Source organism: Virgisporangium ochraceum (assembly GCF_016863655.1).
In the GTDB taxonomy this organism is placed as follows: domain Bacteria; phylum Actinomycetota; class Actinomycetes; order Mycobacteriales; family Micromonosporaceae; genus Virgisporangium; species Virgisporangium ochraceum.
The window spans coordinates 1-57671 of sequence record NZ_BOPH01000088.1 but is presented as its reverse complement, the minus strand read 5'-3'; the positions used below and the strand labels follow the sequence as shown (position 1 = coordinate 57671).

Below are 57671 nucleotides of genomic sequence, written 5' to 3'. Positions count from 1 at the left end.
GATCGCCGCCCGCAACCTCGTGGGCGCCGCGCACAAGTCACTGGGCGACCTCGACCTCGCGCACGAGGCGTATCTGGCGTGTCTCGCCGACGCCGAGGCCGTCGGCGAAAACCGCTACGTCACCGTCGCGCTGAACAATCTCGGCACGGTCGCGCACGAGCGCGGTGACCTCGACCTGGCCCGCGACTACTACCAGCGCAGCCTCGACATCAAGACCGGACTGGGCGACGAGCGGGGCATCGCCACCGCCCTGGTCAACCTCGGCGGGCTCGATCTGGACCGGGCCCAGCCGGCCGCCGCGCTCGGCCTGCTCACGCAGGCGCTGACCCGGTTCCGCCGGCTCGGCGAGCCGCACGCCGTAGCGTTCACGCTCGCACTCCTGGCCGGGGCCGAACTCGCGAGCGACCACGAGGCGGCGGCGGCCCGGTGCGCCGAGGAGGCGACGCGGCTCGCGACCGGTGCCGACAACGCCCCGATCCGGGCGATGGCGTGCCAGGCGTCCGGCGACCTCGCGCGGGCCCGCGGTGACATGGCGACCGCCGCCGCGTGTTACGCCCGTGGGCTCGCGTTCGGGCCCGAGCCATTCGAACGGGCCAGGCTCCTCGACCGGCTCGCCGTCGCGACGCTCGACTCGGCCCCCGATCAGGCCGTGGCCCACGCCGCCGAGGCGACAGGGATCCGCCGCCGCTACGGGTACGCCGTCCCGCCGGTCGACGAACCGCTCCACCGGGCCGCCGTGTCCCGGACGTACTCCGCATAGGTGCGGAGCGATCGGCCGAGCGGCGGGGTCGTCGTCGCCACCTCGCCCGCGGACGCGACCCCGCCGAATCCGTCAGACGAACTGGCCAGAGCTGGAAGCCATCGCGATACCCCTGTTGGTTGCACAGCAACCAACGCCACCGGTCCGTTACGGTCTTGGCCATGCCGGGCACCCGTGCGCATATCGACCACGTAACTGTCGGCAACCCGGACCGGGCGCAGCGGGATGGTCACCCGATGCCCGGGGGCATGCTCCGCCATGAGGAAGGGTCCGACGCGATCGACCGTGAGCAGCTCCAGCGATGGTTCCCGCACGACGAGATCCTCCTCGCTTCGACCGAGTCGCTTCGTGAGTTGGTGTCCCACCAGGGCACCCTCGCGATGCTCATCCACACGGGTGTGCCCGAGACTTTCCTGGAGGTCGTTGAGTTCGACCGGCACCTCGCCTCTGGCATCCGAACGCTTGACGAGATTTACGACGAGGACGGGTCCACCGCGCCGCCCGGCACCGGTGATCTGCTTTTCCTCGGTTACGCGGGCCAGGCGTTCTTCGCGTTGGAAGGTGCAACCGGTGAGATCCGGCAGGTACACACCAGCTTCAGAGCGCGACCGTTCGCACCCAGCCTGAGAATGTTCGTACGCGCGCTCGGAGCCGTGAGCGAAGCCCTGCGCGAGAAGGCAGAGAGAAAGCCGACCGTCGACGCTCTGCTCGCGGTCGTCTCCAGCGAGTTGGGCGGCGAGGCCGATGTCGCTGAGCCGGCTTGGCGGACGCTCCTCTCCGATGTGGCCGCCTACGTGGCGGACTAACTCGGCTCCGGGTCACCGCTCAAGCCCGGCTCGGCGGGCGAGACGCCAAGCTTCGGGGCGGCGGCCACGGCCACCGCACTCGACCCTGGCCTGGACGAACCGGCCCACGAGCCCGGTCGCCGGCGTCCGGTCGCCACCCGGAACGCTCGACCCGCCGGTCACGAATGATTGACCGCCGTTCAGTGGACCGCGCCCCCGCCGCCGGGCAGGATGAACCTCCGGGCCGTGGACGGGGGAGGTCTGTACGCGTGCGTTGGCCGTTGGTGGCGGCCGCGGTCAGTGGCTGGCTGCGGCAGGGTCCGTGGGCACTCCTGGTTCTGGCGGTGTTCACCGTCGCGGCGCTGTCGGCGGCTTCGGCACCGATGTACGACGAGGCGTCGGACAACGCGGTGTTCGCCGACCGGCGGGCGGCGATCGCACCGGGGGCGGACCGGGGCGAGGACGTGGCGGTGCGCCTCAGCGCCTCGGAGTCGCCGAACAGCGCCGACCAGCAGGTGGCGGTGCGGGACCTGCGCGGGGTGCGGCACCTGTCGGAGCCGACGCTCGGCGGCGCTTCGGTCGGGATGGAGTCGGTGCGGCCGAAGCGGTGGGAGTCCACGGTGTCGGCCGGCGGGCGGACGGCGGCCGCGCGCCTGCTCGCCACGACCGCCCCCGCCGCCCGCCTGGTGCCGCTGGGCGCCGTGCGGAATCAAGGGGTGTGGCTGCCGGAGCCGGTCGCCACCGACCTGGGCGTGCACGCCGGCGACAGCGTCACCTACCGCGTCGACACGGTCGGCGCCAACCCCGACGGGGTCGCCGTCCGCGTCGCGGGCGTCTATGCCGTGACCGGCGGCCGGCTGCCGGCCGACCCGCCCGGCGGTGTCCGACCGTGGGTCCGCGATCAGCGCGACCTCCCCGACGACCCGCAGGCGACCACGCTCAAGGCACATCTGCTCATCGGCGACATCGACACGATCGAACGGCTGTCCAAGGCCAGCGGCGACCGCATCCTGTGGTGGGCCGACGCGCAGCTCGATCCCGGCGCGACACTGGCCGAGGCGCGCACGGCCGCCCGCGAGGTCGAGGAGGTCCGGCGCCGCTACCTGGGCCGCATGGTCGACGTCAGCCCGGTCACGCCGCGGGTGGCCAGCGGGATCGCGCAGGTGGCCACCGACGCGTCCCGCACGGCCGAGGCGGTGCAGCGTCGCTCCCGGGTGACGGGGTGGGCGGCGCTGGCCGTCGCGCTCGCCTCGGTGCTCGCGATCGGCCTGCTCGCCGTGCGGCGCCGGCGGGTCGAGCTGCGACACAGCGTCGGATCCGGGCTGTCGCCGACCACCGTCGGCGCGCTGTGGTTCGTCGAACACCTTGTCCCCGCGGTGCCGGCGGCGTTCGCGGGCTGGGCGCTGGCCCGGACGCTGGTGGAGCGGTTCGGCCCACCCGGTGCGGTCACGGTCGCGTCGCTGGGGCCCGCCCTGGTCGCGGCCGGGATCGCCGCGCTCGCCGGCCCGGTGACGGTCGCGTGCGTGGCCGCGGTGTCGGCGGCGCGCCGGGTCCGGCCGGCCGTGCCGGTCGCACCCCGCCGGTCGCGGCCGTGGGGGCTGCTCGTCGTCGTGGCGGCGGCCGTCGCCGCGGTCGGGATGTGGGGCACCACACAGGCCCGGGGCATCGACCTCCTCGTCCCGCTGCTGGTGTTTGCCGCGGCCGGGGTGCTGGGCGGCACGTTGGTCGTGCGGCTCGCGTCCCTGAGGAGAAGAACGACCACGGCGGACCGCAGGCCGGCGGTCGTCGGCTGGCTGCTGCGCCGCCGGCTCGCGGCCGGCGGCGAACGGGTGTTGACGGTGGTGCTGCTGGCCACCGGCCTCGGCATGCTCGTGTTCACGATGTCCGCCGTCGACACCATCGGGGTGAACATCGACGACCGCGTGGCAGCGTCGGCCGGTGCCACGGCGATCGCCAGGATCCCCGGTTCCCACGTGCTCGACGACCAGCCGGTGCGGCAACCGCCGGAGCCCGACCCGCAGGAGGGGCGGCCACAGCCGCAGGGGCTGGTGCCCGGCGTGCGCACGCCGCCGCTCCCGCCGCACCTCACGCTCGTCTGGCGGATCGACGCCTACACGCCCTACGACGAGGGGATCCGCGACCTCGTCGTGATCGACCCGGAGTCGTTCCTGCGGGTCGCCGACTGGGGCCGCGGGCCGGACCTCGCCGCCGCCCGCGACGCCGTACGGCGGCTGGCCGGCGCCGAACCGTCGTCCTGGAAGGTCCCGGTGATCGTGGTCGGCGACCCGTCACTCACGGGGGTCGACGACGTGCCGGTGAGCCTGCCCCGGTGGGGCGGGTCGCTGCAGGTGATCGCGCGGCTGCCGGCGTTCCCGGGGTCCGGCGACCGGACGATGTACATCGTGCCGGGCGCGGTCGTGTTCCCGCTCATGGGTCGCGACGATCCGCGGCTGCGGCCGCCCGGCGGCCCGCCGCCCTTCGTCCGCACCGAGCTGTGGAGCTCGCGGGGGCAGCGCGGCATCGACGAGGTGATGGCGCCGCGGTCGGTCGCGGCCACCCTGGTCTCGACGAGCGAGCAGTACCGCGACGACGCCGACTTCGTGGCCGCCCGCCAGTCCCGCGGCTACGACCTCGGGGTGGCCGCGTACCTCGCCCTGCTGGCGATCGTCGCGCTGGCGCTGCACGCCGACCGGACGGCGGTGGCGGCGCGGCCCGGTGACCTCATGCTCGCCCGGATCGGGGTCGGCCGGGTGAGGATCGTCGGTGCGCGGGCCGCGGAGCTCGTCGCGCTGGTGCTGGTGGCGCTGCTGTGCACGGTCGGCGGGCTGGCCGTGCTGGGTCCCCTGGCGGCGCGGCTGCTCGACCCGGTGCCGGAGCAGGTGCCGGTGCTCCGGTTCGGTGTGCCGGCGGCGGCGATCGGCGTCACCCTGGGGGTCGCCGTGGTGGCGGCGACGCTGTCGGCCGGACTCGCGGTGGTGCGGTCGTCGGCGCGGGAGGAGGAGGCGTTCCGTGGTGACGGCTGATTCCAGGCGGCCGACCGGCGCGACCGGCGGGCCGTCTGCGCCGCCGATCGGCGAGCCCGATCCGTAACGTCTCCGGTTCACCCGCCGCTACGCGAGGAGGGTCCGCATCGCGGGGCGTGGCAGGGAAGGGTTCGCCGCCGCCGCTTCGGCCACCCGCTCGTCGGGATCGTCGAGCAGCTCGATGATCGTCCCCGCTGGCAGGGCCGGACGACGACGCGGCTGCCGTGGCGGGCCACCATCGTGCGTAGCTGCGCTTCGGTCAGCGTCGGGTTCGGGGCCAGCGACTTGAGCACCTTCGCGTCCGGGTCGTCGGCGAGCAGGTTCACCACATCCGGGGGCAGGTCGGGCCGTGCGGCCAGCAGCATCCGGACCGCGGCGACCGGTGAGCGGGCCAGCTGCGCCACCTCCGCCGTGTCCGCGGCGGCGATGCGTGGCAGCAGCGTCGGGCCGATCCTCGTGACGGGCGCGATCGCGGCCAGCACGTCGAGCGGGACGCGCGGGTTGTGCGCCAGGCGTCGCCGCACGTCGTAGGTGTCGTCGCCGGCCATCGTCCGGATCAGGCTCTCCCCGCTCGTCGGGTTGGCGGCCACCTCGCCCCGGACGCCCGGTACCGGGTCACCGGCCAACCGCCGGTGAACCTCCGGTGGCAGGTCCTGCCGTTCGGCCACCGCCCACCGCACCCACATCGCCGGATGGTCGACCCACCCGGCGACGGTCTGCGGTGGCGTCGCCGGGTTCACCGCAAGGGCATACCGCAGGTCGACCCACGCGCCCTCGTGCCCGCCGCGGCAGCACATACCGGGCGGCGGGTCCGCGCGCCCGTCGCAGCCGTAGCACCACCGCGCCGGCGGCAACGCCCCGTCAGTGCCCAGCGCCGCCAACAGCGAGGCGGGGGTCGCCTCGTTGCCGGCGACGCCACGCCGGACCCCCACGTGTGGATGCCCGGCGAGCCGCATCACCAGATCGGCGGGCATCGTCGGCGACCGGGCGGCCTCGGCGACGACCACCACATCGGGGTCGTCCACCAGGTCCCGCAGCACATCGACGGGCACGTGACCGGCAGCGGCCACACCCGCCCGCACCGACGGATCGGGATGCCCGGCCAGGGCAAGCGCCCATGACCCGGGCGCGCCGCCCACCTCCAGCAACGCCAGTGCCACCCGCGCATCCGCCGGGTCCACGTCGGCAGCGGTGGCCAGTCCCCTGCGCACCAACGCGACCGCGGTGTCCGTGCCACCCCGTGCGGCAAGCAGTCGAAGCCGCGACGCGGACAGATCATCGCGGTCCGCCAGATAGAGGCACACCTCGGTGTCACCGGTGGCGATCAACCGATCCACGAGGTCGACCGGCAGGGCCGGGTTGACCGCAAGGCCGCACAGCCGACGACGACCGGGCAACGACGTCACGACCACCAGCACCTCTCCCCCACCCCGGACACCGCAGTCTCACCACCGCCCGCAACAGGATCAACGGATCTTGCAGACGCGGCACAGCGCCCACCGCGGCGGATCCCGGCCGCACCGGCGATGGGGAACAGCCGAGCCGTGCTAACTTCTGCGACCATGTCGCCTCGTTCGCGGTCCCCGCGGTCCCCGCGGTTGCTGGGGCCGCTCGCTGCGGCTCTTCTGTTCGTCTCGGGCTGCACGTCCGGCGACCGGGCCGACCGGTCCACGACCGACGCCGCCGACACGACGCCCCCGTCCGGGCTGTGCGTACGTCTCGGCAACGACCTGCTGCGCAAGCTCGCCCCGAACTTCGACACAGCGACGTGGTCCGGCATGGACCGGGCCTGCACCAGGATGGACACCGGGCCGGGTGGTGCGCTCCTGGACATCACCCTGCACGACGAGCCGAACTACACCGACACCGAATGCGCCTCGGAGAAGATAGAGGCCACCGAATTCGCCGTGTGGCTGTCCGCCGACGAGTTGACGGATGTCGGCGAGCAGGCGTGCGGCTACACGGTCGAAGGTCCCGGAAACCGGGTCGACGTATGGATCGTGGCGCGACGCGGACCCGTCCACGTCCGCATCAGCTACTCACGCCATGGAGAAGAACTGGCAGCGGCGAAGAAGAACGTGAAAGAGGTCGCGAACGCCGCGCTGGCTCTCGCCTAGAATCCGGACCGTCATGTGGTTCGACGCCGGCCGGGCGTCCACAGGGCAGACGGGCCCAGGTGAGCGACGAGGTCCGCGCCGCGGCGAAGCGGCACATGACGTGGATACCGCCACGGAAGCCCAGACGGCGCCACCGCTGCAAGGATCGCGGCGACTCCGGCACTTGTCAGGTAGGGCGCGGACACTGTGCTATCGACGAATGGACGTCAGGCGCTCGCATGAGTGGCCGGGCGACGGGCAGATGGCCCCACGGAGCGCGTCGGCGTCGTGATGGTCAGCTCCAACACCATCGCGGTGACGGCGCAGGCGGTGTACGCGCTGCTGCGTACCATCCGGACTCCGCGGGTGCGGCTGGTCATGGTCGACAACGCCTCGACCGACGGATCGGCGCAGCTGCTGGCGGCGCTGGCTGCCGTTCACCCGAGATGGGTACGTCGTCCACCTTGGACGGACCACCCTGGGCGCGTTGGTTCGCGACGACGCCCGCAGCAACCGCTACTTCGACTGGGCCCGCACGCACTTCCAGCCACACTTCATGAACGAGCCCGCGGCGCCCGAACGGTACGCGGCATTCCTCGCCCAGTTCACCGACGAGGTCGGCCGGCCGACCGCGGACCACCTCATCGCAGCCTGCCGACGCAGGTGAACCCCGACCCGCTCACTCGCCCTCGGCGGGAGGCAATGTGCATAGGCCGTGACGGATGTCATGCCGTGCGGGTGCCGGATGTCATGCCACGCGGTGGAGCTTTCCACGCCCATCGATGACGGCGTCGTTCCGGGGAAGGAGCGCGGATTCCTGCGCGCGGACGACTCGCCCGGCACATTCAACCTTGACGATGGACACGCGTCCCCGTCACCGGCCGACCTGCCCGGAGGTTCCCTTGCCAGAACAGCAGTTGTCCCGTCGCACTCTCCTGGGCGCCACCGCGGCCGGTGGATTCGTCACCGCCGTCCCCCAGCCGCAACGACCCGGCCGGGTCCCGTCCACCGTCCGGGAGCTCGAGGAGAAGATCCAGGCCGGCATGGAGAAGTACGGCATCGCCGGCGTCGGCCTGGGCCTGTGGTACGGCGGAAAGGAACATGTCCGCGGCTTCGGCGTCACCCGCACCGACGCTCCCGAGGACGTCGACGGCGATACGGTCTTCCGCGTCGCCTCGACGACGAAGACCTTTACCGGCGCGGCAGTCATGCGGCTCGTGGAGCAGGGCAGGATCGATCTCGATCGTACGGTTCGGAGCTACCTTCCCGGCTTCCGCACCGCCGACGCCGCAGCCTCGTCGCGGGTCACCGTCCGGCAGGCGCTCAACCACACGGCCGGCTGGCTCGGCGACTTCTTCCTCGACACCGGCGACGACTCCGGGGCGCTCGCCCGCTACGTCGCCGCGATGGACCGTCTCCCGCAGCTCACCCCGCCCGGGACGGTGTTCGGCTACAACAACGCCGCGCTGTCCCTGGCCGGGCGATTGATCGAGGTGGTGACGCGCCGCCCGTACGAGGACGAGGTCAGGCGGAGACTGCTTGATCCGCTGCACCTGACCCGATCGGGGTTCTTCCTGGACGAGATCCCCGGCGCCCGGGTCGCGCAGCCGCACGTCTACGACCCGACCACCGGCGGCATCGTCGTCGCGCCGCAGGCCTGGCGGATTCCGCGTTCGCTGTACCCGGCCGGCGGGCTCATCTCGAGCGCACGCGACCAGATCCGGTGGGCCCGATTCCACCTGGGCAACGGCGGCCGTGCGCTCAGCGGCCGCTCGATTCGCGCGATGCGCTCCCGTCCCGGCCCCGGCGGCACCCTGTTCGTCGAGCTGGACGGAGCCGGCGTCACCTGGATGCTGCGGCCGACCGCCGAGGGACCCACGGTCGTGCAGCACGGGGGCGACTGGGCCGGGCAGCACAGCGGTCTGCTGATGGTGCCCGCCCGCGACTTCGCCCTCACAGTGCTCACCAACTCCGACGCCGGAACCGCGTTGCTCGACGACCTGTTCATCGACGACTGGGCGCTACGCCGGTTCGCCCGGGTCAGCAACCTCCCCGCTCCCCCGCTCACGCTCACCAAGGCCGAACTGGCGCCGTATCTGGGCACCTACTCCGGCCAGCAGATAGACCTCGACGGCACCGTTTACACACAGGAGTTCGAGCTCGTCGCCGACAGTGGCCGGCTGGTGCTGATGTTCGGCGGTCAGGCGGTCGACGGCTTCGCGTTCTACCGCAAGGACCACGTCGTCGACCTGCCCCTGAACGGCGGCACCGAGGAGGGCGTGCGCGCCAACTTCGTCCGCGGACCGGACGGGACGGTCCAATGGTTCCGCCTCGGCGGCCGCCTCGCCCGCCGCGGCGCGCCCGACACCGCCCGCAGCGGACGGCGGGCGACCACCTTCAACCCGCGATCGCTCCTGTCCTAGCTGGCCACTTCGCACGGACGAGGAGCCCGTTGGCGCACCGGCCCGGTCGCCTACTGACCATGCGGCGGCGTCTCCGGGGCATGCCTGGCTATCAGCTCCTCGGTGAGCCTTGCGAGCCGACTGGCGTCACCGGCGTCCAGCGTCTTCAGCGAGGGGTGCACAGGCCTACCCCGGTCGATCGCGGTCAACGCTGCTCGCGGCGGGCTGTCGATGAGCTCGACGATGGGTCGGATCGAGGTCTCCACGGGCCGCGCGGCCACTCGGGCGAGCAGCCTGATCGTGGTGCGAAGCGCCGGGTTGAGATGGGAGACGTCGCCGCTGCGGGTGAACCCGGGGTGGTACATGACATAGCTGACGTTCCCCGCCGCTCGTTCGGCGAACGCCACGCCGAGCAGGTCGTTCGCCCGGCCGGCTTGAAGCTGAGCGCGGACCATGCTGTACCGCCGTCGGAGTTGCAGGTCGTCCCAGCGGATCTCGCCCGCTGTGTTGCCGACGCCGGCCACGTTGATGATGACCGGAGCCGCGCTGGCGTTCAGCAGCGGACGCAGCCGGTCACCGAGCAGGTAGCGGCTCAGGTAGTACAGGGCGAACGTGTACTCCAGCCCATCGACCGTCTCGCGTCGCCGCGGGCTCGGCCGGTTCGCGCACAGTACGAGCGCGTCGACCACCTTGTGTCGGTGCGCGATGTCGGCGACGACCCGTTCCACCTCGGCCATGGAACTCAGATCGGCTTGCAGGAACCGCAGCCGGCCCGCCGCGGCAAGCCGATCCGCGTCTTCGACCAGTGCCCGGCCCTTCACCTCGTTGCTGCCCAGGGCAACCACCGTGTCACCGCGCCGCAGGCGGTCCAGTGCCGTGGCACGTCCCATCCCGTCCGTTCCGCCGCTAATGACGACCGTCTTCGGCTGGCGGGCGGTCGTGCGCTCCGTGGGCGGTCGCGTGGTCACCAACCAATCATGAGTAGCCTGGTGGCGGCGCGAAAGGAGGCAGTTTGATGCCCGGTACGCACACTCGTGTGCCCTCGGTCGTGGTCGGGCCGCTGCCCGTCCCCGTGCCGTCCGCGGAGTACGACGCCTGCCCGGTCACCGAGCTGTTCCGCCGGTTCGGCGACAAATGGACGTTGCTGATAGTGGTGCTGCTCGGACAGCGGCCGCACCGCTTCAACGAACTGCACCGGACCGTGGAAGGCATCAGCCAGCGGATGCTCACCCGCACGGTGCGCATACTGGAGCGCGACGGGCTGATTGCCCGCACCGTGCATGCGACCGCTCCACCGAGCGTCGAGTACGACCTGACGCCGCTCGGCCGCACGCTCCTACACCCGTTGTCCACGCTCGCCGACTGGGCCGTCGCCCACGGCGCGGAGATCGCGTCGGCCCGCAACCGCCACGACGCTCACCCGCCCTCGCCCGGATCGTCGATGACCGGCGACGTAGGGGGACCTCCAGTGGAGCTTGACGAGGCGGTCGAGTTCTACGCCGCGTACCTGGACGCCCTGTACCGGTACGAGGTGGCGGTCCGGACGGAACCGGACGACGTCCTCGCGGAACGCCGGGCCCGGGCGCACACGTTCCTGGACCCGCTGCGTGGCGCCTGGATCGACACCTGGAGCCCGCGTCCGCCCGGCCTGACGCCGGAGGAGATCGGTCAGTGGGAGGCGAGGCTGCCGACCATGCGACGGCCGGCACTGTTCCTGGTCGCGGAGTACGCCGTCCCCGAGTGGGGGTCGCTGTTCGCGGGCTACACCGGGGGCACCGGCACACTGACGTACCGCAGCTACATGTACCGCTTCCTCGCCGGCGAGGTCGACGGGAAGCCGGCGATCGTCTCGCAGTACTCGATCGAGCCCTCGTACGGGGAAGAGGGTCAGGTGACCTGGGACTTCACGCAGGGAGTGGAGGTCGCCGACCTCGGGCGGCCGGTCGCGGCCCGCGGGCTCCGGGAGCCGTTCCTGGACGACGAGATCCTCGACTACAGGCGCATCCTCCAGGAGACCGGGGCCTGATCGCTAGAGCTCTTCGGCGTGCGCACATCGTCACTCCTCAGTCGCCGATGAACCAGAGGTAACGATGGGGTCGATCGCCGTAGGTCGCTATCAGGACCCGCAACGCGCGGGCGGTACCGAGCGCCACACCGTCGAGTTCGGGCTGAATGGTCGCCAGCTCCTGGAGTACCGCCGACATCTGCGTCCGACGAGGGGGTCGTACCACCCGGGCGGCACCGGAGGGGGCACGAGATGCAGGACGTCGCGAAGGCTCGCCAGCCGTTGGTGACGTTCATCCTCGATCCAGACGCTGATCGGCACCGTCAGCCCAGCGGCTGGAGTTGTCTGGGCTCGGCGCCGAAGTAGTCGTCGACCGCGAACATCCCGACGCCGGTCGCGAGCAGTCGGTCGATGAAGCCGTTCCACGAGTCGGCGTCCAGATCGTCCTGCCGATCGAGGATGACATCGAGCACGGCGTCCAGAAAGGGCTGGATCACACCGACCTCCGCGTTCCGGCCACGAACGAGCCCCGTGGCTACGCCTGCGTTCGGCCGCCGAGGCGATCATAAGCGTGCTCCCGCCAGCCGGTACGTCGACCGACGGACCGGAAAGCGGAAGTTGCCGGTCCGGTCCCGGGTGTTTCAAACCGCCGTCTGCAGGCAACTCTCCTGTCACGATCATCAATGGCGAACGGGGAGTGTGGCTGTGCCGAAGACAACGCCGCGGTACACCGTCGGAAATATCGTCGGTGTCATTGTGTGCATGCTGGTGGCCGTCGGGATGGCGATGTGGACGATCTTCGGCGACCACTCGCCCCGGTTCGACGGGCTCTTCTGGAAAGTCCTGTTCTCGGTGTCCGCCGTGGCGATGGGTTGGGTCGCGATCAAGGCCATTCGGAGTCGGCGGCGCTGACAGGGTCGACGCGACGCCATCGCCCACCCTGGGGTTAGCCACTGCCGTCATGGTCAATGCCCGGGCTGCTCCGGACCGGCGCAGACGTCGGCCGCGGAACGCCCGGACCGGGCGATGGCGCGCGTCATCCCCTCGGGTGCCTGGGTGCTCCAGGACGCGAGCAGGCGTAGGGCCTCGTCGTCCGGTGTGCCCGGGTCGGCAACCTGGCAGACGAGCGCGATGTCCGGATCGTCCGGCGGCCGGAACGTCTCGTACCGCAGGTAGAACTCGCCGACGACGGGGTGCCGGTAGTGGTGTCCGCCGCGGGTCTTCTCCCGCACGTGGTGGGTGGCCCACATCCGGGCGAACTCGGCACTGCGCATGCTCAGCTCGCCGACCAGCGCGGCGAGCTTCTCGTCTCCCGGGGTCCGACCGGACTCCATCCGTAACTGTGAGACCAGATCCCGGGCCTTGCGCTTCCAGAAGACGAACCGCGACGCGACCTCGTCGTTGAGGAACACGAGCCGGGGCATGTTGCGCTCCTGCGGCGGCAGGGCGGCGAAGTCGATCAGCAGCGCGGCGGCGAGGGGGTTCCACGCAAGGATGTCGCCGTGGCGGCTGTAGATCGCGGCCGGCACGTGGACGTTGTCCAGCACGGTCTGAAAGGCCGCTGGCAGCAGCGTGCGTACCTGCCCGCTCGGGCGGCCGGGCCGGGCGAGGTTGTGCAGATGCCGGCGTTCGGTCGGGTCGAGCGCCAGGGCGGCGGCGACAGCGTCCACGATCTCGGCCGACGGGTTGCGCAACCGGCCCTGCTCGAGCCGCACGTAGTAGTCCACGGACAACGCGGCGGCCTGCGCCAACTCCTCACGCCGCAGGCCCGGTACGCGCCTGCGGCCGCCAACCGGGGTCAGCCCCAGATCCTCCGGCTGCCTACGGGCACGCCGTGACCGGAGAAACTCGCCCAACTCAGCCCTGCGATCCATGCCGTCGAGTATTCCTGCCGGCCTGCCCGTAAGCCTGGGTCTACCAGACCCATGGTCGCGGCGACCTCTGGATAAGCGTCCGCGCCGGGCACAGCATCGGATCCGTACCTGCTCGGAAAGGGAGGACGATGAGATCGGTTCTCATCACCGTCGCGCTGGTCGTGGGCCTCGTCGGCGCCGCACCGGCCGCTCAGGCCCAAACGAAAGGGCTGCCGCCGGTGCTGTCACCCCCGGCGGACAACCAGTTCCCGGAGGGAGTGGCGTGGGACCCGTCACGGCAGTCACTGCTGGTCGGGTCGTTCACCACGCCGTCGATGATCACCGCGGTGGGCCGGGACGGCGTCAACCGGATCGTGGTGTCCGATCCGGACCTGCCCGGATTCATCGGCCTGAAGGTCGACGCCAAGCGTCAGCGGATCGTGGCCGTGTACGGCAACCCGAACGCACCCGGCGTGACCGGCCTCGCCGTGTACAACCTAGTGACCGGCGTCCGCGAGCGGATCGTCGACCTCGCGCGCGGCACCAACTCGGCCAACGATGTCGTGCTCGACCCCGCGGGCAACGCCTACGTGACCGACGCGGGCTCCGGCTCGGTGTACCGGGTGGACGTCGCCGGGCGTGTCTCGACCGTGGTGAGCGACGCGCGGCTCGGGCCGTCGATCGGCGCCAACGGGCTCGTCTGGCATCCCGGTGGCTACCTCATCGTCGCCAACTACACGACCGGTCACCTGTACCGCGTCCACCACGACAGGTTGACCGAGGTACGGCTGCTGAGACCGTTGGTCGGCGCGGACGGCATGGCGCTACGACCCGACGGCACGCTGGTCGTCGTCACCAACCGGCTCGCGGGCCTACCGGGCTCCGCTCCCGCCGTGCACGAGCTGGCGCTGGTCGGCAAGGTCGCGGTACCACTGCGGACGACGCCCTGGCCGGACCCCGCGCCGACAACAGCCACCGTGACGCCGTACGGGACCTACATCGTGGACGGCAGACTCGACGTATTCCTGTCCGGCGGGTCAACCGACGGATTCGTGTTGCGGCGACTGTAGACGGCGCTCCCACCACAGAATCACAGGGCCGCCGGCTGCCACGACCGCGCAGCCGGCGGGTCGGCCGGGGCGGCGTACTGCTCATTGACGGCGCCACAGCCGTACTGTCATGTCGTGGCTACCGCTGGCAAGGCGCCCGCCGTCAGGGCTGAAAGCCACGCTGCGAATTCGGTCGGTGTGGCCGGTGAGCGGTAGGCCGAGGGGCTTGCCGGTTGTCGGATCCCACATCCGAATTGTGCAATCGCCGCTGCCGCTGGCCATTAGTCTGCCGTCCCGACTGAAGGCAACGCTCCGCACCCACTGGGTGTGGCCAGGAAACGCGTCACTGATGGGCTGGCCGCTCAGCGGATCCCATAATCGCACGGTGAGATCATCGCTTGCGCTGGCGAGAACCTTTCCGGTCGGACTGAACGCTACACTCTCCACCTGATCGGTGTGACCGATCAATGGATGACCTACAGGGCTGCCGTCCGCCCATTTCCAAAGCCGTACGGTGGAGTCGTCGCTCGCGCTGGCGAGGGTACGCCCGTCCGGACTGAACGCCACGCTCTTGATACCCGCCCCATGACCCTGGAGCGGTGGCTCGAGAAAATGTCGTCTCGCAACGTTCCAGAGCCGTATCACGCCGTCAGCGCCGCCAGCGGCAAGAACGGCGCCGTCTGGGCTGAACGCGACGCTGCGGATCCGTCCGATGCCACCGGAGATCGGTCGATCAACGGCGTGACCTGCAGTGGGGTCCCAGAGTCGGAAGGTTCCGTCGCTGCCGGCGCTGGCAAGCAACGTCCCGTCCGGACTGAACGCGAGAGATTCAACTTCGTTGGTATGGCCTGTCAGCGGTCCACCGACAGGCTTGCCAGTTGCCGGATTCCATAGCCGGACGACGAAGTCGTCGCCACCGCTGGAGAGCAGCTTGCCGTCAGGACTGAATACGACGGTCTTGACCGTCGCAGTGTGTCCTACCAGGACGGCATCGGTCTGCCAAGCCGAACGCTCCGGGTAAACACGGCCGACCGTCGAACTCGGGCACGGCATCGGGGGTTCAGGTGCCCCGCGACGCGAGTCGCTCGCCAGAGCGAGAACCAGCACAGCGGCGAGGCCCCCGGCAAGAGTCCGTCCGATCGGAGGCCAGACATCGAAGAAGTTGTTCTGAATACCCCCGTCCCCGATCTGGACTCCCTTTGCGGCCCGCGCATCGACCGCCGGCAGGCGGCGATTCACATCGACAACCGCCACAAGATCGCGCGGGATGGAACGGTAACCAACGTGTACCTATCCTCGACCGTAGATCCACGCCCGTAACGGGTTAAATCGATTGTTGGTCATGCCGGCCCAGGGATCCATTCCCTGAATGGCTACAACGGCATCCGCTCATCGACATGATCGGATGCGTCACGATCAGCTTCTGCCCCAGCGTCGGCTACGGCCGGGACCGCGGCGCGACGCGGACGCAGCTTCGCGGCGGCGACAACGTGTCGTCCGAGGTTCGATGGCGAGGTCACGCCGCACAACCTCTTCGGTGAAACCGACGAGGGCGACACAGATGCGGATGGCGAGCAGTCCGGTGGGGTCGCCGGGTTGGGCCCCGGACGGGAATCAGCAGATGCTTCTCCCCGCTGGGGTCCTTCGCGAAGGCCCCGTCGCGGCCGACGCCCTCCTCCCTCGGAACAGCCACCGCGACGCACCACCGGCGGTCAAGGTGAGCCATCTCCTCACCGTCGTCGCCGACGTGACCGCCGTCCCGGCACCGCGTTTCGACACATCCGCGCCGGTTTCTGCGTCGTCCGACCCGCCTTCGGGGTCGGGACATGGAGTTCCTCGGAGCGTGACGTACCGGCCGGGCCGGCGGGCGGATGGCACTCGGGATGTCCACCGCCGGAGTGGGATCGGCCGGCCACTCCGAGCCGCACCCTGGCGGTGACTCCCGTCCCGACGCGGGCGGCGGGGCGGCGCTTGCCCGCATCCGCGAAGATGGTGGTGTGACGGCGCCGTTCCGGTACGCGCTGGGCCACCTCGTCGCGGTTCTGTCGGGGCTGGTGGTCAGCGCCGGCCTGTTCACGCTCGGCGCGGCCATGCTCCGGGTGGAGCCGGGGCTGATCGGGCTGCTTCCCCTGCCGGCGCTGGCCGGCTTCTGGGCCGGCGTCCTGCTGGGCGTCACCTACCAGTACCTCGACGACGACGGGGCGCAGGTGGCCATGGCCGTCGGGTACGCCGGCTGCGTGGTGCTGGTCGGCGTGGCGGTGCTCGGGCCGGCGCTGTTCGAATCGTGGCCACCGGTCGTGACCCGGGCCATCGGCTGGACCGCGGTGGCGGGAGCGCTGGTGATCGCGGCGGCCCGGACCCTGCGCGACTGGGTGCGGTGGGTCCGTACCGGGCACCGCCGCCCGCCCGGAGCCGCCCCTGGGGTCCGGTGGTGGGAGTACGGGTCGGCGCCGGGCGCCCCACGCCCGTCCAGGACATCTGCCTCGATCGGCACCGACACCGACATCGACGCCGACATCGACATCGACTGAACGCGCGGTGCGCGCGACCCAGCGGGCGCGAGCGAACGTCGGCGCTCCTCGGCCAGATCAGCGGCCGGCTGAACGCGTCGCGGGGCAGACGTTCATGACCGGTCGGGGACCGGCGTTGCTCCGGTTCGCATATCTGCTGACCGGTGACCGGCACCTGGCCGAGGACGTGGTTCAGGAGGCGCTCGCCCGCGCCCATCGGCGGTGGTCGCGGATCCAGCGGACCGACTCACCGGACGCGTACGTGCGGCGGATCGTGCTGAACCAGTTCCTGTCGCGGCGGCGCAGGCGGTCCTGGCGCGAACGCGTCATGGCTGCGCAGCCGGACCCCACGACCGCACCAGCGGCCGACCCGGCCGACCATCACGCCGCGCGGGACGAGGTCTGGCAGTTGCTCGGCACGCTGCCGCCGCAGCAGCGTGCCGCACTGGTTCTGCGCTACTACGAAGACCTCGACGACGCGGCGATCGCCGCGGTGATCGGATGTGCGCCGGCCACGGTGCGCGCACACGCGTCCCGTGGTCTGAGCCGCCTGCGGGAACTGCACGCCGGCAGCCCCGCCCTGGACAACGGAGGATCGCGATGACCGACCTGACCGACGAGCTGCGGCGCAGCCCGACCGACAACGCCCACCGCGCCCCGGGGTCGTGGGACTCGACACCCGCGTCTACGCCCGGTCGCGGCGCATCGGCCGGCGCCGCCGTGGACTCCCGGCTACCGGCGTGGCGCTCGCTCTCGCGATCACGACGCCGGTGGCCCTGCGCCCAATGCCGGAGGACACGGTCGACCGGTCGGCCGGCGCGCCGGCCCTGGAACCGTACACAGCACCGCCGCCGACGGTTCCGGTCCGGGTCACCCACCTTCCGCCGCAGGTGTCCGGCGTACAGCCACTGGTCCGGACCTGGCCGGGCGGCTCCGGCCTGCGTTACCACGCATCCGGCCACGGCCCCGGCACCGTTCCGATGATCTGGGTCAACGTGCAGGCGGCCGACCCGCGCACGGAGAAAGGCACGGAAGCCGTCGGCGACACCACGGTCCACGGACAACCGGCGACCGTGATCAAGGCCAGCATGGGTGACTGGCGCGGCATCGCATGGCAACGCACGCCCGACGCCTGGACGGTCGTATGGGGCGACGTCAGCGCCCCCGCCGCCCCCCGCGCCGACGGCGAGCCGACTCAGCCCGGCACGCGCCTGCCTGTCGGTCGACGGACCGGCTGGCTCGACCGGACCGGGACCGGACCGGTGCTGCGGGTCCCCGTGGGCGACGGCACCCTGCTACGGGTCCGGGCGCCGCTGCCGGACACAGAACTGGTGACACTCGCCGAGGGGATCACCGTGACCCCCGGCTTCCGCCCGACCGGCGGATGATGGCCATCAACCGGGTCCGGGCGGCCGACGTACGCCTCTTCGACCGCGCCGTCCTGACATTCGGGGCCGCGGTCGCCGGTGGCCGGGACCTCCTGCGGAGCCCGGGTGCGTTGGCGTTCGTCGCCACCAGCGGTGCGGCCATCTCCGGGTACGGACGGCGTCGGTACACCGGGAGTCTCGCCGGATGTGACGTGCGCATGGTCAGGTTGACCGCCGACGTCGACACCGTCCGGGAGCGCCTGCGCCGCCGGGACACCGGGGCGAAGCTCGAACGACACCTGAGGGCGTTGGACGGGCCCGCGTCCACGGGGGTCGAGGACTTCACCGTGACCAACGACCGACCTCCGGTCGACGTCGCCACGGATATCCTTGCCCGGCCCCACTGGATGTGAGCGAGGAGCCGACCGATGAAGGCTGTCACCTACGACCGGTACGGCCCTCCCGAGGTGCTGCGGGTCGAGGAGGTCCCCCGGCCGTCGCCGACCGGTGCGCAGGTGCTCGTCAAGGTCGCCGCGACGTCGGTGAACCTCAGCGACTGGGAGACGCTGCGCGGGTCTCCCCTGTACTCGCGGATCGGCGGGCTCCGCACGCCGGCCCGTCCGACCCTCGGCTCGGACATCGCCGGCTGGGTCGAGGAGGTCGGCCCGGACGTCACCCGGTTCCGGCCCGGCGACGAGGTCTACGGCGACAACCTCGCGCTCAAGGGCGGCTTCGCGGAGTACGCGGTCGCGCCCGAGTCCGTCCTGGCCCTCAAGCCGGCGGCGCTGACCTTCGCCGAGGCGTCGACCGTTCCGCAGGCGGGCGTGATCGCCTTTCAGGGGACGGCCGGAGCGGCGGCCGGGCACCGGGTGCTGATCAACGGTGCCGGCGGTGGGTCCGGAGCGTTCGCCATCCAGCTCGCCAAGCGGCTCGGCGCCGAGGTGACCGGCGTCGACAACGCCGGCAAGCTCGACTTCATGCGTGCGGTCGGTGCCGACGCGGTCATCGACTACCGGAGCCGGGACTTCACCCGCGGCGGCCCGTACGACCTCGTCCTCGACCTCGTGGCGCACCGGTCGGTGTTCGCCTACCGCCGGGCCCTCGCACGCGGCGGGCGGTACCGGTGCGTCGGCGGTTCCGTGGGGACGCTGCTGCGCGTCCTCACGGTCGGCTCGCTGGCCGGTCTGCTCACGGGCCGCCGGCTCGGCGTGCTGGCGGTCAAGGAGGGACCGGCCCACTTCCAGCCGGTGGCCGACCTCTGCGTCGCGGGCGACCTCACCGTCCACATCGACCGGACGTTCCCGCTCGACCGGGTCCCCGAGGCCCTCTCCCACGTCGGCGAGGGCCGCGCCCTCGGCAAGGTCGTGGTGGTCACCGGGTCGTGAGCGCCCCCGGCACGGTCGTCGTGGTCAGCGGGCCGCGAGAACCCGGGCGAGACGGTCGTGGACGGCGTCGGCGCCGTCGACACGTGCCAGCCGGATCGGCACCCGCCGGCCGTCGTGGGTGGTGACCGTGGCGCACCCGTCGGCCAGGGCCACCCCGCGGAGCTGCGGCCAGGTGGCCGCCTCGGGACGCCCGTTGCGCGTCCACACGAGCCCGTCGCGGAAGACGTAGGCGACGCGCAGACCCGGGGACAGCCAGACGAAGGCGATCGCGACGAGCACCAGCGCGACGAACGTCGAGAGGAAGAACGGGAACCGCAGGCCGTCGGGCACGCTGGGCCAGGTGTAGACGGCGGCGGTGAGCGCCGTGCCCGACGCGATCACCTGGGCCAGGACCACCTTGTCGAACGGGTCGGCGTTGGCCCGGGTCAGCTCGTGGCGACCGAGACCGTGGGTAGCGGCGAGTCTGGCGACGCGGGCGGGCGGGTGTACGTCCATCCGCCCATTCAACCGTCTCGATGCAAGTCAGCTGACGTCCTCGGCCAGGCCGACGATGATCCCCTCCGGTCCGCGGACGTAGCAGAGCCGGTAGGTGTCCCCGTACCGGGCCACCTCCCCGACGAGCTCGGCGCCGCGGGCGCGCAGCCGCGCGAGCACGTCGTCGAGACCGTCGACGGCGAACATGATCCGGCCGATGCCCAACGCGTTCGTCGGCGCGTACCTCGGCTCCCGGCTGATCGCCTTCGGCGAGTGGAACGTCGTCAGCTCGACGCGGCCGTGACCGTCCGGGGTCCGCAGGACGGCGATGTCGGCGCGGACGCCCTCGAGCGCGATGAGCCGGTCGACCGACTCCCCCTCGACCGTCGTGCGGCCCTCCAGCTCCATGCCCAGCTCGACGAAGAACGCGATGCTCCCGTCGAGGTCCTCGACGACGATGAGGACATTGTCCATCCGTTTGATCGTCACGGTGGTGCTCCTTCCGTCGCGGTCAGCCTCCACCGGGCACGACCCATTCGTCCAATGACAGCTTTTGCGGTAACCCATAACTACCATGGATGAATGTTGGACATCGTGCGGCTGCGCATCCTCGCGGCCGTCGCCGCGCACGGCTCGGTCACCGGCGCGGCGCGGCACCTGAGGTACTCCCAGCCCGCGGTCAGCCACCACCTGGCGCGGCTCGAGGCGGAGACCGGCGCCCGGCTCGTCCAGCGCGTCGGCCGCGGCATCCGGCTCACGCCGGAGGGTGAGCACCTCGCCCGGCGGGCGGCGGAGATCGTCGGACGGGTCGACACCGCCGCCGCGGAACTGTCCGCGATGGTGGGCCTGCGTACCGGCCGGGTGCGGGTCGCCGGTTTCCAGTCGGCGCTCGCTGCGCTGGTCCCGTATGCCGCGACCACCCTGCGCCGCGACCATCCCGGCATCGAACTGCATCTGGTGGACGCGCACCCGCAGGTCGCCCTCGGCCTCCTGCGCGACGGCCGGGTCGACGCCGCCCTCGTCTTCCGGTACGACGACGCCGTCCCCGACGACCTCCGCACGACGCACCTGTTCGACGACCCGATGCACCTGCTCAGCCTGGAGCCCGGCCAGACCCTGCCGGACCACCGCGACTCGCCGTGGATCGCCGGCTGCGAGAACTGCCGCCGCGAGTTCGTCGAGGCGTGCGAGCGCGCCGGCTTCACGCCCCGCATCGTCTACACCACCGACGACGTGATCGTCGAACAGGCCCTCGTCGCTGCCGGCATGGGCGTCACCACGGAGCCCGGCCTGTCGCTGCGCACCCACCGCGCACCGGGAATCGAAGCCACCCCGCTGCCCGACTTCCGCCGGCGCGTCTACCTGGCCACCTACGGCGAGCCACCGGACCCACCCGCCACGGCCGCGTTCGTCGCCGCCCTGCACGAGGCCGTCCGCCAGCTCATGTAGGCCCGCGACAGAACCGTCAGTAGGTGACGACGGCCTTGAAGCGGACGTCGCCGGACACGACCCGGTCGTACGCCTCGGCCACGCTCTCCTTGGTGAAAACCTCGATCCGCGGCTTCACCTCGCCGCGCGCCACGTACCCGAGCGCCTCCTCGAGGTACTCGTAGCCGTTGTGCGCCGACCCGATGATCTGGTGGCTGTTCGAGACCAGCGAGAGCGCCGGCACGTACATGTCGTCGAACGCGATGCCCATCATGACGACCCTGCCCCACGGCCGGAGACCGGCCATGGCGTCGTTGACGACACCGTGGTGGCTGGCCGTGTGCATGATGAGATCGGCTCCCCCGGCCTCCCGCAGCGCGGCACCGTTCGGCACGACCTCGTCCGCGCCGAGCTCGAACGCGAGCTTCCCCTTGTCGGGCGAGTGGGTGATCGCGGTGACCTGACAGCCGGCCGCCTTGGCGTACTGGATCGCCAGGTGGCCGAGCCCGCCGATGCCGACGACCGTCACCCGGGCGTTCGGCTTCAGGTCGGCCCGGCGCAGGGCCGCCCACACCGTGAAGCCCGCGCAGAGCGTCGGAGCCGCGTCCTCGTACGAGATCCCGTCGGGCAACCGGACCGTGCCCGCGGCGTCGACGACGATGTAGTCGGCGTGCGCCCCGTCGACCGTGACCCCGGTCAGGGTCGGGCTGGCGCAGTTGGCGGCGGTCACGAAGCTCTTCGGGTGCTCCTCGCGGCAGAAGTCGCAGCGGCCACAGCCCTTCTGCACCATGGGCATACCCACCCGGTCACCCACCGCGCGGGTGGTCACGCCGGCCCCCACCGCGGCCACCTCGCCCACACCCTCGTGGCCGAGAACGAGCGGGAACTGGCGGTACGACAGCTTGTCCTGGGCCATCCAGAGGTCGGTACCGCAGATCCCGCACGCGCGTACCCGCACCAGCACCTGGCCGGCGCCGGGCTCCGGAACGGCACGGGTCTGCAGTTCCCAGGCCGCGTTCGGCTTGGTGATGACAGCGGCTTGCATGTGACCGGACATGAGCGCACTCCTTCAAGTTCAACGACCAGTTCCCAGCGGTTGTCGGCGTTTTCCGGAACTGTGCGACCGACCGCGGGAGTTGTCATCACCGCACCTCGCTCGACAGGACACCGGCAGGCCCGCGGGATGGGCTCTGAGCTGCAGCTATGCGATAGTGCGCCCACCGCCACCAGTAGTGGCGCGCCACTACTGACCACGACCCGCCCACAATCGCATACCCGCAGCTCAGCGAGCGCCTCGCGGGTCGTCGGTGGCCGACCGGCCGGAGCGTGGTGATGACAGCTCACCCGGTGGGGTCGCACAGTTCCGGCACGCCCACCGACGGCGCCATTCGAGGAGTCAGCTTCGAGGAGTCAGCGATGACCAGTGAGATCGTGCTCGAGCCCGCGGCCGCCGCGTTCGCCGCCGCCACCGCCAACCCGCCGTTCCTGTTCGACCTGGGCCCCGAGCGGGGTCGCACGGTCGTCGACGAGGTCCAGTCCGGCGACATCGTCAAACCCGACATCGACGAGGAGTGGGTCACCGTCGAGGGCGGCCCGACCGGCGGCGTGATGGTCCGCGTGGTCCGCCCGGCCGGCGCCACCGCCGATCTGCCGGTCGTGCTCTACATCCACGGCGCCGGTTGGGTGTTCGGCGACGCGCACACCCACGACCGGCTCGTCCGCGAGCTCGCCGTGGGCGCCGACGCGGCCGTCGTCTTCCCCGAGTACGCCCGCTCGCCCGAGGCCCGCTACCCGGTCGCGATCGAGCAGTGCTACGCCGCGGCACAGTGGATCGCCCGGGGCGGCGGTGCGCGACACGGCATCGACGGCTCCCGCATGGCCGTCGCCGGTGACTCGGTCGGCGGCAACATGAGCATCGCGCTCACGCTGCTGGCCAAGCAGCGCGGCGACGTCACCTTCCGGCACCAGGTCCTGTTCTATCCCGTCACCGACGCCAGCTTCGACACCGGCTCGTACCAGCGGTTCGCCACCGGCTACTTCCTTCGCCAGGACGCGATGCGCTGGTTCTGGGACCAGTACACGACCGACGAGAACGAATGCGCGCAGATCACCGCGTCGCCGCTGCGCGCCACGACGCACGACCTCGCCGGCCTGCCACCGGCCCTCGTCATCACCGCCGAAGCCGACGTCCTGCGCGACGAGGGCGAGGCCTACGCCGCCAGGCTGCGCACCGCGGGCGTCCCCGTCACGGCCGTCCGCTACAACGGCATCATCCACGACTTCGTCATGCTCGACGCCCTCCGGAACACCCATGCCGCGCAGGCCGCCATCACCCAGGCGACCATGACGCTCCGAGCCGCCCTGCAGCGGTAGCCGGGCGGTGATCCGCGGGTCGGGTCACCCCGTGCCGTTGGCGGCGTGTCGGGTCGTCCATTGGTGGAAGCGTCGTGCGGCGGGTTCGAGGGTGTGACGGACGGAGACGAGCAGCCCGATGTGGCGGTAGGTGCGGGGGACGACGGGAATCTCGATGGAGCCGGTGAGCGGGCCGCCCTGTCTGGCGGGGAGGATGGCGATGCCGACGCCCGCGGTGGCGAGCCCCCGGACGGTGTCGACCTCGTCGGTTTCGAGGATGTAGCGGGGTCGGACGCGGGCGCTCGCGCAGATCTCGTCGATGCGCGTGCGCAGGGCGATGCCCGGAGTGAGACCGACGAAGGGTTCATCGCGGATCTGGTGGAGACGTAGATGGTCGTGTCGAGCGAGGCGGTGTTCGGCGGGAAGGACCACGACGAAGGGTTCCTTGAACATTTCAGTCGCATGGAGGTCGTGGTCGGTGGTTCGTATGACGGTGAGTGCGATGTCGACGGTGCCGTCATGCAGGTGTGCGACGAGCTGTTCGTGGGGGGCCTGGATCAGGGTCAGTCGCACACGTGGGTGGGTGGCCCGGAAGGTGCGGAGGATCTGCGGCGCGCGGCTGACGCCGAGGGTGCGTAGGAACCCGAACACCACCTGCCCCTGCCCCGGATCGCTTGCCTCGTAGGCCCGCGCGACCCCGACGGCGAGTGCCGAGTGCGCCGCCCGGACGCTCTCGGCCAGCACCCCGCCGGCCCGGGTCAGCTCGACCCGCTGACCGGCCCGGCGGGTGAGAGGCACGCCGACGGTGCGGCTGAGTGCGGCGAGCCAGCGGGTGGCGGTCGGTTGCGGTACGCCGGCCGCCTCCGCCGCGGCGCTGAGGTGGCCGCGCTCGCTCATCGCGACCAGCAGCCTCAGCTTCGGGATCAGATCCGACGCGATGCCCGCCGACGGTCGCGGCACACCCGCGTCGAAGCTCTTCAACCGTGACACCCCGTCGGCTCCTTCCTTCAGGTCGATCGCTCCGGTACCGGTTCGAACGACAGGAACAGCTCCGCTGGCGCCAGGAGCACAACGCCGGCCGTCTCCCTGACCGTCGTGCCGGGAGCGATCGAGAAGTTCGTCAGTCGGCGTAGCAGGCGGTCGACGGCAACCTCGATCTGGAGCCGGGCGAAATGCTGGCCGATGCAGCGGTGGATCCCCACTCCGAAAGCGATGTGAGGGTTCTTCCGCCGGTCGAACCGGAGCTCGTCGGCATGCTCGAACTTCAGCTCGTCGCGGTTGCCCGACTGCCAATGCACCGCCAGCCGGTCGCCGGCCTTGAGCGGGTGGCCCAGCAGCTCGTTGTCTCTGGTGACGGTGCGACCCATGACCGAGACCGTCGAGGTGTGCCGCAACAGCTCCTCCAGGTCACGCTTGACCCACTCGGGCCGGCGCAGTCGCTGCTCGAGGCCGGGATGCTCCGCGAGATACCGCCCGATGTGGGCGATCGTGCCGCGGGTCGTGTCCAGGCCGCCGAGGAGAAGGACGGTGACGACGCCGAGCTGTTCGGCGCTGGAGAGGAGGCGGCCACCGTCGACCCGCGCGGTGACCAGCGACTGCAGAACGCCTGCCCGGTCGGACGTACCCGCCGCCCGCTCCGCCAGAATCTCCGCGGCGATGCCCGCCACCCGCTCGTACGCGCCCTGGTCGCCGGTGGCCACCGCGGTGACCGCCTCGATCGCGCGCCGCATCCGTGACTCGTTGTCGTCGTCGATCACGACACGAGCCAGTGACCCGGCCGTGAACGGGATCGCGAACTGGCTGACGAACTCGATCCGACGCTCGTCGACCACGTCGTCGATCAGTTCATCGGCCAGGCGCCGCATCTCCGGCACGTACCGCTGGAGGAACGACCGGGAGAAGTACGGGTTGAGGAACTGCCGGAAGTCGCGATGCAACGGCGGATCGAGATCCAGCGGCGGCAACAGGACAGGGACGTGGCGGACGCCCGGGGTCGAGGAACTGAAGATGTCCGGATGCTCGCCGACCGTCCGCAGGTCGTCGTAGCGGGTGACGACGTACTGACCGCCGTCGTAGCCGGAGTGGACCACGGGGCACTCCCGGCGGGACCAGGCGAGTTCCTGCGGCAGGCGCGCGCAGTCCTCCTCGCGGTACCAGTCCAGGTGCTCGAAGAACTCGTGGTGCGGGCCGGTCCTGAACTGGGAAGACATGGGGTAGACGCTACGAAGGCCCGGGCACGGCCGTCCAAGACCTCTTCTGCATCCCGGTCATGCGTCAACTGCATGTGGAACCGTGTGACGAGGAACGATCGGCTAACGGGTCGACGCCGGGCCGGACAGACAGGCCGGACAGACAGGCCACAGCCGACTTCCGGAACTCGTCCACCAGGGCGCTGTCCTCGCTCAGCCGGGTCAGCATCACGACCTGACAGGGCGGGATGCCCTCGATCGGGATTGTCCGGAGGTCCGTGCGCGCGAGAACGCTCTGGTCGCCACGCGGATGCATGGCGACGGCTCCACCGCTCGCGATCAACTCGAACTTGTCGTGGACGGTGTGCACCGTCGGGCCGGCGAGGATCCGGTCGCCTCCCGGGCGCTCCGGCCACCAGAAGGTCAGCCATTCCGCGGAAGCCCCGGGAGTGGCGAAGTCGGCCATCGGTTCGTCGGCGAAGTCGGCCACCGTCACCGAACCACGCCCGGCCAGTCGATGGAAGGCGGGAACCACGAGGACCCGCGGATCCTCGTACAGCACCGTGACGCGGTAGCTCTCGATCGGAGCCGCGAACGGCTGCCACGCGACCACCACGTCCACCCGGTACTCGGCCAGGGACCGGCTGTCCTCCCACGTCAGATGGCGGGTGTGGATCTCCGCGTTGGGGTAGCGCCCGCGAAGGTCACCGACGGCGGGGGTGATCACGAGGCCGGGCGGGTGGCCGATGGTGATCATCCCGGAGATCGCGGCGGCCCGCGCATTCGTCACGGCACGGCCGGCGGCCGCCACCAGGTCGTTGGCCTGTGCCAGGAAGACCCGGCCGGCCGGGGTGAGCTGGCTGCCGCGGGCGCCGCGGTCGAACAGCCGGACTCCGAGCTGCTCCTCGAGACGCTGAATCTGACGACTCAACGACGGCTGCGCGATCCGCAGCTCCGCGGCCGCCCGGCTGATGTGCTCATGTCCGGCGACGACGATGAAGTACTGCACCAGCCGCAGGTCAAGATCCGCCACGGGGTCGAATTTACCGGCGTTGACAAGCCTCGTCGCCGGTGAACCGGTCGCCGCCGACACCCCGCTGTCACCGGCGCCGGAGTAGAACCGCACGGCATGAGGCTCCTGCACGCGGAATGGACCAGGTTCCGCACCGTGCCCGGCTGGGTCCGGGGCACCGCCGTCGCGGCGTTGCTCGTCGCGGTGTTCCCGGTCACCGGCCTGGGCGGCGGGCCGGCACCCGACCGCAAGCCGGTGCCGGCAGGGCCCGACGGGGGGCCGGTCGTCGACGCGTTCCGGTTCGTGCACCGGCCGCTCGCCGGAGACGGCCGGATCACCGTCGCGGTCACGTCGCTCGTCTCGGCCGGCGACGTGCCGTGGGCCAGGGCCGGCCTGATCGTCCGGGCGGGGACGCAGCCGGGCTCCCGGTACGCCGCCGTCATGGTGACCGCCGCGCACGGGGTCCGCATGCAGCACGACCACGTCCACGACCGGGCCGGCTCCCCCGCACGGGCGCGGTGGCTGCGGCTGACCCGGTCCGGCGACACCGTCACCGGCGAGGCGTCCACCGACGCGACCGCCTGGACCCGGATCGGCACGGTCACCCTCCCCGGCCTCCCCCGCACCGTCGAGGCCGGCCTGTTCGTGGCCTGCCCCCAGCGCACGCGCGGCCTCGGCACCGCCCCGGACGCGGCGACCGCGACCTTCGACGGTCCGGACCTCGACGGCGGCTGGCCGGACGGACCCTGGGCGGACGACCAGGTCGGCGCGGACACCGCCACGTTCTCCGGCTACCCGCGGGGAGCGACGGGCGGGGCCACCCCCACGGAGACCGGGTTCACCGTGACCGGCGCCGGCGACCTCGCCCCGGCCACCCGCGCCGACCTGCCGCTCGGCATCGCCGCGAGCGACCTGCTCCTCGGGACGTTCCCCGCGTCGATCGTGGTCGTGGTCGTCGCCACCCTCATGGTCACCGGCGAGTACCGGTACGGGCTGATCCGGACCACCCTGGCCGCCGGCCCGCGCCGGGGCCGGGTGCTCGTGGCCAGGGCTCTCGTGGCCGGCGCGGTCACGTTCGTCACCAACCTGGGTGCCGTCGCCGTCGCGTTGCCGGTGTGGCTGCGGGTGGTGCGCGGGCTCGGCGCCTACGTCTTCCCGACCCCGCCGGGCGTGCTGCTGCGGGCCGGGGTCGGCACGGCGGCCGTGCTCGCGGTCATGGCGGTCTTCGCGGTGGGCGTGGCCGCCGTCGTGCGGCGCGGCGCCGTCGCGGTGACGGTCGTCGTCGGGACCCTGGTGCTGCCGTACCTGCTCGCGCTGACCCCGTTCACGCCGCCGGCGGTGGCGCAGTGGACGACCCGCGTGACACCGACGGCCGCGCTCGCCGTGCAGCAGACCCTGACCCGCTACCCGCACGTCGACGGCGTCTATACGCCGGCGTACGGGTACTACCCGCTGCCGCCGTGGGCCGGGTTCGCCGTGCTGTGCGCCTGTGCCGCGGCGACGCTCGCGCTGGCGGTCGTGCTGTTCTCCAGGAGGGACGGCACCCCGAGGTCGGCGTAGAGCCGCGCGGCCGCGTCGGCGTGCCGGTCGTCGTGCGACGCGCGGGCGAGCCCGTCGTGGGCGCGGGCCCGCTCGGGCCGGTTGCCGGCGGTCTCCGCGAGGTCGAGCGCCTCGGCGAACCGTCGCACCGCCCCGTCGGCGTCGCCGAGTGCCAGCAGCGCCTCGCCGAGACCGTTGAGGGCCGACGACTCGTCGCTGCTGTTGCCCATGGACCGGTACAGCCCGGCCGCCCGGCGGTGGCGGTCGACGGCCTCCTCCGCCCGGCCCTGGTGCCGCAGCACCGAACCGAGCTGGTTCTGCACCCGCGCCTCCCCGAGCGGGTTGCCCTCCCTGCGGTGCAGCGCCAGCGCCAGGTCGAGGTGGCGGCGCGCCTCGTCGTGGCGGTCGAGCTGGTCGAGGATCATGCCGAGGTCGCCGAGGACGAAGCCCTCCCGGGACCGGTCGCCGGCGATGCGGGTCAGGTCGAGGGCCTCCTTGAGGCAGCGTTCGGCGGCCGCGCTGTCGCGGCGGCGCCAGGCCACGTTGCCCAACGCGTTGAGCGCGAGCGACCGGGCGTGCCCGTCCTCCAGGATCGCCAGGGCCTCCCGGGCGAACTCCTCCGCCTGCCGGTAGTCGCCGCGTCGCCAGTGGGTCCAGGCGAGGTCGGCGAGCGCGCGTCCCTCGACGACCGGGTCGCCCAGGGCGCGGCTGCGGTGCAGGGCGGTGGTGTGCAGGGTCAGCGCGTCGTCGTGGTGCGCCTGCCGGTCCAGGTAGGGGCGCAGCGCGGTGGCGAGCAGGCCGACGCAGATCCGCGGACCGTGCGTCACGGTCTCGATGATGTTGCCACGCTCGGCGTCGAGCCAGCCGACGGCCTCGACCGGGTCGGTGATCGCGCGGACCGGCGGGTCCGGCGCGGGCAGTTCCGGCTGCGGGACGCTGTGCGGGAACAGCACGTTGACCGCCGACCGCGACCGGTGCAGGTAGTGCACCAGCAGGCGCATGGGCGCGTCGTCGTCGGTGGCGAGCGTTCGGGCGTGCTCGCGCAGCAGGTCGTGCAGGGCGTAGCGCCGCGGCTCGTGCTGCACCACCATGTGCGCGTCGAGGAGGCTCTCCAGCAGGTCCTCGGCCTCCAGCGGCGACACCCCGGCCAGCGCCGCGGCGGCGTCGGGCTCGATGTCGCGGCCGGGCGCGAGGCCCAGCAGCCGGAACATCCGCTGCTCGTCGGCCGTCAGCTGCTCGTAGGAGACCGTGAACGCCGCCGCGACGCTGCGCTCCGACGTGGCGAGCTGGGCGAGCCGCAGGCGGCCGGCGAGGTCGGCCACCGACCACCGGGGCCGGTGCTGCAGCCGCGCCGCGCAGATGCGGATCGCCAGCGGCAGGTACCCGCACCGCTCCAGCACGTCGCGGACGGCGGCGGGGTCGTCGGCGGCGCGCGCGCCGACGATGCCGTCGAAGAGCGCGGCGGCGTCGTCGTGGGGCAGCACGTCGACGGACAGCGCGTGGGCTCCGTCGAGGTCCACCAGCCGTCGTCGGCTGGTGACGAGGAGAAGGCTGCCGGCTCCGTCGGCGGAGATGAGGGGACGCACGTGAGCGCCGTCGGCCGCGTTGTCGAGCACGGCGACCACGCGGCGACGGGCCAGCTCGGTACGCCAGCGGGCGCTGCGCTCCGCCTCGGTGGTCGGGATGTCGGTGACGCCGAGCTGCCGCAGCAGCGTCTCCAGCGCGGCGGCGGCCGGCAGCGGGTCCAGTCCCGGGGTGTTCGCCCGCAGGTCGACGAAGAGCCGACCGTCGGGGAAGCGGTCGGCCAGCCGGTGGGCGGCGTGCACGGCGAGTGTCGTCTTGCCGATGCCGGCCATGCCGTCGATGGTGACGATCGGGTGACCGGTGAGGAGCCGGTCGAGCTCGGTGGCGCGCCCGGTGAAGTCGGGCAGGTCGTACGGCAGGAAGCTCGACGCGGCCGCGGGTTCGGGCCCGGCGGCTTCGGTGAGGACCGTGCGTTCCAGGTCCAGGAACGCCTGACCGGGGTCGAGGCCCTGCTCCTCGGCCAGGGTCGTGCGGTACGACCGCGCGGCGGCGAGCGCGTCGGCCTGCCGCCCACCGCGGTGCAGCGCGACCATGAGCAGGCCGACGAGCCGCTCCCGCAGCGGGTGGGCCGCCACGTGACCGGCCAGCTCGTCGAGCACGGCGGCGTGGCGGCCGGCGTCGACCTCGGCCTGCATCAGGCGCTCGACCGCGGCGAGCCGCCGGTCCTCCAGCAGGGCACGCGCGGCCGGCGCGTAGTGCGCGGTGACGTCGGCCAGGGCGTCGCCGTGCCACAGGTCCAGCGCGTCGCGGAACCTGCCCGCGGTCACCAGGTCGGTGAACTCCTGCACGTCCAGGCGGCCCGGCCCGGGCACCGCGACGTAGCCACCGGGCCGGGTCTCGACGACACCCTCGACGCCGGCGGCGCGCAACGCCCGGCGCAGCGCGGTGATCGCGGCGTGGACCTGTGACCGCGCCGTCTCGGGCCGGTCGACGCCCCAGACGGCGTCGATCAGCTTCTCCATGCTGATCACCCGGCCGGCGTTGAGCAGCAGGTGCGCGAGCACCGCGCGGTGCCGGGGCGCGATTCCGGCGAGGGCAACGCCCTCGACGGTCACCCGCACCGGGCCCAGCAACGAGAACCGCACCGCCATGGATCGCCTCCGCATCGTCGACGCATCGCGAACCTATCAACCGGGGGGCCCAGGCTTGTGCCATGACAGTCGTTCGAACCCACCGGTACACGGTCGACCCGGTCGACCTCGAAGAGTTCCTCGCCCGCCGGGCCTCGCTGATCGGCACCGTGCGTGAGACGCACCCCGGGCTGGCCCGGACCCAGCTGCTCGCGCTCGACGACGACACCTACTGCGACATCTGGCACTGGGAGACCGGCGCGCAGATGGCCGCCGCGTTCGCGGCGATCCACACGTTCCCGGAGGCCCCGCTGGCCATGTCGCTCACGAAGGACGCCACCGCTACCAACGGCCGAATGGTGGAAGAGTCATGAAGATCAGCAGCATCTCCGGCGTCGTGTACCCGGTCCGCGAGCTCGACAAGGCGATCGAGTTCTACCAGACGCTCGGCTTCCGCCTCGGCAAGCGCGACGACCACCAGGTCACCGTCTACGTCAACTGGTTCTGGCTGACCCTGACCACCGACCACGACCACGTCCCGGCGGAGGGCGGCCCGTCGCTCTACCTGAAGGTCGACGACATCGACGACTACTACGGCGCGGTCCTCGCCCACGGCCTCACGCCGTCGACCGAGCCCCGCAAGGACCGCTCGGGACGCCGGGAGTTCCTCCTCCTCGACCCCGACGGCAACCGGCTCGTGTTCTTCACCAAGTAGGCCGACGGCGCCCCGGACATCGGATTGCATGAATGACCCGAAAGAGTGACCAATCCGGACCAACCGGGGCTCCGAATCCCTCTGCGACGACACCGGTGACCGTGAACCGGGTCACCACAGAACAGAGGAGCAACACATGTCCCGTCGTACGATCGCCGCGATCATCGCGGTCGGCGCCCTCGCGCTGTCGGCCTGCGGTAACAGCGATGACGGAGCGGGCGGCGGCAGCAACGCCGACACGCCCACGGGTGGGATGTCGACGTCGGCGGCGCCGCCGGCCGGAATGATGGCCAGGCAGTTCGGCGCCGGCTGCGCCGCGGTGCCGACCGACCCGTCGAACCCGGGCAGCTTCGACGCGATGGCGAAGGTTCCGGTCGCGACCGCCGCGTCGGGGAACCCGGTGCTGAGCACGCTGGTCACCGCCGTGAAGAAGGCCAACCTGGTCGACTCGCTCAACAGCGCACAGGGCATCACGGTGTTCGCGCCGGCCAACGACGCGTTCGCCAAGATCCCGAAGGCCGACCTCGACAAGGTGCTCGCCGACAACGCCACCCTCACGAAGATCCTCACGTACCACGTGGTGCCCGGCCAGCTCTCCCCGGAGCAGCTCGCCGGTACGCACAAGACGCTGCAGGGCGGCACCGTCACGGTCACCGGCGGCGGCACCGACTTCATGGTCGGCAACGCCACGGTGGTGTGCGGCAACGTCTCCACCGCCAACGCGACGGTGTACATCATCGACACCGTGCTGATGCCGTCCTCATGACGGTCAGCCAGCCCCGGCCGGCCGCACGCCGGCCGGGGCGCCCCACCCGGCTCGCGACGGGCGCCGCGATCGGCCTCCCCACCGCCGGTGTCGCGCTCGGCGTCGCGCAGATCGTCGCGGTGGCGTCGAGCCGTCCGCGGTCGGCTCCGGTGCTCGCCGTCGGGGCGGCGGTCATCGACGCGACGCCCCGGCCGCTCAAGGACTTCGCCATCCGCCAGTTCGGCACGAACGACAAGCTCGTGCTGCTCTGCGGCGTCTACCTCGTCCTCGCGGTGTTCGCGGTCGGCCTCGGCGCGCTGACCGTGCGGCGACGCGCCGCCGGGTTCGCCGGCCTCGCGGTCTTCGTCGGCGTCGGGTGCGCGGCCGTCCTCAGCCGGCCGGCCTCGACCGTGGTCGACGTCCTGCCCGCCGTTGTCGGCGGTGCGGTGGCGGCCGGCGCTCTGCTGGTCCAGGTGCGGTCGTCACGGACCGCGACCACGACGGACGCCGCGCGGCCGCGATTGCTGAACCGCCGGCAGTTCCTGGTGACCACCGGGGCGGCGACCGCCGTCGCGGCGGCGTCCGGCGCCGGTGGGGTGGTGCTCGGACGCACGAACGCCGCCGGCTCCCGCTCGCGTGCGTCGGTTCGGCTGCCGGCTCCGGCCGACCCCGCCCCGGCACTGCCCGCCGGACTGTCCGACTTCTTCACCGCCAACCGGGACTTCTACCGGGTCGACACCGCACTGACGGTGCCGCAGATCGACGCGCGCACGTGGCGGCTCACCGTTCGCGGCGCCGTCGACCGGCCCGTGACGGTCACGTTCGACGACCTGCTGCGTCGGCCCCTGCGCGAACGGGACATCACGCTCAACTGCGTGTCCAACGAGGTTGGCGGCCCGTACGTCGGTACGGCTCGGTGGCTCGGGGTGCCGCTGGCGCCGCTGCTGCGCGAGGCCGGCGTGCGCGCGGGTGCCGACCAGCTGGTGAGCCGCTCGACCGACGGCATGACCATCGGCACACCGCTGGAGGCGGTGTTCGACGGACGCGACGCGATGCTGGTCGTCGGCATGAACGGCGAACCGCTGCCGCTCGAGCACGGATTCCCGGTGCGGCTGCTGGTACCCGGCCTCTACGGCTACGTCGGCGCCTGCAAGTGGCTCACCGAGCTGGAGGTGACCACGTTCGACGCCTTCGACCCCTACTGGGTCCGGCGGGGCTGGGCCGAACGGGCGCCGGTGAAGACCGCATCACGCATCGACACCCCGCGCCCGCTGACGACGATCGCACCCGGGACGGTCCGGATCGCCGGCGTGGCGTGGGCGCAGCGCCGGGGTATCAGCGCGGTCGAGGTGTCCGTCGACAGTGGACAGTGGCAACCGGCCCGGCTCGCCGACGGTCCGTCGCCGGACACCTGGCGGCAGTGGGTCCACGACTGGGACGCCACGCCGGGGCTGCACACCATCCGCGTCCGGGCCACCGACGGCCGCGGCGACGTCCAACCCGAGGCCCGGGCCGGCACGTTCCCCGACGGCGCGACGGGATGGCACACCATCTCCGTCACCGTGTCCGCCTGACCGTCGGCGGCGCCCGGCCGGTGTCAACCGGTCGTCAGCACGTCGGACAGCGGTCGCCGGGCGGAGGCGGCCGGTGTCTGGCGGCTGAAGCCGAACCGGACGATGGCCTGGGCGGCGCGTCCGGTGGCCGGATCCGACAGCCGGTCGCGGAGCCGGTCGAGCTCCAACGACTGGGTGAGCAGGGTGGCGGACAGGCCGCGGACCGTCGCCGTCAGCAGGACCCGTTGCAGCGCCTGCCCGGCGCGCAGCCAGCCCGCCGGGGTGTCGGCCGTGTACAGCACCGCGATCGTGGAGGTCTCCTCGAACGTCGCCGTCGGGCGGACGGCGTCGGGCCGGGTCAGGCCGAGGTCACGCAGCGGAAGGGTGTCCGACCGCGGGCCGAGCGCGGCCGTGGCGATGCCGTCGCGTCGGCCCGGCGCCGGCCGGGTCCACTCGGCCAGCTCGCGCCGGTAGTCGGCGTCGGCGCACCAGTACCGGTCGGCGTCGGTCACCATGCCCAGGACGACGCGACGACCACCGGGCCCGGTCATCACGAGGACCGCACCCTCCGCGGCGGCCGCGGCCACCAGTTCCTCCCGCACCCGCACCGGGACGGCCAGGTCGGCGAACGGTCCCCGGTTGCTGCGCCGCCGGGTGACCGCGCCGGCCAACGCCAGCACGGTCGCCGACGGCCGCACCGGGCCGCCCGGGACGACCCGGGCCAACAGGTCGGGGGCGTCGGGATCCGGAGCCACCCGCAACTGCGGCAGGCGCCCGTCACGCATCATCGCCAGGCGCAGGTTGAACACCGCCGCGCCGACGCTGAGCGTCAGCTCCCGGCCGTCGGGGTCGATCACCGCCAGCTGGCGGTCGCGGTCGGCGTAGACGTCGATGCCCTCCCGGTGCGGATGGAACAGCCACGGTTGGGTGTTGTGCACCGACGGAGCCGCGGTCGCCGAGGCCAGGTAGCTCATCAGCGCTGAACGTGAACGGGTCGCCTGCCGCATGGTTCCAGGCTCCCCTCCGCGGTACGGCGGGGCCAGGTCCGTTGGTCGGTCCCGGGCGGGCCCTTCGGCCTGACCGCCGATGCCCTGACCGGCCCTGTGCGCCCACCGCTCCCCCGACGATCGTGAGGGTGAGGCGAGGGGCGCTCACCCGCCCGGATCGGACGTTGACATGACAATCGACCACAGATCCCGATGGGTCGACATCGGTGGACCCGTGCACTATCTCGACTTCGGCGGCCCGCCGGACGGGCCCGTGGTCGTCGGGGTCCACGGGCTGGCCGGGTCGGCGCTGAACTGGTCGGCCATCGCGCCCCTGCTCACCGGCCGGTGCCGGCTGCTCGCACCGGACCTGGCCGGTCACGGCCGCACCGAGTCCCTCGGACGGTCGACCACGGTCCACGCCAACCGGCTGCTGCTGCACCGGTTCGTCGAGACGGTCCCGGGACGCCCGGTGATCCTGATGGGCAACTCGATGGGCGGCATGGTCTCCCTGCTGGAGGCCGAAGCGGCACCGGAGGCCGTCGCGGGGCTCGTGCTGATCGGCGCCGCGTTCCCGTTCGTCCCCGCTTTCCCGGACCCGCTCGTCGCCGCGATGTTCGCCGCGTACGCGACACCGGGGATCGGCCGGATCATCATGGCCCGCCGCCACGCCATGCCGCCGGAGCGACAGGTCTCCGCACTCCTCGACCTGTGCTGCGTGGACCCGTCCCGGGTACCGGCCGACGTCGTCTCCGAACACGTCGAGCTGGCCCGCCACCGGGCCGGGGTGGCCGGCGTCGAACGCGACCTCCTGCACGCCGCGCGGTCGGTCGTCGCCACCGCCGGAATCATCCACGGCGGCTCCTACCGCCGCGGGATCCGCACGGTCCGGGTACCGGTCCTGCTCCTGCACGGAGCACGTGACCGGCTCGTTCCCGTCGCCGCGTCGCGGGCGATCGCCCGCGCCCACCCGTCGTGGCCGCTGGTCGTCCTACCCGACGTGGGCCACGTGCCGCAACTGGAGGCACCCGCCGAGACCGCCGACCTCATTCTCGGATGGCTCGCCGCGACCGGCCGGCCCGCCGCCGAGGCCGCCATGAGGTAGGCCGTTCGGCCCTACGTCACCCGGTCGACGGGCGGGACGGTCGTGGCACAGCCCTCCGTTCGAGCCCATCCGGGGAGGAACACGATGTTCAACGTAGCGGTCATTCTGCGGGAGTCGGCGAAGGCGTGGCCGGACAAGCCCGTCGCGGTGCACAGTGCCGGGCGGATGACCTACGCCGAACTGGACGCGCTCTCCGACGCGCTGGCCGAGGGCCTGGTGGGGATCGGGATCCGGCCCGGCGACACGGTGGCGCTGCAGCTGCCGAACATCCCCCAGTTCCTCGTCGCGTACTTCGGCATCCTCAAGGCCGGTGCGGTCGTCGTTCCGATGAACGTGTTGCTCAAGGCCCGGGAGGCGGCGTACTGCCTCGCGACCTCGGGCTCACGCGCGCTGATCACGTGGGGTGGCATGGCCGACGAGGCCGGCAAGGCGGCGGCGGAGGCGGGCGTGCCCGACGTCTTCGTGGTCGGCACACCCGAGGACGGCACGGTGATGACCCCGTTCGCCGAGTTGCTCGCACCGACAGGCCCGTCGCGCCCGCTCGCCGCCCGCGAGCCGGTCGACACCGCCGTCGTCGTCTTCACCTCCGGCACCACGGGACGCCCGAAGGGTGCCGAGCTGACGCACTTCCAGCTCTACATGAACGCCGACGTCCCCGGCCGCCTGTTCGACGTGCGCCCCGACGACGTCGTGCTGGCCGCGCTTCCCCTGTTCCACATCTTCGGGCTGTCGAGCGTGCTCGACGTGTGCGTCCGGTTCGGATGCACCATGTCGCTCGTGCCGCGGTTCGACGCCGGGGTGGCGCTCGAGGCGATCCAACGCGACGGAGTGACGATCTTCGACGGCGTCCCGACCATGTTCATCGCGCTCCTGGACCACCCTGACCTCGACCGCTTCGACACGTCGTCGCTGCGCGTCGCGGTCTCGGGCGGAGCGGCGATCCCGGCGCACGTCCTCGACGCGTTCGAGGCCCGCTTCGGCGTCGCCATCCTCGAGGGCTACGGGCTCACGGAAACCGCGGCGACGGCGACGTTCAACACCGGCGTCGACGACCGCCGCGCCTACAGCGTCGGCCGGCCGATCTGGGGCACCGACACCGAGATCCGGGACGACCGGGGCAACCGGCTCCCACCGGGCCGCGACCACGTCGGCGAACTGGTGACGCGCGGCTTCCACGTGATGAAGGGCTACCTGAACCAGCCCGAGGCGACCGCCGAGGCGTTCACCGACGGCTGGTTCCACACCGGCGACCTCGGCTACGTCGACGAGGACGGCTTCTTCTTCATCGTCGACCGGAAGACCGACCTCATCATCCGCGGCGGATACAACGTCTATCCCCGCGAGGTCGAGGAGGTCCTCTACAGCCACCCGGCGGTGGCGCAGGCCGCCGTCGTCGGCATTCCCCACGTACGGCTCGGTGAGGAGGTCAAGGCGTTCGTGGCGCTCAAGCCCGGCGAGTCGGTGGCGGCCGAGGACCTGGTGGCCTACTGCCGCGACCGCATGGCCGCCTACAAGTACCCCCGCACGGTCGAGATCCGCGACGGGCTTCCGGTGACCGGCGCCGGCAAGATCGCGAAGCTGCGGCTCGAACGGACCTGACGGAGGTGCCGTTCGGCCCCGTCGGGCCGGGCAGGATGCCCGTGCCGCCGGCCGTCCGCGTGGTGTCGGCTGGGACCGTGTCCCGCACCGCGAAGCCCGACGGGCCGACCGCCCGGTGGGTAGCGCGTGGTGAGGTGTCCCTCCCGCCCGGCACGGGGTGGCTCACGCCCGCGGAGCGGGCGCGGGCCGGGGCGATGCCCTTCACCAAGCGGCGGGGCGAGTTCCTGCTGCGGCGTCTGGTCGCCAAACACGCGGTCGCCATCATCACCGGTCGGTCGCTGGAACCGTCGGCGCTGTCGACGGTCGAGGTCGCCAACGCACCCGACGGGGCGCCCGAGGTGCGGGTCGACGGGGTGCCGTTCGGCCGGGACGTGTCGGTCACCGACCGGGCCGGCTGGGCGGTCTGCGTCGTCGGCACCGGCGTCGGCTGCGACCTGGAGCTGGTGGAGCCGCGCAGCGCCGGGTTCGTCGACACGTTCCTCACGGCCGCCGAGCGGCGCTTCGTCACCGGCCGGCCGGGGGGAGAGCAGCGGGATGTCGCGGCGAACCTGGTGTGGTCGGCGAAGGAGAGCGGCCTGAAGGTCCTGCGCACCGGGCTGCGTCGGGACACCCGCGACGTCGAAGTGTCGGCCGGCCCACCCGGGCCGGCCGGCTGGGGCACGCTGCGGGTCCGCACCGGCGCGGGACCGGTCCTTCCCGGCTGGTGGCGCCGGGAGGGCCGGTTCCTGCTGACGGTCGTCACGGCCGCGTCGCAGCCGCCGCCACAACCGCTGGACCGGCGGGGGCCGCTGGCCACCGCGACGCCGCGCCACTCGTGGCTGACCCGCCCGCGCTAGCCGCTCCGGTCGGCGGGGACCGGCCCGTCCGCTGCCAGGCCGCGTTCGAGGGCGTCGACGATGTACGGACGGAGCTGCCCGGCCGGGATGATGCGGTCGACCGACCCGGTCTCCAACGCCCGGGTCACGGTGTGGATCCGGTCGAACTCGCCGGCCACCTCCCCCAGCTTCGCCGCCCGCACCGCCGCCCGGACGCCGGCCAGGTGCGTCCGCGCGGACCCGGCCGCGGCCGGCGGGGAGTCGGCCAGCGCCGAGGCCGCCGCCCGCACCCGCGGGTCGGCCTCGGTGCGGGTGCGCACCTCGCGGGCGAACACCGTGGCGGCGGCCGGAGGGCCGCCGATGACCGACGCGAACGACCCGGCCACCGCGGCGACCTCCATCCGCGGGTTGAGCGCCTTGGAGAACACCACGAACGCGCCGCCGTGATAGCGCGACACGACCACGAACACGATGGGACCGCGGAAGTTGGTGACGGCCCGGCCGATCTCGGCGCCGTACTCGAGCTGCCACCGGCCCATCGACTCCGGTGAGCCGTCGAAGCCCGAGAGGTTGGCCAGCACCACCAGTGGACGGTTGCCGCTGGCAGCGTTCACCGCGCGGGCGATTTTCCGCGACGCCTGCGGGAAGAGCGTGCCGGCGGTCCAGGACGGTGGCCCGTCGGCGGGGACGAAGCCCCGCCGGAACGTGGTCCGCGACTCCGTGCCCAGCAGGCAGACGGGGATGCCGCCGATGTGCGCGTCCCACACGATGGCGACCTCGGCGTCGCGCCAGTGCGTCCAGCGTTCCAGCGGATCCGCGTCGGAGTCGGTGACCGCGCGCATCACCGAGCGCATGTCGAAGGGCCTCTTGCGGTCGGGGTTGACGGTGGCGGAAAAGACATCGCCGACGAGCCGCAGGCTGGCATCGGCGTGCGGTGCGTCGCACACGTCACGGTCGACCGGGTCGCCGGTGTGGCGGCGGCGCGGCCGGACCTCACCGGGCACGACGTACGTGTGCTCGTAGTGCCGCAGGAGGATCCCGCAGGCGTCGGGGAGTGTCGCCGCCCAGTACTGGGCCTGCCCGTTCGGACCCATGACGCGGTCGTAGCCGCCGATGCCGAAGTTGTCCTCGGCCGACACCCCACCGGAGAAGTCCAGGGCCTGCTTGCCGGTGAGCACCATCGCGCTGGCCGGCGTCATGACGAGGATGCCGCGGGTGTGCATGAGCATCGTCGCCTCGGCGTTCCAGTACGGCTGGGCGCCGACGTTCACCCCGGTCACCACGATGTTGACCTCGCCACCGGCCTGGGTGAACTCGATCAGCCGACGCAGCACGGCTGCGATCCAGTCCATGTTCTCCGTGCCGCTGTCCATCGCGATCCGGGCGCCGGACGACACCGCGAACCACTCCAGCGGCACCCGCATCCGTCCGGCCAGGTCGAGCGCCGCGATGATCCGCCGGCACTCCGGTTCGGCCAGGTTGCCCAGGCCCCGGGTCGGGTCGCCCAGCAGGCACACGCGGGCCATTCCCTCCGGGACCTTGTCGGTGTCGTTGCTCAGTACCCCCACCACCACGTTGGCGGTGTTGAGGCCGGGCGGGCGCGACACGGGAACCAGGTCGTCGTGCGCGTCCAGGTCGTACTCGGTGAAGCGGCCGGGCGGGAACCGGGTGACCGCACCGGCCGGCGGCGTCAGCATCCGCACGATCTCGTACGGGTAGGGCGCTCCGACACGGCGTGCCTTGAGCAGCTTCCGGTCGTACCGCGACAGCGGCCTGACCGGGTCGCGGTCCGGTGGCCGCTCCTGGACCGTGACACCGGTCCCCGACCCCTCGACGTGCCACGCGGTCGCGGTGCCGTCCGGTCTGCGCGTGTGCAGCACGACCTCGGCCAGGTGGGCACCGGAGGCCAGCGGCGCCAGCGAGCGCGCGAGCCCGGTGAGCACGGCCGGGGTCGGGTCCCACGGCGGGCGGACGAACAGCTCGAGCCGGTTGGCGACCGGCCGGTCCGCGTCGGCGTACCCGGCCAGCGCCTCCCGCATGGCCGACAGTGCCAGCAGACCCATGAGCTCCACGCGGGGATACCGCGGATCGCTGCCGGCGTCGTCGGTCGGGGTCACGTCGCGGACCTCGGCGAGCGCGAACAGCCGGTGGTCGAGCGGGTCGTCGTGGCCGGCGCCGTCGAAGAGGTAGACGTCCTCGGCCGACCGCAGCCGCCGCAGCCGGAAGCCGGCCATTCGCCCCAGGTCGAGCCGCCGGGCCAGCATGGGATGCAGGTTGCGGTACAACGGGTCCTCGACGAAACCGCCGTCGTGCCGGCGGTAGCTGAGGTGGTAGGTGCGGTGGGCCTCCGGCGCCGACCCGTCGGTGTTCGTCACCGTGACGTCGAGGCGGCTGACCGGCGTCGCCGGGTCGCAGTCGCGGACGGCCTTCTCGACCTCGGCGACCACGGTGTCGGCGTCGGCGTCACCGTGCCGCCAGGTCTGCACGTCGATGACCGCGGGGCCGCCCGACGCGGACCCGGCCAGGTGGGCGGCGACCGCCCGGTACAGCCGCGGCAGGTCGTCCAGCGGCGCGTAGGCCGCCACCAGGTGGACGTGTTCGTCGTCGAGGTCGTAGCTGGCCTGGCAGACCGGCCATCCGTCGACGACCGTGACGCGCGGCCCGGACAGGTCGGTCACCCGGTAGAAGCGCCTGGTGTAGACCTCCAGCAGCAGCGCCCGCACCGCCGGCTCGGTCGCCGTCCGCCACCGGCGCAGCAGTACCTCACGCAGCGGCTGCGGGCTGCCGACGAGCCGGTCCATCAGCGGCCCGTCGGCCCGGTCAGGGTGCGCGGACAGGGCGTCGAGGGCCTCGCCGACACGTGTGTACTCGTCGGCCACCACGGCGGCGAGCAGCGGCTCGTCGAAGTAGTGGAACCGTACGTCCCGGGCGAGGTCGGCGACGGTGCCGTACCGGCCGTGCGCGATCGTGGCCAACCGGTCGAGCCGGGCCCGGTTCGCGTCGTCGGCGGCGGCGGCGAGAGCGGCACGGTGCCGCAACCGTCGCTCCAGGATGCCGGCGACGACCGGAGCGAGTTCTGCCGCCCGCCGGAACGACCGGAACATCCAGACGACGGCCTCCTCCAGCTCGGGGGTACGGCCGAGGCCGGTGACCCCGTAGCGCAGCAACGCCCGCTCCAGCCGGTGGCGGTACTCCGCCGGCAGGCCCGCCCGGTCCGCGTCGAGCCACTGCAGGTACGACAGCAGGTAAGCCTGGGCTGTCGACGCGGTCTGCGGTCCGGTGGCCCCGCGGGCCCGGTACAGCGCGCCGACGTCGGTGAAGAGGTCGAGCAGGCCGTCCTCGCAGTGCAGCAGACCGGGGTCGGCGGGCGGCGCGGCCTCGCCGAGCCGCCGCTGGCGGGTCAGCGTCGCGCGCAGCGCGGCCGGGTCCAGGTCGTAGCCGAGCAGGTAGCCGCGCAGCGTCCGGTAGACCCGTTCGCACGGCGGTGTTCCCGGCTCGGGTGCCGCGGGCAGGTCGGGAAAGGCCGGGGCGGCACCGCCGGGCCCGTCGGCCACCGCCTGGGCCCGGATCCGCACGAGCGGCGCACCGGCCTCCACCTGGGAGTGGGCGGCTGTCTCGACGCTCACGACGGTGCCGGCGAACGGCGCGGTGACCGTCGACTCCATCTTCATGCTCTCCAGCACCGCGAGCGGCTGCCCGGCGGTGACCGGGTCGCCGGGCCCGACCAGCAGCGACGCGACGAATGCCGGTCCGGTGCTGCGGACCACGCCACCGTCGACGCGCCGGACGGTGTGTCCCGCGTCGTCGACCTCGACGCGGATGGTGGCTCCGTCGACGATCGTCACCACCTCGGCCGACCGCTGCCCGACGGTGAACCGGCTCTCCCGGTCTCCCCGCCGCGCGACCGTCACGTCGGCCACCCGGCCGCCGCGGGTGACCCGGTACCCGTGCGCACCGGTGCGGTAGACGTGCAGGTCGTACCGCTCGCCGCGGTACCGCAGCAGGCACCGGTGCCCCGTCCCGCCCCCCGACGGGGGAACGCCGCGGCCCGCGAGCGCGTGGAAGGCGGCCTGCTCGGCCGCGCGGTCCTGCTCGTACGACGAGACGGCGGCCGCCAGCACGGCCATCGGGTCCGGTCCGGGCAGGTGCGCCCCGCTGTCGGTCAGCCAGTGGACGTCACCGGTGCCGTCGACGACCTCCGGCCGGCCGAGCGCCGACAGCAGGAAGGTCCGGTTGGACCAGCCGTCCTGCACCACCACCGTGGTCTGGCCGAGCGCCCGTCGCAGTCGCGCCAGCGCCTCGGGCCGGTCGCCGCCCCAGGCCGCGATCGTGGCGATCGTCGGGTCGGCGTCGGGCCGGACGACCTCGCCCTCGCGCACCCCCTGGTCGACCCGGACGCCGATACCGGTGGGCAGGGTCAGGCGCGTCAGCCGGCCCGGGGTCGCGACGAACCCGTTCTCCGGGTCCTCGGCGCACAGCCGGGCCATGACGGCGTACCCGGTGACCGGCGGTGGCCGGTCGGCAAGCCGGCCGCCGCGGGCCAGGTGGAACTGGAGCTTCACCAGGTCCAGGCCGGTTGTCAGCTCGGTCACCGGGTGCTCCGCCGGGAGGTGTCCGCGCATCCGCAGGAACCTGAACCGGCCGGTGCCGGGCCCGACGAGGAACTCCACAGTGGCGACGCCGCGGTAGTCGACCTCCCGCGCCAGCCGCACCGCCGCGTCCCGCAGCGCCCGCGCGGTCCCGGCGTCGACCGCGGTGGACCCGGACTCCACGACGACCGTGCGGTGGTGACGCCGGACGGTGCTGCCGCGCGGGCCCAGTGCCCAGACGGTCCCGCCCTCGTCGGCGACCACCTGGATCTCGGCGTGGTGCGGGGCCGGGCCGTCGCTCCACGGCTCCACCGGCACGCCGGCCCACCGCGCCGCCGCCACGGCCTCGTCGGCGAGCAGCCGGACCGTCGCGCTTCCCGGGCCGACGAACAGGATCCCGGCGCGCTCGCACCGTTCGACGAACGTGTCCCGCACGGCGAGGGCGCCCCAGCCGGCCCAGACCGCGTCCACGCCGGCGGCGACGAGGGCGTCGGTCACCGCCACCTCGTCCGCGAGGGCGACCGACGTCGCCGGTCCCAGCGGCACCGCCTCGTCGGCCTCCCGCACGAACCAGGCGTCGGCATCCGCGTCCGTGTACGGGACCACGGTGGTCACCGGTGGCCCGTCGCCGGACGCGTTCAGTTCGCGCACCGCGGTCAGCGCGCGCGTCGCCGCGCCGCCGCGGCTGACGATCGCCAGCCGTTCCATCCGCCGCACCATGGCCGTCTCCTCAGGGGTTCAGCACCGACCGGACCGGGGCGGACACGTCGGCGGGGAGCGGGTCGGGCAACGCGGAGGTGGCGTACCCGTCGACCCGCAGCACCACCGTGTCGCCGGCACGCACCATGCAGTCGTAGCCGCCGCGCCCGTCCGGCGCGACGGTCGCCACGAGGCCGTCGCGCTCGGCCACCTCCGTCGTGAGGCGTAGCGCGTCCAACCGCCGGGGCAGTGCGAGCCGCCCCTCGCGGGCGGCCTCGACCAGTCCGGCCGCCTGGAAGCACAGCTCGACCAGGCGCGGTCCGGTCAGGGTAGGCCGGTCGACGTGGTCGGGCAGCCCCTCGGCGAACCGCGCCGCGGCGCCGTCGCCGGCCCGCCGTGCGGAGGCGACCACCCGGTACGCCGGCCCGTGGAAGTACAGGCGGTAGATCTCGTCCGCGGTCAGTTCCGGCCGCCCGTCGGTGTCGGCCGCCGGACTACTGTCCTCAATGGACTGTGGGACCGCGGCCAGCCGCACCGAACCGGTGAAGTGCACCGTCCGCTGCACCTCGCCACCGGCCAGGGCCCGTTCGGCGGTCAGCCGGCACTCGACGAGCAGGTCCGCCCCGTCCGGTCGGGCCAGGGCGGTCACGGTCACCGTGCGCGGCTCGTCCCGGTAGAACTTCACCGGAGCGCGGAACTCGACGTCCTCGACCCCGATGACCGTGAGGTCCGGTGCGAGCATCCGGGCGGCCTCGGCGAAAGCCTCGATGCCCATCACCCCGGGCAGCACCGGGGTGCCGTCGATGCGGTGGTCGTCGAGGAACGGCGTGCCGGCCGGGTCGAGGGTGGTCCGCACGACGAGTCCATCGTGGACACTCAGCCGCCGCGACGGGCCGGCGACGGGCCCACCGTCGCCGAGCGCGGCCGGGTCGACCCCACCCGTGTCGTGGAACTCCCCCGCCAGCGCGCCCAGCGCCCCCGCGACGACGACCTCACCGCTGGCGGTACCGGTGGTCAGCTCGCGCCGCACCCACGCGATGCCGACGTCCGGCGGCAGCAGGTCGACACCGGCCTGCTCCATCATCTTCGGGATCGAGCCGCGGGTGGCCATGCCGATGCCGCCCCACGCCGTCCAGTCCAGGGCGAGCGTGCGGACGTCCGGGCGGCTGCGCCGCAGCGCACTCAGCACCTTGCACTGCAGGTCGTTGGCGGCGCTGTAGTCGGTCTGCCCGACGTTGCCGAACCGGCCGGCCACCGAGCTGAACGCGACGACGGTGCCGACGGGCAGGTCGCCGACCGCGCGCAGCACGTGGTGCAGCCCGTCGGCCTTGACGCCGAGGACGAGGTCGAACTCGGCCGGTTCCTTGTCCGGCAGGGTGTGGCTGATCTCCACACCGGCGGCGTGCACCAGGACGTCGACGCGGCCGCTGATCGCGCACACCTCGGCCATGGTCTTCGCCACGCCGTCCGGGTCGGTCAGGTCGACCCGGTGGTAGTGCACGGCACCGCCGGCCCGCTCGACCGCCCGGATCGCGGCCAGCGCGGCGTGCAGACGTTCCAGGCGGGCCAGCTCGCGTTCGATGGCGACGGGAGTGGGCCGCTCGCCCCGGTCTCGCAGGCGCGTGGCCAGATCGGCCCGCAGACCGTCGCGGTCGGTTCCGAACCGGAGCACGTCGGGGTCGGCCGGGTCCGGTGCCGGTGAGATGTCGAGCAGGTGGAAGGTGCCCCCGGAGGCGGCGGCCAGGTCGGCGGTGATCGCCGAGACGATGCTGCCGGCCGCTCCGGTGACGACGAACACCCGGTCAGGCCCCAGGGTGCGGTCGGCGGCGGCGAACGGGCGCTCGGCCAGCCCGACGCCCCAGCGGCGGCCACCGGCGTACCCGACCTCGACGCAGCCCGGGTCGCGCAGGGTCTCGGCGATGAGCCGGTCGGCCAGGGCGGTCTTCCGGCCGGTGCCGAAGTCGACGGCCTTGACCAGCGCGCCGGGCCGCTCACGGCGGTAGGCCTTGGCGAATCCGGTGACCGCGCCGCCCAGCGGGCACGTCGCCCCGGCCGGGTCGTAGCCGTGGTAACCGCCGAGCCGGGTGGCGGTGACCAGGAACGGGCTCTGCCCGTAGAGACGGCGGGTCACGGCGTACAGTCCCCGCACCCGCAGGTCCAGGGCCGCTGTCCAGTCGGCCGGTTCCAGGGCGTCGACCGGGCCCTCGTCGTCGAGGGCGGGCAGCCAGTACAGGCCGTGCACCGGGCCGTCGGCGGCGAACGCGGCCACACCGGCGTCGGGGTCGGCCGGGTCGAGCACCACCACCGTCGCCCCGCGCTTGCCGAGCCGGGCGGCCAGGGCGTCGGCGACGCCGCCCACGTCCGGCATCACCGCGACGCGGGCACCGTCGAGGGTGACACCCGTCGGGACGCACGCGGCGAGGTCGGGACGCAGCGACGGGACGGGAACCCGCCGGACGACCGTCTCCACCGCGGTGGATCCGTTCTCCCGCGTGGACGGTTCCGCTTCCACAGTGGGCGGTTCAGCCTCCACTATGGACGGTGCGGCGGTACGCTCGCGGACCCAGCCGATCACGTGGCTCAGCGTCGGGAAGTCACGCAACCGCAGATCATCCTGCCGCGCCACCCCGAACCGCTCCCGCACCGCCGCGAACACCTCCGCCTGCTTCACCGTGTCCACACCCAGATCCGCCTCCAGATCCAGATCCACGTCCAACAGATCCGGCGGATAACCCGTCAACTCCGACACGATCCCGACCACCGCACCGGCGACCCCGTCGGCCGGCGCGGGCAGCGGCTGCGACAGCGGTCGCGGCTCGGGCTCCGGCGCGACGACCGGCGCCGGACCGGCCACCACCACCGGCTCGCTCGCCGGTTCCACCACCGGCTCGCTCGCCGGTTCAGTCGCCGGTTCCCGTTCCGGTGCTGGCGCCTTCGCACTGTCCGCGATGCGTAGCCGCCGCTGGACGACCTCCAGCCGCGCGTGCCGGTCACCGCACAGGACGGTCAGCCAGCGCTGCCAGGCGACCGGGTCGACGATGCGGTAGGCATAACCCAGTTCGTGGGGCGAGCGGTGGCGGCCGTCGGGCATCGGGGTCCATCGCAGCAGCGACATCGCGATCTGCGAGCCGAAGCCGGCCGCCAGGCGCAGTGCGTACCGCACCGGGTAGGCGCCGCCGGTGGACAGGTTCAACCGGCCCAGGGCGGGGTCGGGTTCCTTGAAGTTCGGCACCGGCGGCACCAGGCCCGTCTCCAGGGCCTTGATCGCCACGACATCCTCGATCCCGGCGCCCATCGCGTGACCGGTGAACCCCTTGGTGTTGGTGACGACCACCGACTCGGCGTCGGCGCCGAACACGTGGCGCAACGCGTTGATCTCGGCGGCGGCGCTGCCGCCCCGGGCCGGGGTGTAGGTCTCGTGGGAGACGAAGACCGTCTCCGGCGCGATCGCGTGCCGGTCGACGCCGTACGCCTGTGCCTGCGCGACGAGTCGCTCCATCACCTGCCCGATGTGCTCGACGTCGAGCCGGGTGCCGTGGAACGCGCTGTTCGCGGTCACCGAACCGAGCACCTCGCAGATCGGCCGCAACCCGCGCTCGCGGGCCGCCTCGGCCGCCTCGACCACGAACGCGGCCGCGCCCATCCCCACGATCATTCCGTGCCGGCGCCGGTCGAACGGGGTCGCGGCCTCCTCCACCACATCGTCGGTGGCGGCGGCGCCGGAGGCCAGGAACCCGGAGGCGAGCCACGGCAGCAGGGTGTCGGAGCTGGCGTCGTCGGCGGAGATCACCACAACCCGGCGGCACCGGCCGGCCCGGATCCAGTCCTCGGCCAGCGCCGTCGCCTGGGTGGTGCTGGCGCAGGCGGCGTTGATCTGGGTGTTCGGGCCACGGGCGCCGATGATCTCGGCGAACTGCGAGTGGCCCATCGACAGGCAGCGGAACAGGAACCGCCGGTCGAACGTGTACGGCTCGGTCTCCAGCACGTGCCGCAGTTCGTCGATGCGCCGGTCGACCTCCGCCACGACGGGCTCGTCGCCGCGCAGGCGGGCGCGAACCGTCTCCAGTGCGAGCAGGTGCTCGCGCCGCCCCCGGTCGGTGGCGTAGCGGTCGAGGTCCCGGGCGAAGTTGTCGTAGCCGGGGAACGCCGAGGCGAAGATGACCCCCGTGTCGTCGCGCAGCGCGGCGGGCAGGCCCCACCGCTCCGGGAGGCTGGTGCCGAGCGTGGTGGTGCGGTAGTGCATCACCAGCGGGATGCCGGCGTCACGCAACGCGTCGAACCCGGCGCCGATGGCCAGGCGGGTCGCCCGGTCGAGCGCCTCGTCGCGGGCGGTGTCGACGCCGAACTCGGCCACCACGTCGAGCGGGGCCGACCGGCCGGCGAGCTTGACGACGTCGGCCTCGCTGTCGATCGTCTCGAACGTCGGATCACCCGAGACCCGCTTCACCAACCGGGTGATGCGCCGGTCGACCATGGCGCGGCGCAGCCGGTGCGGAATGGTGTCGATGAACTGCTCCCCCGCCAGGATGCGGGCGATGTTCCCGTCGTCGAAGACCCGCTCCACCCCGGGCAGGCCCAGCGCCGCGCCGGTCACCACGACCGGTTCCGTACCGACCGGCGCGGCCGGCACCGGCGCGACCGACGGTGCGGGCGCCGCGGCGGCGCCACCGTACAGGCGCAGGCCCTTCTCGATGGCGTCGGCGAACAGGTGCCCCAGTTCCAGGTACCGGTCGGTGCTCATGTCGGTCCTTTCCACGGGCGTACGGGCGGGCGCGGGCGCCACGGCTGCCGGCGCGTCCGCCGTCGTCGCGAACCCCAGCCCGGCGGCGTACAGCCCGCACAGCGCCTGGTTGAACGAGGCGACGTCGCCGGTCTTCGGATGGTTGGTGTAGAGCGCGAGGACGTCATCGCCGAGCACGTCCTCGGTGAAGCCGTGCAGCGCCTTCTTCGGGCCGACCTCGACGAAGATGCGCGCGCCGGCCTCGTACAGCGTGCGCAGACCCTTGACGAACTGCACCGGCGAGGCCACCTGGCGGCCGAGCATCTCCAGCATCGCGTCGGTGTCGGCGTCCGTCGGGTAGAACTCGCCGGTCACGTTCGCCACGACCGGCAGCGTCGGCCGGCGGAGGTTCAACCGGCTCAGCACCGTGCGCAGCGGCGCGGCGGCCGGCGCGACGATCGAGGTGTGGAAGGCGTGGCTGACCGGGATCCGGGTGGCGGTCAAGCCGGCCGCCTGCACCGCCGCCACCGCCCGTTCGACGGCGTCGGTGGCGCCGCCGATCACCGCCTGCCGGGTGCTGTTGATGTTCGCGACCACGACGTAGCCGTCGGTGCTGGCCACGATCCGTTCGATCTCGGCCAGCGGTCCGAACGCCGCGGCCATCGCGCCATTGTCGGCGAGGTCCAGCCCGGCCATCTCCCGCCCGCGGGCGCTGACCGCCTCCAGCGCGGCGCCGAACGTCAACGCGCCCGCGGCGACGAGCGCGCCGTACTCGCCGAGGCTGTGGCCCATCACCAGGTCCGGCCGCACGCCGTGCGCGTCGAGCAGCCGGGTGAGGGCGAGGTCGGTGGCCAGCACCGCGGGTTGGGTGATCTCGGTCTGCATGAGCTGGCGTGACAGCCGTTCGGCGGTGGCGGGGTCGCTGTCGTCGGCGAAGATGTAGCCGGTCAACGGCCCGCCGAGCAGCGGGGTCATCACGCGGTCGGCCTCGTCGAACGTGTCGGCCACGACCGGTTCGCGGGTCCGCAGGTCACGCAGCATGTTCACGTACTGCGAGCCCTGTCCGGTGTAGAGGAACGCGACGGGTCCGGGCCGGCCGCGGCCGAGGAACACACCCTGGGCGCGCAGCATCCGCCACGCCGCGGGGTTGCCGCCGCGCAGCGCCGCCGCCGCCTTCGCCGCCTTGGCCGCGAGGTCGGCCGCGTCGGCGAAGTCGATCGCGACCCGCACGGCCGCGTCGGCGAGTGCCGGGTCGGGGGCCTCGCGGCCGGGGGTACGGCCGGCTTCGGCCTCCGTCCGCAGCCGGTCGAGGTGACCCGCGACGGTCGCGTCGTCGGGACCGCCGACGACGGCGGCTCCGCGCAGCGGTCGGGTGTCCACAGTGGACGACCGGCGTGGAACGTCGGCACCAGCGTACGAGCGCGGTGTCCGCGGGTCGCGGTACCGGCCCGGCACGTACTCCTCGACGACGGCGTGGAAGTTGGTGCCGCCGAAGCCGAACGCGCTCACCCCCGCGCGGCGCACCCCGTCGGCCGGTGTGCGCCACTCGGTCAGCCCGGTGTTCATCCGGAACGGGATCTCGTCCCAGTCGACGTTCGGGTTCGGCACGTCGAAGTGCAGGCTCGGCGGCAGGACCTTCTCGTGCAGGGCCAGCACCGTCTTCAGCAGGCCGGCGGCACCGGCGGCGGCCTTGAGGTGGCCGATGTTCGACTTCACCGACCCGAGCGCTATCGCGCCTCGGGCGGTACCGGCCTTGGCGAACACCTCGGACAGGCTCGCCAGTTCGGTGGCGTCGCCGACCCGCGTCGACGTGCCGTGCGCCTCGACGTACCCGGCCGAGGCCGGATCGGCGCCCGCGGAAGCCCAGGCGCGCTCGACCGCCAGCCGCTGACCGACCGGGTTCGGCGCGGTGATGCCCTTGCCGCGGCCGTCGCTGGAGCCGCCCAGCCCCAGCAGCACCGCGTACACGCGGTCGCCGTCGCGTTCGGCGTCGGCGAGGCGCTTGAGGACGAACAGTGCCGCGCCCTCGCCCATCACGAACCCGTCGGCGCCGGCGTCGAACGGGCGGGTGCCGGTGGCCGACAGCGCACCGATCTTGCAGAACTTCACGAACGCGGCGGCGTTCATGTTCCGGTCGACGCCGCCGGAGACGGCGACGTCGAAGTCGCCGGCCTGCAGGCCCCGGACCGCGGCGGTCATCGCGGCCAGTCCGGACGCGCACGCCGCGTCGGTGGTGAAGGTGGGACCGCGGAAGTCCAGCAGGGCCGCCACCCGCCCGGCGATGACGTTGGACAGCTCGCCGGGCATGGTGTCCTCGGTGATGTCCAGGAACCCGGACAGGAACGACGCGCGCGTCTCGGCGTACACCGCCTCGCGCACGGCCGCCGGCAGGGCGGCGAACGACGGCGCGGCGCGCAGCGCGGCGAACACCTCGGTCGACTCCACCCGCAGGTTGCTCCGGTAGTGCTTCTCGCCACCGATGGCGTTGCCGATGATGACCGCCACCCGCTCCGGGTCGACGTGCCAGTCCGGCCAGCCCGCGTCGAGCAGCGCGGCACGGGCGGTGGCGACCGACCACTTCTGGCCGTCCTCCATCTGCTCGGAGACCTTCGGCGGCACCGGCAGGTGCCAGGCCAGCGGGTCCCACCGGAACTCGCGGACCCAGCCACCGATGCGCGAGTAGGTCCGGTCCGGCGCCGCCGGGTCGGGGTCGTAGTACAGCGCGGGGTCCCACCGCCCGGGCGGGACGTCGCCGATGGAGTACCGGCCGTTCCTCAGGTTGGCCCAGAACGCGGCCACGTCGGGCGCGTCGGGCATGATGGCGGCGACACCGACGACAGCGACGGGTGTCATGACTTTCCCTCCACAGTGGACGGTCGGTGGTACAGCTCGGCGGCGATCGCGTCGAGGTCGGCGAGCAGGCCCGCCTGTGCGGCCTGCACCTGGGCCAGGTCCAGCCCGGCGGCACCGTCCGGTGCGCCGGCGGGCCGGGCGCCGACGACCCAGCGCAGGCCCTCCGCGCCGACCTTCAGGGCCGCCTCCCGGGCGAAGACGCGACTCATCGCGGCCAGCGTGGTCGCGCCGAATCGGCGGTCGGCCTTCTCCGGCAGCGTCCCGGCGGCGGCGGCAGCGGCCCGGTGGGCCAGCGCGGCCGCGCTCTCGGCGTGCGCGACGAGCTCGCCGAGCCGCAGCAGCACGTGCTGGCTGCGGGTCAACCGGTCGGCGCGGCAGGCGTCGAGCACCGCGGCGAGCGAGCGCAGCGCCAGCGCCGCGACGGGGCCGCCGCACTCCAGCGGCAACCGTGCCGCCTCGTCGGCGAGATCGCGGTGGAACCGGCCCGCCGTCTTGAGGTGCTGCTGCCAGCGGTCCCGGGCGATCGTCATCTCCAGGATCTCCGACGTGCCCTCGTAGATCAGCGTGATCCGCACGTCCCGTTTGATCTTCTCGACCAGGTACGGCCGGGTGTAGCCGTAGCCGCCGTGCGCCTGGATGGCCGCCTCGGCGGCGGCGTTGCCCGCCTCGGTGGCCAGGTACTTGGCGATCGCGCCGGCGGTGTTGAGCCCGGGCTCACCCGCGTCGATGCCGGCCGCGGTCTGCTCGACGAACGCGCGGGCCGCCTCCAGCCGCACCGCGTGCGGCACGATCAGCTTGTGGGTGTAGCCCTGCTTACCGGACAGCGGCGCTCCGCCCTGCACCCGCGTCGTCGAGTAGCCGATCGCCCGGTCCAGCGCCGCCCAGCCGCCGCCGAGGCCGAACGCGGCGACCATCACGCGGGTGTAGCCGAACACCTCCTGCGCCTGCGTCAGCCCACGCCCCTCGACGCGCCCGACGAGGTTTTCGACCGGCACGGTCACGTCGTCGAGGAACAGCGCGGCGGTGTTCGACAGCCGGATGCCGTGCTTGTCCTCCGGCGGTGCGGCGGTGAAGCCCGGTGTGCCGCGCTCGACGACGAACCACGACGGCCCGCCCGGTGCGACGGCCAGGATCGTGCACACGTCTGCGATGGAACCGTTGCTGATCCACTGTTTGCGCCCGGTCAGCCGGTAGGCGGTGACCCGTCCGTCGGTCTCGACCGGCGTCGCGGTCGTGGTGAGCGCGCCGAGGTCGCTGCCGGCCTCCGGTTCGGTGGCGCCGTAGGCGAACACCAGGCCGTGCTCGGCGATGCGGCCCAGCCACTCCTTGCGCTGTTCCGGGGTGGCGCCCACGAGGATTGGATCGCTGCCGAGGAACGTGGCGAACACCGCTGTCGCGACGCCGATGTCGAGGCGGGCCAGCCGTTCGCAGACGCGGTAGGCGTCCACGGCGCCGCCGCCGAGCCCACCGCAGTCCTCCGGGATGAACACCAGGTGCACACCGAGGTCCTCGCTGCACATCGCCCGCACGGTGTCCTCGGGGCACTCATCGTCGCGGTCGAGGTCGAGCAGCCGGGCCTCGGGCAGCGCGGCCGCGCCGAACTCCTCCAGCGAGGACAGCATCATCTCGAGGGTGTCGTGGTCGAGGCCGGTGGTCGGTGTCATGTCTCGGCCCTCTCGGGGTCATTCGTCGGGACGGGCGTGGATGCGGGGCGCACCGACCGCAGCAGGACCTCCGCCACGTCGGCCACCTCGACGTCGGCACCGGCCACACCCTGCTGCTGACGGGTCGCGACGCCGTCGGCGAGCATGTCGACGCAGTAGGGGCACGCCGCCGCGACGACGTCGGGCGCGGTGCCGAGCAGCTCGTCGGTGCGGGTTTCGTTGATCCGTGTGCCGATGGTCTCCTCCAGCCACATGCGGGCACCGCCGGCGCCGCAGCAGAACGACCGCTCCCGGGTGCGGGCCGGTTCGACCAGGCGGGTGCCGGGCAGGCTGCCGAGGATCTCGCGCGGCGGGGTGAACACGCGGTTGTGGCGGCCGAGGTAGCAGGGGTCGTGGTAGGTGACGGTGGCGCCGACCGGCGTCACCGGGGTGAGCCGGCCCCCGGCGACCAGGGTGGCCAGAAGCTGGGTGTGGTGGACGACCTCGTACCGGCCGCCGAGGTCGGGGTACTCGTTGGCCAGCGTGTTGAGGCAGTGCGCGCAGGTGGTGACGATCCGCCGGGCGCCCGCGGCGTCGAGGGTCGCCACGTTCTGCGCGGCGAACTGCTGGAACAGCATCTCGTTGCCGATGCGCCGGGCCGGGTCGCCGGTGCAGGTCTCGGCGGCGAGCACGGCGTAGCGGACGCCGGCGGTGTGCAGCAGTTCGGCGACCGCGCGGGTGGTGCGCTGCGCGCGGTCGTCGAGCGCGCCCGCGCAGCCGACCCAGAACAGGTACTCGACGTCGTCGGGCAGCGGCCCGCCGTCGACGACCGGGACGTCGAAGCCGAGGTCGCGGGTCCACTCCAGGCGGGCCGACGCGCCGCGGCCCCACGGGTCCCCGGCGTGCTCCAGGTTGCGCAGCAGGGTGCCGGCCGCCGGCGGGAACTCCGCCTCCATCAGCACCTGGTAGCGGCGCATGTCGACGATGTGGTCGACGTGTTCGATGTCGACCGGGCACTGCTCGACGCACGCACCGCAGGTGGTGCACGCCCACAACGCGTCGGGTTCGACGGCGCCCCCGGTGGCGACCAGCGGCACGCTGTCGCCGACCCCGTCGAGCAGGTACGGCGCCCGCGCCAACGCGTGGTCGCGCAGGCCCATGACGAGCAGCTTCGGCGACAGCGGCTTGCCGGTGTTCCAGGCCGGGCACTGCGACTGGCACCGGCCGCATTCGGTGCACGTGGCGAAGTCGAGGAACCCCTTCCACGTGAAGTCCTCGATCGCGCCGCGGCCGATCCGGTCGTCCTCGCCGGGGTCGTCGAAGTCGACCTGCTGTCCGCCGGAGTACACCGGCAGCAGCGCGCCGAGCGCCCGCGGGCGCCGGGCGAACGCGATGTTCGGCACCGCGGTGAGGATGTGCAGGTGCTTGGAGTACACGACCAGCACCAGGAACGCGAGCACGATGCCGAGGGCGAGCAGCAGCCCGGCCGTCTCGACGACGTCGTTGGCGGTGCGTCCGAGCGGGTGCAGCGCCCGGGCCACCGCCTCGGAGGCGAACGCGCCGCTCGCGTACGGGAAGTTGCCGGTGTTGACCTGCGCGCCCCGGTACAGCAGCAGGCTCCACACGACATTGAAGATCATGAGTAGGACGATCCAGCCGGCGGCCGGGTGCGAGCCGAAGAACCGCGACCGGCGGCCCTCCCGGGCGGGCGCGTGCCGCACCCGGATCACCGCGAACACCACCACCGCGGCGAGCGTCGCGACCGTGAACAGGTCCTCGGCGAACCCCAGCCACGGCCGGGTGCCGATCAGCGGCAGGTGGAAGTCGCGCCGCACCAGAGCGCCGTAGCCCTCCACAAGGGTCAGGCCGAGAACCAGGAAGCCCCAGAACACCAGGGCGTGCGCGACCCCCGGCACCGTCCACCGCAGCAGCCGCCGTTGGCCGAGGACCTCGACCAGTTCGGCCCGCAGCGTGGCGGCGGTGATCCGGGCACGTCCGGGCTCGACCGGCTGGCCGGCGCGTCCGAGCCGGACCAGGCGGGCCACGCGGCGACCGGCCACCGTGAACGCGACGATGCTCAGGAGGGTTCCGAGAATGAGCCGCACCACCACGGCCGTCAGCCCGTCAGCCGCTCGATCTCGGACGCCAGCGCCGGCAGCACCGTGTGCAGGTCGCCCACCACGCCGAAGTCGGCGGTCCGGAAGATCGGCGCCTTCGGGTCCTTGTTGATCGCGACGACGACGCGCGACCCCTGCATGCCGGCCCGGTGCTGGATCGCGCCGGAAATGCCGGCGGCCAGATACAGCTGCGGTGCCACGGTCTTGCCGGTCTGGCCGATCTGGAGCTCGTGCGGCCACCAGTTCAGGTCGGTCGCGGCCCGCGACGCCCCGACGGCCGCGCCGAACACGGCCGCCACCCGCTCGATCAGCGCGAACCCCTCAGCCGAGCCGACGCCGCGACCGCCGGCGACGACGACCGCGGCCTCGGTCAGGTCCGGCCGGTCACCGACCTGCCGCGCGGTGCGCGACACGACGCGGGCGACCGGCACCGGGTCGGCGGTCGCCGGCTCGACCCGCTCGACCACGGGTGTGGTCGGTGCCGGTTCGGCGGTGACCGCGTTCGGCCGCACGGTGACGATCGGGGTGCCGCGCCGCACGACGCCGTCGACGAGCATCGCACCCGCGAACACCGACCGGGTGGCCACCGGCCCGTCGGTACCGGCGCGCACGTCGACGGCGTCGGTGATCACACCGCTGTCGAGCCGCACAGCGAGCCGGGCGGCGAGCTCCCGGTCGGTGGGGTCGGCGCCGGCCAGCACCGCCACCGGGGCGGTTCGGCGGATCAGGTCGACGAGGGCCGGCGTCGCGGCGGCCGGCGGATGCCCCTCCGGGACCGCGACCGCGTGCACCGTGCCCGCGCCGTGGCCGCCGAGGGCGACGAGGAGGTCCGGCCGCGGCTCGCCGAACACGACGGCGGCAGGTTCACCGAGCCGGCGCGCCAGCGTCAGCAACTGGAGGACGGGCCTGCGCACCGGTGCGTCACCGCGTCCGGCGAGGACCAGGACTGTGCTCACGACGGACTCCCTCAGATCAGCTTCTGGGCGATCAGGAACTCGGCCAGCCGTACCGCGGCGTCGCCCTCGTCGGTGATGACCGTGCCGGCCTCACGCGGCGGCCGGGGACGCGCCGCGCGGACCGCCGTGGCCGACGCGGCCGCGCCCACCCGCTCGGGCGGCAGGCCGAGGTCGGCCAGCGACCACGTCGTCACCGGCTTCTTCTTCGCCATGACGATGTTGCGGAACGACGGGTAGCGGGCCTCGCCGGAGCGGTCGGTGACCGACACGACCGCCGGCACCGCGACCGCGACCTCCTCGGTGACCTCGTCGGTCTCCCGCCGCACGGCGAGGTCGGCTCCGTCGGCCCGCAGCGCGACGGCGTGGGTCACCACCGGCACGCCGAGCCGGTCGGCGACCATCACCGGCACCACCGACATCTCCCCGTCGGTGGCGGCCATGCCGCACAGGACCAGGTCGCAACCGGCCTTCCGGACGGCGGTCGCGAGGACCAGCGAGGTCGCCACGGCGTCGGAGCCGTGGATCGCGTCGTCGAGCACGTGCACGCCGCGGTCACCGCCCATGGCGAGCGCCTTGCGCAGCGCGTCGACGGCGCGTGCCGGTCCCATCGTGAGGTGGGTGACATCGGTGGCGGCGCCCGCCTCGACGAGCCGCAGCGCCTGTTCCACGGCGTACTCGTCGAGCTCGGACAGCCGTCCGTCGACCGCGCCGCGGTCGAGGGTGCCGTCGTCGGCGAGCCGCCATTCGGCGGTGGGCTCCGGCACGTGCTTGACCAGGACAACAATCTTCATGGCGGTCCGTCCTGCCGGTGGGTGGTTGTCGCGGAGCGTATGAATCCGGGCTGATCAATGGCAGGTTCCGAGTACCCGTGACGGCCGGGCCCTTCGGCCCTCCCGGAGGGGCCGCTAGGACCGCGCGCCCGGTGGGTCGGCGAACGCGGTCGACCGGGACGCGAACCGCCCGACCACGGTCGCGCCGACGACCGACAGGCACAGGCACTCGCGGGTGCGGACCAGCCGACGAAGCACGAAGCCCACCACGGGGGGCAGGTGCGCGACGCCCTCCCCGATCGGGACGAGCCGCGGCGCCGACAACCGGAGCAGCCGGCTGCCCAGCCGCATGCGGCACCCACCACCCGCTTCGATGTTGCGGACCCAGTCGGACCGGCGGCCGAAGTTCACCGCGACCACCACCGTGTCGCCGCGGCGGTAGGCGCGCACGGGCGTGTGGTGGGCGCGTCCGCTGCGCCGCCCGACGTGCTCGACGTCGGCGACGCCGGTGAACCCGACGAACAGCGTCGCGACCCGGTTGATGAGGAAGGTGTGCACGGGCACCAGAGCACGGGGGAACGGCATCGTCTCAGGCCTCTCGTCGGCGGGTCGGTCCGTCGTCGGCAGGATGATCGGAACGGACGGCGCCGGCCATGCCCGTTGGTCCCGTCCGGACGGGCCGGACGGACCTGGTTGGCGCGCCCTCCCGCGTGGACGGTGGCACCGTCCACGCGCATCCCGCGCACAGCTCACCGGTGAGGTGTCTGATGAGTGGCGGAACGACAGAGCATCCGACGATCGTGAAGGCGCTCAGCCGGGTGGGGGCGCGTAAGCCGTTGCAGCGGGTCGGGCTCGTGGGTGAGCCGACCGTGGCGTTGGCGTCCGATGCGCCGGAGGTGGCGCAGTTGCTGGCCGATGGCGGG

The 57671-nt window shown here is 72.9% G+C and carries 45 protein-coding genes (1 of these 45 running past the window's edge); 24 read left to right on the top strand and 21 right to left on the bottom strand.

What is annotated here, in order from left to right; all coding sequences use genetic code 11:
- The 3 genes from Voc01_RS31250 to Voc01_RS31240 form a co-directional block, all read left to right on the top strand.
- Positions 1-760, top strand: the 3' portion of a protein-coding gene (locus Voc01_RS31250) for an ATP-binding protein (RefSeq protein ID WP_203931196.1). It extends 1634 nt beyond the left edge of the window; the window shows 760 of its 2394 coding nt (coding positions 1635-2394); its start codon lies off the left edge, out of view; its stop codon occupies positions 758-760.
- Between the two features lie 161 nt (positions 761-921).
- Positions 922-1566: an SUKH-4 family immunity protein gene (locus Voc01_RS31245; protein ID WP_203931195.1), complete on the top strand. Its 645-nt coding sequence runs from the start codon at positions 922-924 to the stop codon at positions 1564-1566.
- A 248-nt stretch (positions 1567-1814) separates the two neighbouring features.
- Positions 1815-4568 (top strand): hypothetical protein, encoded by a 2754-nt coding sequence (locus Voc01_RS31240; protein WP_203931194.1) that lies wholly within the window; start codon positions 1815-1817, stop codon positions 4566-4568.
- Between the two features lie 77 nt (positions 4569-4645).
- On the opposite strand, the gene Voc01_RS31235 is transcribed toward Voc01_RS31240, so the two are convergent.
- A complete protein-coding gene (locus tag Voc01_RS31235; RefSeq protein WP_203931193.1) occupies positions 4646-5986 on the bottom strand; it encodes a hypothetical protein in 1341 nt (446 codons plus the stop codon).
- Between the two features lie 144 nt (positions 5987-6130).
- Between Voc01_RS31235 and Voc01_RS31230 the strand changes: the two genes are divergently transcribed.
- The 3 genes from Voc01_RS31230 (at position 6131) to Voc01_RS31220 (ending at position 9087) form a co-directional block, all read left to right on the top strand.
- Complete coding sequence (locus Voc01_RS31230) at positions 6131-6685, top strand: hypothetical protein (RefSeq protein ID WP_203931192.1); 555 nt, start codon at positions 6131-6133, stop codon at positions 6683-6685.
- Positions 6686-7151: 466 nt separating this feature from the next.
- Positions 7152-7331 carry a hypothetical protein gene (locus Voc01_RS31225; protein WP_203931191.1) on the top strand — a complete coding sequence of 60 codons (180 nt, stop codon included), beginning with the start codon at positions 7152-7154 and terminating at the stop codon, positions 7329-7331.
- 250 nt (positions 7332-7581) lie between these two features.
- Complete coding sequence (locus Voc01_RS31220) at positions 7582-9087, top strand: serine hydrolase domain-containing protein (protein ID WP_239160604.1); 1506 nt, start codon at positions 7582-7584, stop codon at positions 9085-9087.
- Between the two features lie 50 nt (positions 9088-9137).
- On the opposite strand, the gene Voc01_RS31215 is transcribed toward Voc01_RS31220, so the two are convergent.
- On the bottom strand, positions 9138-10034 hold the full coding sequence (locus Voc01_RS31215; RefSeq protein WP_239160603.1) for an SDR family NAD(P)-dependent oxidoreductase: 897 nt from the start codon (positions 10032-10034) through the stop codon (positions 9138-9140).
- Positions 10035-10102: 68 nt separating this feature from the next.
- On the opposite strand from Voc01_RS31215, the gene Voc01_RS31210 reads away from it, so the two are divergent.
- Positions 10103-11092, top strand: coding sequence for a winged helix-turn-helix transcriptional regulator (locus tag Voc01_RS31210; protein ID WP_239160602.1), 990 nt, complete (start codon positions 10103-10105; stop codon positions 11090-11092).
- A gap of 37 nt (positions 11093-11129) precedes the next feature.
- Here Voc01_RS31210 and Voc01_RS31205 read toward each other — a convergent pair whose 3' ends face one another.
- Together Voc01_RS31205 and Voc01_RS31200 are read right to left on the bottom strand one after the other, a co-directional pair.
- Positions 11130-11270, bottom strand: coding sequence for a hypothetical protein (locus Voc01_RS31205; protein ID WP_203931188.1), 141 nt, complete (start codon positions 11268-11270; stop codon positions 11130-11132).
- Between the two features lie 124 nt (positions 11271-11394).
- A complete protein-coding gene (locus Voc01_RS31200) occupies positions 11395-11568 on the bottom strand; it encodes a hypothetical protein (protein WP_203931187.1) in 174 nt (57 codons plus the stop codon).
- A gap of 265 nt (positions 11569-11833) precedes the next feature.
- Between Voc01_RS31200 and Voc01_RS31195 the strand changes: the two genes are divergently transcribed.
- On the top strand, positions 11834-11983 hold the full coding sequence (locus tag Voc01_RS31195) for a hypothetical protein (RefSeq protein WP_203931186.1): 150 nt from the start codon (positions 11834-11836) through the stop codon (positions 11981-11983).
- Positions 11984-12036: 53 nt separating this feature from the next.
- On the opposite strand, the gene Voc01_RS31190 is transcribed toward Voc01_RS31195, so the two are convergent.
- Positions 12037-12945 carry a helix-turn-helix domain-containing protein gene (locus Voc01_RS31190; RefSeq protein WP_203931185.1) on the bottom strand — a complete coding sequence of 303 codons (909 nt, stop codon included), beginning with the start codon at positions 12943-12945 and terminating at the stop codon, positions 12037-12039.
- A gap of 128 nt (positions 12946-13073) precedes the next feature.
- Between Voc01_RS31190 and Voc01_RS31185 the strand changes: the two genes are divergently transcribed.
- Entirely contained in the window at positions 13074-13994 is a 921-nt protein-coding gene (locus Voc01_RS31185) for an SMP-30/gluconolactonase/LRE family protein (protein ID WP_203931184.1), read from the top strand.
- An 81-nt stretch (positions 13995-14075) separates the two neighbouring features.
- Here the strand turns inward: Voc01_RS31185 and Voc01_RS31180 are convergent, their stop codons facing one another.
- Positions 14076-15212 (bottom strand): WD40 repeat domain-containing protein, encoded by a 1137-nt coding sequence (locus Voc01_RS31180; protein WP_203931183.1) that lies wholly within the window; start codon positions 15210-15212, stop codon positions 14076-14078.
- A gap of 758 nt (positions 15213-15970) precedes the next feature.
- On the opposite strand from Voc01_RS31180, the gene Voc01_RS31175 reads away from it, so the two are divergent.
- The 5 genes from Voc01_RS31175 (at position 15971) to Voc01_RS31155 (ending at position 19235) form a co-directional block, all read left to right on the top strand.
- On the top strand, positions 15971-16504 hold the full coding sequence (locus tag Voc01_RS31175) for a hypothetical protein (RefSeq protein WP_203931182.1): 534 nt from the start codon (positions 15971-15973) through the stop codon (positions 16502-16504).
- 94 nt (positions 16505-16598) lie between these two features.
- Complete coding sequence (locus tag Voc01_RS31170) at positions 16599-17087, top strand: SigE family RNA polymerase sigma factor (protein WP_203931181.1); 489 nt, start codon at positions 16599-16601, stop codon at positions 17085-17087.
- 61 nt (positions 17088-17148) lie between these two features.
- Positions 17149-17871, top strand: a complete 723-nt coding sequence (locus tag Voc01_RS31165) for a hypothetical protein (RefSeq protein WP_203931180.1) — start codon at positions 17149-17151, stop codon at positions 17869-17871.
- On the top strand, positions 17871-18263 hold the full coding sequence (locus Voc01_RS31160) for a hypothetical protein (RefSeq protein WP_203931179.1): 393 nt from the start codon (positions 17871-17873) through the stop codon (positions 18261-18263). The genes Voc01_RS31165 and Voc01_RS31160 overlap by 1 nt, the downstream gene beginning before the upstream one ends.
- Positions 18264-18278: 15 nt before the next feature.
- Positions 18279-19235 carry an NAD(P)-dependent alcohol dehydrogenase gene (locus tag Voc01_RS31155; RefSeq protein ID WP_203931178.1) on the top strand — a complete coding sequence of 319 codons (957 nt, stop codon included), beginning with the start codon at positions 18279-18281 and terminating at the stop codon, positions 19233-19235.
- Between the two features lie 24 nt (positions 19236-19259).
- Here Voc01_RS31155 and Voc01_RS31150 read toward each other — a convergent pair whose 3' ends face one another.
- Positions 19260-19730 (bottom strand): hypothetical protein, encoded by a 471-nt coding sequence (locus Voc01_RS31150; RefSeq protein WP_203931177.1) that lies wholly within the window; start codon positions 19728-19730, stop codon positions 19260-19262.
- A gap of 27 nt (positions 19731-19757) precedes the next feature.
- On the bottom strand, positions 19758-20198 hold the full coding sequence (locus Voc01_RS31145; protein ID WP_203931176.1) for a VOC family protein: 441 nt from the start codon (positions 20196-20198) through the stop codon (positions 19758-19760).
- A 93-nt stretch (positions 20199-20291) separates the two neighbouring features.
- Here Voc01_RS31145 and Voc01_RS31140 point away from each other — a divergent pair, with 93 nt between their 5' ends.
- The gene (locus tag Voc01_RS31140) at positions 20292-21158 is read left to right on the top strand and encodes a LysR family transcriptional regulator (protein ID WP_203931175.1); all 867 of its coding nucleotides are present in this window, start codon (positions 20292-20294) and stop codon (positions 21156-21158) included.
- A 16-nt stretch (positions 21159-21174) separates the two neighbouring features.
- Here Voc01_RS31140 and Voc01_RS31135 read toward each other — a convergent pair whose 3' ends face one another.
- The gene (locus tag Voc01_RS31135) at positions 21175-22194 is read right to left on the bottom strand and encodes an alcohol dehydrogenase catalytic domain-containing protein (protein ID WP_239160601.1); all 1020 of its coding nucleotides are present in this window, start codon (positions 22192-22194) and stop codon (positions 21175-21177) included.
- A 359-nt stretch (positions 22195-22553) separates the two neighbouring features.
- On the opposite strand from Voc01_RS31135, the gene Voc01_RS31130 reads away from it, so the two are divergent.
- Positions 22554-23510, top strand: coding sequence for an alpha/beta hydrolase (locus tag Voc01_RS31130; RefSeq protein ID WP_203931174.1), 957 nt, complete (start codon positions 22554-22556; stop codon positions 23508-23510).
- Positions 23511-23534: 24 nt separating this feature from the next.
- Here the strand turns inward: Voc01_RS31130 and Voc01_RS31125 are convergent, their stop codons facing one another.
- The 3 genes from Voc01_RS31125 to Voc01_RS31115 all read right to left on the bottom strand — a co-directional run bounded on the left by Voc01_RS31125 (position 23535) and on the right by Voc01_RS31115 (position 26804).
- Positions 23535-24479: a LysR family transcriptional regulator gene (locus Voc01_RS31125; protein ID WP_203931173.1), complete on the bottom strand. Its 945-nt coding sequence runs from the start codon at positions 24477-24479 to the stop codon at positions 23535-23537.
- A gap of 17 nt (positions 24480-24496) precedes the next feature.
- Positions 24497-25699, bottom strand: a complete 1203-nt coding sequence (locus Voc01_RS31120; protein ID WP_203931172.1) for a cytochrome P450 — start codon at positions 25697-25699, stop codon at positions 24497-24499.
- Positions 25700-25763: 64 nt separating this feature from the next.
- Positions 25764-26804 carry a LysR family transcriptional regulator gene (locus tag Voc01_RS31115; RefSeq protein ID WP_239160600.1) on the bottom strand — a complete coding sequence of 347 codons (1041 nt, stop codon included), beginning with the start codon at positions 26802-26804 and terminating at the stop codon, positions 25764-25766.
- Positions 26805-26807: 3 nt separating this feature from the next.
- On the opposite strand from Voc01_RS31115, the gene Voc01_RS31110 reads away from it, so the two are divergent.
- Positions 26808-28250 carry a DUF1349 domain-containing protein gene (locus Voc01_RS31110; protein WP_203931171.1) on the top strand — a complete coding sequence of 481 codons (1443 nt, stop codon included), beginning with the start codon at positions 26808-26810 and terminating at the stop codon, positions 28248-28250.
- On the opposite strand, the gene Voc01_RS31105 is transcribed toward Voc01_RS31110, so the two are convergent.
- Positions 28136-30904 carry an AfsR/SARP family transcriptional regulator gene (locus Voc01_RS31105; protein ID WP_203931170.1) on the bottom strand — a complete coding sequence of 923 codons (2769 nt, stop codon included), beginning with the start codon at positions 30902-30904 and terminating at the stop codon, positions 28136-28138. The two genes, Voc01_RS31110 and Voc01_RS31105, sit on opposite strands and share 115 nt — an antisense overlap.
- Before the next feature lie 62 nt (positions 30905-30966).
- On the opposite strand from Voc01_RS31105, the gene Voc01_RS31100 reads away from it, so the two are divergent.
- The 4 genes from Voc01_RS31100 (at position 30967) to Voc01_RS31085 (ending at position 33917) form a co-directional block, all read left to right on the top strand.
- Positions 30967-31257 (top strand): antibiotic biosynthesis monooxygenase, encoded by a 291-nt coding sequence (locus tag Voc01_RS31100; protein WP_203931169.1) that lies wholly within the window; start codon positions 30967-30969, stop codon positions 31255-31257.
- Positions 31254-31598 (top strand): VOC family protein, encoded by a 345-nt coding sequence (locus tag Voc01_RS31095; RefSeq protein ID WP_203931168.1) that lies wholly within the window; start codon positions 31254-31256, stop codon positions 31596-31598. Before Voc01_RS31100 ends, Voc01_RS31095 begins: the two co-directional genes overlap by 4 nt.
- A gap of 136 nt (positions 31599-31734) precedes the next feature.
- Complete coding sequence (locus tag Voc01_RS31090; RefSeq protein WP_203931167.1) at positions 31735-32364, top strand: fasciclin domain-containing protein; 630 nt, start codon at positions 31735-31737, stop codon at positions 32362-32364.
- Positions 32361-33917, top strand: coding sequence for a sulfite oxidase (locus tag Voc01_RS31085; protein ID WP_203931166.1), 1557 nt, complete (start codon positions 32361-32363; stop codon positions 33915-33917). Before Voc01_RS31090 ends, Voc01_RS31085 begins: the two co-directional genes overlap by 4 nt.
- 23 nt (positions 33918-33940) lie before the next feature.
- Here the strand turns inward: Voc01_RS31085 and Voc01_RS31080 are convergent, their stop codons facing one another.
- Positions 33941-34870, bottom strand: a complete 930-nt coding sequence (locus Voc01_RS31080) for an Acg family FMN-binding oxidoreductase (protein WP_203931165.1) — start codon at positions 34868-34870, stop codon at positions 33941-33943.
- 202 nt (positions 34871-35072) lie between these two features.
- Between Voc01_RS31080 and Voc01_RS31075 the strand changes: the two genes are divergently transcribed.
- From Voc01_RS31075 to Voc01_RS31065, 3 genes are all read left to right on the top strand, one after another.
- Complete coding sequence (locus tag Voc01_RS31075; RefSeq protein WP_203931164.1) at positions 35073-35987, top strand: alpha/beta fold hydrolase; 915 nt, start codon at positions 35073-35075, stop codon at positions 35985-35987.
- An 84-nt stretch (positions 35988-36071) separates the two neighbouring features.
- Positions 36072-37586, top strand: coding sequence for a long-chain-fatty-acid--CoA ligase (locus tag Voc01_RS31070; RefSeq protein WP_203931163.1), 1515 nt, complete (start codon positions 36072-36074; stop codon positions 37584-37586).
- A gap of 77 nt (positions 37587-37663) precedes the next feature.
- On the top strand, positions 37664-38422 hold the full coding sequence (locus tag Voc01_RS31065) for a 4'-phosphopantetheinyl transferase family protein (protein WP_203931162.1): 759 nt from the start codon (positions 37664-37666) through the stop codon (positions 38420-38422).
- On the opposite strand, the gene Voc01_RS31060 is transcribed toward Voc01_RS31065, so the two are convergent.
- The 7 genes from Voc01_RS31060 to Voc01_RS31030 form a co-directional block, all read right to left on the bottom strand.
- Positions 38419-43710, bottom strand: coding sequence for a carboxyl transferase domain-containing protein (locus Voc01_RS31060; RefSeq protein WP_203931161.1), 5292 nt, complete (start codon positions 43708-43710; stop codon positions 38419-38421). The genes Voc01_RS31065 and Voc01_RS31060 overlap by 4 nt on opposite strands.
- A 10-nt stretch (positions 43711-43720) precedes the next feature.
- Positions 43721-51262 carry a type I polyketide synthase gene (locus Voc01_RS31055; RefSeq protein WP_203931160.1) on the bottom strand — a complete coding sequence of 2514 codons (7542 nt, stop codon included), beginning with the start codon at positions 51260-51262 and terminating at the stop codon, positions 43721-43723.
- A complete protein-coding gene (locus tag Voc01_RS31050) occupies positions 51259-52926 on the bottom strand; it encodes an acyl-CoA dehydrogenase family protein (protein WP_203931159.1) in 1668 nt (555 codons plus the stop codon). Before Voc01_RS31050 ends, Voc01_RS31055 begins: the two co-directional genes overlap by 4 nt.
- Positions 52923-55016, bottom strand: a complete 2094-nt coding sequence (locus tag Voc01_RS31045; protein ID WP_373873893.1) for a (Fe-S)-binding protein — start codon at positions 55014-55016, stop codon at positions 52923-52925. The genes Voc01_RS31050 and Voc01_RS31045 overlap by 4 nt, the downstream gene beginning before the upstream one ends.
- A 5-nt stretch (positions 55017-55021) precedes the next feature.
- Complete coding sequence (locus tag Voc01_RS31040; protein ID WP_203931158.1) at positions 55022-55978, bottom strand: electron transfer flavoprotein subunit alpha/FixB family protein; 957 nt, start codon at positions 55976-55978, stop codon at positions 55022-55024.
- 11 nt (positions 55979-55989) lie between these two features.
- The gene (locus Voc01_RS31035) at positions 55990-56769 is read right to left on the bottom strand and encodes an electron transfer flavoprotein subunit beta/FixA family protein (RefSeq protein WP_203931157.1); all 780 of its coding nucleotides are present in this window, start codon (positions 56767-56769) and stop codon (positions 55990-55992) included.
- A gap of 114 nt (positions 56770-56883) precedes the next feature.
- Positions 56884-57312 (bottom strand): nitroreductase family deazaflavin-dependent oxidoreductase, encoded by a 429-nt coding sequence (locus Voc01_RS31030; protein WP_203931156.1) that lies wholly within the window; start codon positions 57310-57312, stop codon positions 56884-56886.
- Positions 57313-57671 lie beyond the last annotated feature (359 nt).

Excerpts from the sequence above, each read along its gene's own strand:
- Voc01_RS31245 (WP_203931195.1), top strand. The coding sequence starts at position 922 with ATGCCGGGCACCCGTGCGCATATCGACCACGTAACTGTCGGCAACCCG.
- Voc01_RS31230 (WP_203931192.1), top strand. The coding sequence starts at position 6,131 with ATGTCGCCTCGTTCGCGGTCCCCGCGGTCCCCGCGGTTGCTGGGGCCG.
- Voc01_RS31205 (WP_203931188.1), bottom strand. The coding sequence starts at position 11,270 with ATGTCGGCGGTACTCCAGGAGCTGGCGACCATTCAGCCCGAACTCGAC.
- Voc01_RS31195 (WP_203931186.1), top strand. The coding sequence starts at position 11,834 with ATGCTGGTGGCCGTCGGGATGGCGATGTGGACGATCTTCGGCGACCAC.
- Voc01_RS31190 (WP_203931185.1), bottom strand. The coding sequence starts at position 12,945 with ATGGATCGCAGGGCTGAGTTGGGCGAGTTTCTCCGGTCACGGCGTGCC.
- Voc01_RS31185 (WP_203931184.1), top strand. The coding sequence starts at position 13,074 with ATGAGATCGGTTCTCATCACCGTCGCGCTGGTCGTGGGCCTCGTCGGC.
- Voc01_RS31170 (WP_203931181.1), top strand. The coding sequence starts at position 16,599 with ATGACCGGTCGGGGACCGGCGTTGCTCCGGTTCGCATATCTGCTGACC.
- Voc01_RS31160 (WP_203931179.1), top strand. The coding sequence starts at position 17,871 with ATGGCCATCAACCGGGTCCGGGCGGCCGACGTACGCCTCTTCGACCGC.
- Voc01_RS31155 (WP_203931178.1), top strand. The coding sequence starts at position 18,279 with ATGAAGGCTGTCACCTACGACCGGTACGGCCCTCCCGAGGTGCTGCGG.
- Voc01_RS31150 (WP_203931177.1), bottom strand. The coding sequence starts at position 19,730 with ATGGACGTACACCCGCCCGCCCGCGTCGCCAGACTCGCCGCTACCCAC.
- Voc01_RS31140 (WP_203931175.1), top strand. The coding sequence starts at position 20,292 with ATGTTGGACATCGTGCGGCTGCGCATCCTCGCGGCCGTCGCCGCGCAC.
- Voc01_RS31135 (WP_239160601.1), bottom strand. The coding sequence starts at position 22,194 with ATGTCCGGTCACATGCAAGCCGCTGTCATCACCAAGCCGAACGCGGCC.
- Voc01_RS31130 (WP_203931174.1), top strand. The coding sequence starts at position 22,554 with ATGACCAGTGAGATCGTGCTCGAGCCCGCGGCCGCCGCGTTCGCCGCC.
- Voc01_RS31120 (WP_203931172.1), bottom strand. The coding sequence starts at position 25,699 with ATGTCTTCCCAGTTCAGGACCGGCCCGCACCACGAGTTCTTCGAGCAC.
- Voc01_RS31110 (WP_203931171.1), top strand. The coding sequence starts at position 26,808 with ATGAGGCTCCTGCACGCGGAATGGACCAGGTTCCGCACCGTGCCCGGC.
- Voc01_RS31105 (WP_203931170.1), bottom strand. The coding sequence starts at position 30,904 with ATGGCGGTGCGGTTCTCGTTGCTGGGCCCGGTGCGGGTGACCGTCGAG.
- Voc01_RS31100 (WP_203931169.1), top strand. The coding sequence starts at position 30,967 with ATGACAGTCGTTCGAACCCACCGGTACACGGTCGACCCGGTCGACCTC.
- Voc01_RS31095 (WP_203931168.1), top strand. The coding sequence starts at position 31,254 with ATGAAGATCAGCAGCATCTCCGGCGTCGTGTACCCGGTCCGCGAGCTC.
- Voc01_RS31090 (WP_203931167.1), top strand. The coding sequence starts at position 31,735 with ATGTCCCGTCGTACGATCGCCGCGATCATCGCGGTCGGCGCCCTCGCG.
- Voc01_RS31085 (WP_203931166.1), top strand. The coding sequence starts at position 32,361 with ATGACGGTCAGCCAGCCCCGGCCGGCCGCACGCCGGCCGGGGCGCCCC.
- Voc01_RS31080 (WP_203931165.1), bottom strand. The coding sequence starts at position 34,870 with ATGAGCTACCTGGCCTCGGCGACCGCGGCTCCGTCGGTGCACAACACC.
- Voc01_RS31075 (WP_203931164.1), top strand. The coding sequence starts at position 35,073 with ATGACAATCGACCACAGATCCCGATGGGTCGACATCGGTGGACCCGTG.
- Voc01_RS31070 (WP_203931163.1), top strand. The coding sequence starts at position 36,072 with ATGTTCAACGTAGCGGTCATTCTGCGGGAGTCGGCGAAGGCGTGGCCG.
- Voc01_RS31060 (WP_203931161.1), bottom strand. The coding sequence starts at position 43,710 with ATGGTGCGGCGGATGGAACGGCTGGCGATCGTCAGCCGCGGCGGCGCG.
- Voc01_RS31055 (WP_203931160.1), bottom strand. The coding sequence starts at position 51,262 with ATGACACCCGTCGCTGTCGTCGGTGTCGCCGCCATCATGCCCGACGCG.
- Voc01_RS31050 (WP_203931159.1), bottom strand. The coding sequence starts at position 52,926 with ATGACACCGACCACCGGCCTCGACCACGACACCCTCGAGATGATGCTG.
- Voc01_RS31035 (WP_203931157.1), bottom strand. The coding sequence starts at position 56,769 with ATGAAGATTGTTGTCCTGGTCAAGCACGTGCCGGAGCCCACCGCCGAA.